Below are 57,671 nucleotides of genomic sequence, written 5' to 3' on the forward strand. Positions count from 1 at the left end.
ATACACTACCGTATTTTCACCTGGGTTCACTAGATTTTTATCTGCACGTAGTGAAGGCTGAGGTGCTTTTGGCCTTTCATACACCGAAACCGTAATACTTGCCCCCTCACTTTCAAAACCCTCATTCACACACTTCGCCCAGTAAGTCACGTTATCCTGTTGCAGCCATTCACCGCCGCCGAAACCGACAGGCGCTGTCCAGACCAGGGTTCCTGACGGACACGTGCCGAATACGTTCGCCTTGCTCCCTTTTACGATACTTGTATTCGAAGCTGAAAGTTGCGGAGCACCCGGTGTCGGAACATACACCGAAACCGTAATACTCGACCCGCCACTTTCAACACCCTCATTCACACATTTCGCCCAGTAAGTGGTCGTTTCATTTTGCGTACGCTCACCGCCTCCGTAACCAACTGGAACAGTCCAGACCAATGTCCCACTGGCACAGATACCCGTTACATTTACCTTGCCTCCTTTTACGATGTTCGTGCTGGAAGCAGACAATTCCGGTGCTCCAGGCGTGGGAACGTAAACTGAAACCGTTATACTGGCCCCTTTTCCTTCAACACCTTCATTCACGCATTTCGCCCAATACGTGGTATTCTCGTATTGTACCCTTTCACCGCCGCCATAACCAACCGGAACCGTCCATACCAGATTTCCGACCGGGCAATATCCCGTCACGCGCGCATCCGTACCCTTTACAATATTCTGATTATCTGCCCGAAGCTCCGGAGCACCGGGTGTAATAACGGTACTTCTTGAAGCCCAGTCTGAATAACCATTGTCATAACGGTTATGCGAAATAACCTGATAATAATAAGTGATGCCTTCTGTCAAACCATTGTCATGAAAGGATGTGATGTTAGCCCCGACATTACCGACCGTCTGTGCATTGGCAAACGTTGGCGAGGTGGATCTTAAAATGGTAAACCCGTCTTCATTACCTGAATTATCCTGCCAGGTCAATGTCAGAAAGTTGGTTCCGGCTCCGGAAAAAGCCAGGTTTGTCGGTGCTGCCGGTGGGAAGTATAAAACGTTGATGGTGATCGAACTTTTCGACAGACTCTGGCAGCCCGTCGCATCGTTCCGGCAAATCGCAGCATAACTGGTTGTAGAAGCCAGCGTGACCGTAGACTGCGGAACGCCGCCCGGAGGCAAATTCTCCCACACCAGACGGTCACCATTCGCGCAGTTTCCCCCGATGGTGACACTGCCGTTTTTATCAATAGTATTATTGGGCGCATTTGAATACAGGTTCGGAGCAGGAGGTTCGGGATTAACGCGCAGCGTTTTCGCCGTTTCCGGACTCAGACAGCCATTCAGGTTACAACGGACCAGATAAGTAAAATCAGTAGCCTGGTTTACGTTTGAAAAACTGGCATGCTGTACCCGTTGATCTGCGCCGGAGCCATCAAACGAACCTTCCCCCGGATTTTTCCATTCTATTTTCCCTACACAATTTCCCGCGTTCAAATCCGTGCTTTCATAACGGCAAAAAGCATCACGCCCTGCAATCAAAGCGGGTTGCGGCAGTGATTCGTAAACCGTGATCTTTAAAGAATCAGCGCTGGCAGAAACGCAATATTTATCCTGACATTTAACCGTATAGCTAGTCGTAACCGCAGGTTTAACTTCCAGACTGGCGCCGGAGGCACCGGTACTCCATATCAGCGCTTTGTCTGCACATTGAGACGCGGAAAGTTTCGCCGGAAAATCACGGCAAACACTGTTCCCATACACATCAGCCGAAATCACAGGCTTTTCAGTAGATTTCGTTTGAATCAAAAACTTACTGTCGGCTACATTGAAGGCCAGTTGTGAACCCGTCGAAAGTACATAGGGACCAGAACCATAATTGCCTTGCTCAGTGTCCTTGACAAATACTTCGTAACGGTTATTGGTATACCGAAAGCTGTACCGGAGCAAAGGCGCATCGGATTTTGAATTTTCGCCACACCAGGGCATGGCTATTTTTCCAAGCATCGAAGCCGTTACCTGACCGTTACAGGAATAATTGGCCGTCAGGTTATCCAGTGACATATCGTACTTGTTGATTTCGTCGGTGTATCCTTCTTTGAGTGTGTATACATTTTCTGCTCCAACACTTCCGAGCAACCCCTTCGAATCCATGAAAAGATTTTTTCCGGTGGCCGGTGCCACATTGCCCATCGCCAGCGTTGCAGCAGAGCGTAATTTGAAAAATGCAGGAAGCCTGAGTTTAAAAGTCGGAAAGGCGATACCCTGCCAGCTTTCGGCTGACACCTGTGCACAGGAAGGCAGATTGGCCGGATTCCGGAGCGTACTCAAATCAATTTTCGCCAGGTTGTCACTGCCAAAATGAAACCCAAGATCAGGGTAACTCGCTGCATGAAACGCAGAAGCAACCTTGGCGTCGATGAAAATATCTTTCCAGTCGGAAGTCTGCTGACCGGTAAAAACCAGCAGCAAGGGTTTGCCATCAGCCACCTTCGTTCCGTCCGCCGTCTCTTTTTCTACAAGATTATAAGCTTTTACAAAACCGGATAAAGTAAACGTATTAAAAGCACCGCAGGTAAAACTTAGTTTGGAATCCGCACCCAGTCCCATCGTCAGATTACCGCCAAAACCCGGCAGTGCAAACTCAGCGAAAGATATCTGATCATCCAAAAGCTTACCGGGATCATCCAGTTCCGCAGATTTGGTATCACTCAATGAAGTTTTTAATATGGGAAGATCACCGGCAAATCCGCTTTTACCGGACACGGCGATGTCATTAGAACCAAAATAGAGATTTGTTTGAGAATCCGGCAAGGCGTTGCCCGGCAAAGCGTTGCCCGGCAAAGCGTTGCCCGGAACAGTAAACCGGCATCCGATGCTCAGTGTGGCCCCCGTCGGCGTAAAACGCATGCCCATAATAACAATGTCATAATCATGGCCGCTGACCCTGCTTCGAAACACAACCGGCAAACTGGTGATCTCTTTCAGCAAGGAAGGGATGCTTAGTCCACCGGTCGTCACCTGGATAATGCGCCCTTGCGCCACAGATGCAGCCAGGGCGGCATCGATCTCTGCCTGCCCTGGTTGTCCGGCCAGGGCATGTTCACGGATAAAAAAATGTCTTCCGTCATGCCGGGCGGCAGGAAGGTTTTCAACCTTTATAAAACCCGGTTTGTGTTCAGCAGTTGTGCTATATGCTTCCGCCAAATTTGTTTTGAACAAAGCAGTAAGAAGGCAGAGCAGCAAAATAAATGATCTCATTAGTATGTGTTTACCGGTTGGATTATCTGTTGAATTCAATTAGATGGTTACAAGTTTTTCTCCGGTCATACCTACAAAACCGAGAAATTATAAACCAGCCCTAGTGTGGCCGTAATCTCCTGGAATGAAGGAATATACCTTTCCGTGCTGACGTTCTTTCGGTTCAGGTAAATGATGTTGGTGGTCAGGTTCAGTTGCTTGGTCAGACCAGCAGAAACACCGGCCCTCATATTTAGCATTGATTGCGAGACTTTGTCCATTTTCCCGGCTGTGTAGGTACCGTTGAACTGAGTTTTCCATTGGATCCCATCCTGACTTCCAAACCCTTTCCCAAATCCCAGCGATGGCCCCCATTGCGTACCTGTCAATCCGGAAATATCGCTATCGGAATAATACAACGAAGCAGAAATATTCATTTTTAGCGATTTTATACCATAGCTGTAATCCAGTGCAGTATTGCTCAAATTGTTTTCAACCTTCAAATTCCCCTGGTCGTCGCTGCCGCGTTGCATCACCAGATTCAACCCAATATTTTGTGTGATATCTTCATTTTTGGAAGGCAGAACCACATTGACACCCGCCTGAATGTTCTGGTTGATCTGTTTAAAATTGAGTGTATCAAGCGCCTGATAAGGAGTGATCTGTTTGAGGTAATCGTACGTTGGCCTCAGATTTGAAAAGCTCGTGAAATTCGAATAACTCAGCATGGCCGTTATCCACTCAGCCGGTACGTAAGTAAAATTCAGAGCACCCACCCAGCGTTTGAGTGTTTTCAGCTTTTGCTTTTGTACATTATCCTGCTGAATACCGGCGTTGGCACTGACATTCAGCTTACCGGCAAGCAGCTGCCCTGCTATTTTACCGGCATAAGTTTCCAGGTCATTGACAAAATAATATGCGCCCAAGGTCCGGTAACCAGGATCAATCTTGCTATACTCGATGCCCGTATTAAAACCCTTACCCCGATACGTAACCGCCGTTTTTATTGCCTTTTTATATTCGGTTGAACTGCCCGGGCTGATCGTCCCCAGGTAACTATTTATAATATTGGATTGCCTTCCGGACTCTGCCTCCCTGGTATCAAGGGTAACTGCTGAAACCGCAATTTCTGCATCAAGTACCCATTTCTTTTGTAAAACCTTTGCTCCTTTCAGCGAAACAACGGCATTTTGTTCGGGTGAAATATGATAATCGTCCAGGGTATAGGGCAGCGAACTCAGTTTATCAGAAGCTGTAAAAAAGATCAGTTCCACTTTATCTTCCTTCTGTCGGTAACCCAGCTGTAAGCCAACACCGCTTCGTTTGTATGAGGGAATGTTGTTACGGTCCGTCGCACGGCGATCCGCCGCGCCGGAAGTATCCACCCTGATCGCCCGGCGCAGATTACCCAGCATTAACCCAAAGTAAAATGGATTTTGCTTTGATTTATATTCCAGTCCCACACCGTCATAACGATGCCCGGCCAGTGTAAAAGGAGAGAAATTCATGCTGCAAACACCCACCTGAAGCGTAAAGCCTTTGTAGGTCGGTTTTAACACAAACCGGTTGAAGGGTTGCATAAACTGGTACTTCCGGTCAAACGGATGTGACCAGTTTATATTCTGGTTCGACAAACTAAAACTGACTGGCATCTTAATCTTGCCAAAGAGATCAACATTCAGATTACCCGTAAAAAGTGTATTAAACGGAATACTTCTGCGGTCGGTTATACCAGCCGCATGGTAGTATACGAAGTTAGCCCCGGCCATCCCTGAAACTTTGATTCCCTTTTTCAGTTCGTCTTTGACCGAAATATTTTTCAATTCTTTTAATTTTTCTAAGCCAGGCTGCGAGAGGTCCTGCGCCCAACAAGCAATAGGATCACCGGCCGCAGAAACCAGCAACAAAAGCATGAGTATGTGTATAAGTTTAGCCATAATTCATTTTTTAAAAGAGAAAATTTAGACTGGGCAGTTGCACTGCCTCCGTGCAACCGCTAAAAGCCAACAGCCAATGATCAATTCATCATCAGTACCCTTTTAAAAAGAATTGACTTCCCCGCCTGAATGGTGACGACATAGGTATCCTGCATAAAATCTCTGAGGCTTATTTCAAAAGTGTACTGCTTCTCCCCTTTCTTTTCCTGTTTCAAAACCGGTGTGTTTGTGCTCGAATTCGAGATCGATAATATCACATCACTGACCTTGGCCAGTTTTACTGACACGGTGAACTTCCCGAAATTCGGGTTAGGATATACGAGCATTTCCTGCACGATATTGATTTCCTGATAATGAAGCAGCGAATCCGTCTGATCGATATCTTCCTTGTCAAAAATCTTGATTGTCCTGATTTTTGTATTGATACAATCGCCTTTTCTGGCAGTCATCTTAATCGGATATTCCCCTTTTTCGATCACGGCAAACGATAGCTTTGTGATCTCGTTCAATATCGTCTGAGCTTGTGCCGGCAGCTCCCAGATAATCTCATCCGGCGCTGGTTTTGAAATATCCAGCACCTTCACCGTATCTCCTACAAAAGCCTGAACCGTCATCAGGAAATCAGCTTTTAGAGCATTGTTATTGTTTTCAAGCCTATATTCCCGACTTACAGAGCAGCCCGTTTCGTTGGTTACCACCACCTTGTAAGTTCCAGGCTCTACGGCACTTAGGCTTTGCTGATTTTTTGCTTCGGCAATAACCTGCTCCTTGTAATACCAGGTGACAAATTTACCTGGGTTACCTGCATCCAGTACAATTTCCTGGCCCTTGCAAACCGCTTCCGTGACCGGGAAACTGATGGTATTGAATTTTTCAGGCGCCGGCACGTTGACCGAAGAAACCGACAGACAGCCGTTCGCATCACGTGCATTTAATATATATTTACCGGCAGACAGGTTTTTGAAATCCCAGACATCCGCAGTGTTAACAGCTACTCCCGCATTTTGAGGTGCGCTAACCGTGTACGGTGCAATTCCACCGAACAGTTTTATGGAAATGCTTCCGTTATTATCACCATCACAAACAGGCCCCTTCCAGCTCACCTGACTTAAAAGCGATTTTGGCCACACGAGCTTTACACTGGTAACGGTGTCTTCACACCCCCTGCGGTCCACCACTTTGAAGGTGTATTCAGCTTGCGTCAATCCTTCGAATGTTCCGTTTTTTTGCTGCGTTACATTGTCTTTCCAATAGGTATAAGTGCCGTTTCCACCCGTTGCTGCCAGCATAATACGTCCATTTTGCTCACCGGCGCAAAGCGGGTCCGTCTTACCTGTCAGACTCAAATCCAGAACGGCTGGCTGGGTAATACTTAATGATGTCGTCTGCAGACACGCTTTGGTATCCTTTACCCAGAATTTGTAAGCTCCCGCCGCCAGGTTTTTAAAGGTGCTGTCGGAATAAAACTGTGTTCCGTCCTGAGAATAAATATAACCCGGAGTCCCGCCGCTGGCCAGAATACGGATACTACCATTTCTCTCTCCATAACAGCGTACCGTATCCTGATTAACCGCCAGCAACTTAACTTCTGTTGGCTGGACAACCTGCACCTCTTTTGTCAGTACACAGCCCTTCGCATCTTTGATACGGACCGTGTAGGCATTGGCAGTCAGGTCTGCAAATGTGCCATTACCTGAATATTGCCCATCATTTAAGGCAAAGAGATAAGAAGGTGTAGCACCTTCCGCAGAGACTTCAAGTTTACCGGTTTTATCACCGTAACAATTGTTATTGGTGATATTTACTTTGCTTGCCAGCGCCGTTGGTTGTGACAACAAAACATCCAGTTTGTCGATGCATCCGTGCTGGTCTTTTATTTCAATCGGATAAGTTTGCGATTTTACATTGGCAAAAGTGAACAGATTATTCACTGCGTTAAAGTTCTGTCCGTTGAAAAGTGCCTGATATCCGGGGCTCCCCCCGCTTACCTCCACCGTAATGGTTCCACTTGACTCTCCAAAGCAGGTTGGCATTACCGTAGCATACTTTGACTGGATTTTCGACGGCCATTTCAGTTCGACCGTTTTCATACTCGCACTGCATCCTTTACGATCTTTGATTGTGATGGAATAAACCGATTGCGTCAGTCCCTGAAAAAGGCTCGCCGGCTGGCTGACCGCATTATCAAGTGTGTAAACATAACCGGCATTCCCCCCTTTCGCTGCAACCTGAATACTTCCATCTTTGCCTTCAAAACACAACGGATCTGTCTGAGATACCAATCCCAGTTCCAAAAGCGCTGGCTGTGAAATGCTGAGTTCGCTGGTTTTTAAACACCCCTTCACATCACGGGCGTAAAATTTATAGGTGCCGACGGAAAGGTTTTTAAAACTTGCATCCGGGAAATAATCTGTCCCGTTCATCGAATAAACATAGGAAGGAGTGCCGCCTGCCGCAACGATATTGACCATGCCGTTTGCTTCCCCAAAACAGCGTATCGTATCCCGATAAACCGGCGTGATCGTCAACAAAGCGGGTTGAACGACCGACACATTTTGCGCACTGATACAACCGTTTGCATCCTTAACATAAGCGTTATAAGTATTGGCGGTCAGTGAAATAAATTTGCCCGACGACACATAATTTGCTCCGTCGATCGAATAACTGTAAGCCGGCGTTCCACCGGTCCCGAACAATTCCAGTGCTCCGGTATTGTCACCATTACAGCTGTTATCGGTTTTGGTAAAACTGCTGCTGAGTTGCGTCGGTTGTACCAAAGTCACCCGAAGACTATCAACACAGCCCATCCGGTTTTTGGCGTAAAGGCGGTAGGTGCCTATTGAAAGACCGGCGAAAGTGCCATCGCTGCCAAATGGGCCGTTATTGATCGCATAACTGAAAGGGCCTACATTGTTGTCTCCCTTGATATTGATCACCCCACTGTTTCCACCGTAACACAATACGTCCTGTTTGGATACAATCTGCAAATCGGCACGGTTTTGTTCCTTGATTTCAATACCCAAAACAGTCTTGCACGACAGCGGGTTATCCTGGATCAGCAGGTTATAAACATTCGGATGAAGATTGGTATAACTCCTGGATGCGCTGAGTGCAGCTCCGTTTAAGGACAGCTGATATCCGCCATTCCCTCCACTGATGGAATTCACGTTCAGATTAGCGACGGGCGTCGTACAGCTAATAGGATCAATGGTATAGGTTGCTTTGATACTGCCCGGCACGGTCAGGTCCACTTCCTTTTTATAAGAACAAAGCTCATCCGCGACGGTCACGATGTAGGTTCCGTTTAAAAGTCCGCCAAAAGTAGCGTTGCTTCCGAAACTGTTTTGCGAACTGATGCTGTATTGATAGGGTTGCTTCCCACCCGACGTGTTAATGATGCTGATCGTTCCATCCTGACTGTTGCAGTTGGAAGGCAGCGTTTTACTTACATCGTAGCGGATGTTTGTATTTTTTGGGATAATAATTACCGGAAATTCTTTGGTACAACCCGACTGGTCACGGGCTGTTACGGTATAATCACCGGCTTTCAGATTATCAAAAAATCCTGTTGTATTTGTAACGGCGCTAATAGCATTGAATTTGAAATCAAAGCCACCCAGCGCATAAGAAAAATTTCCTGTTGATCCGCTGGCGGATACCAGTGCTTCTCCTTTTTGATAATACTCGCAGTCGACATCTTTTTTGCTGATCAATGAAACAACAATGTCCGTAGGCTGCGATAAATTTATACCTGTTAACGTAAACTTGCAATTGTTTGCATCCTGACCATACACGGTATACGTCCCGGCAGACAGGTTACTAAAAACATCCGAAGCTTGAAATTTGGCGTTATCAATGGAAACCTGATACGGAGCTGTTCCTCCGTTATTTTTTACTTCAATCCGTCCAATGTTGGCGTTGTAACAGCTCAGGTTTGTTTGCGAAGCCAGGGTTATTGTGTAAGCCTGTGCCGGTTGGGTTATCTGCGCAGTCACTGGCTTTGTACAGCCATTTCCATCTCTGATTACAAAACGGATGGCAGCACCGGGCAAACCTGAAAACGAAGGTGATGCCTGAAAATTCACCGAGTCTCGGGCGTAACTATAAGGCAACACACCACCTGTTGCAGCAAGCTGCACCGATCCGTCACTGCCTGCAAAACATTTCACAGCTGTTTGTGACGCGATCGATGCGACCAATTCCGTGGGTTGTGTCAGCGCGATACCGTCCGTTGCTTTTACGCATCCGTTGGCATCTTTCACCCATATTTTATAGGTACCAATCGGAAGTGACGCAAAAGTCGCGGAAGACTGATACGTAGTTCCGTTGACTGAATATTGGTAAGGTGCTGTTCCGCCCGAAGCCGCAGCCTGAATAATCCCGCTCTTTCCATTATAACACAATACCTGTTGGAAAGCTGAGACTGAGGCAGCAAGCGCGCTCGGCTGGCCAATGGTTACGTCCACAGTGCGGACACAGTTATTGGCGTCCTTAACATAAAAGGTAATGTTTCCGGCCGGTAAAGACTGAAACAGACCGGCGGTCTGGTAGTTAGTCCCGTCTTTTGAATAGGTGTATGCGTTTGTCCCGCCTGTTGCCGTAACCGTCACCAAACCATCCGCTGCCCCAAAACATTTTACGTCAGACTTGGTAAACGTTGGTACAACCTGGGTTGGTTGTGTTACACTGGTGACTGCCGACACCTTTTTACAACCGTTCGCATCCTGCGCGGTGACCTGATAGTTGCCAGCTGGAAGACCATCAAAAATAGTTTGGGCTGTAAAATCAGTTCCATTGATTGCATACTTTAAAATCCCAGTCCCACCCGATCCGGTTGCCTTGATCTGACCATTAGTTCCACCGAAACAACTCACTGTTATACTGTTAACCGCACTGATGGTGATGTCCGTTGGTTGCAGGATATCGCCTTTAACAGTTGCCTTGCAGCCGTTTGCATCTTTGATGGTGATCAGTTGATTACCCGAAGCAAGCGACAAAAAAGTGGGTGACGGCTGGAAATTTACGCCGTCTTTGGAAAATTGATAGGGGAATGTGCCTCCCAGTCCGGTTGCTGTCAAAGCACCATTTGAGCCTGCAAAACAGGAAACATCGGTTTTATTCAAAATAGAAACGGAGACCGCATCGGGCTGAGATACCGGCACCACAGCAGATTCTTTAACACAGCCGGCGGCATCTTTTACCCATATTTTATAGTTGCCCAAAGCAAGGCCACCGAAAATCCCCGATGAACCATACTGTGTTCCGTTGATGGAAAACAGATAAGGTGCAGTCCCTGAACCCGCCGTTGCTTCCAGCATACCATCGCTTAATCCATTACAGGAGACCGCCTGTTTTAAAACAGCGGCAATGGTGAGATCTCCAGGCTGGGTGATCGTGGCATTAACCGAAATCGAGCATGTATTGTCTTTTACGAGAACCTTATAGGAACCCGCCGCCAGATTTGTAAAAACGTTAGAGGCCTGAAAGGTTGCTCCGTTATCAATAGAAAACATTAAGATTCCGCTTACGACTGATCCGGCCGTTCCAATGGTTAAGGAGCCATTATTACCGCCAAAACAGCTGACATGTTGCTGACTTGCAATGGTCGCGAGTAATTTGCTCGTCGTTTTTATGGTATCGGCCACCGTGCCAATACAGCCGTTATTATCTTTTACTGAAAAAGTATAAATGCCGGCGACCAGACCCGTGAAAACGTTGGAGGTTAGATAAGTCGTTCCGTCTTTGGAATAGAGATAAGGTGAAGCGCCGCCCGAAGCCTGGATGGTCACAGAACCATTGGCTGTGGCCGAGCAGCTTTCATCTGTTTTGGCTGCCACCGAAACCTGCAAGGCCACGGAAGAACCAACGGTAACATTTCGGGTGGCCGTACAGCCGGAGGCATCACGTACTTTGATCACATAATTTCCTGCTGCAAGATTGGGAAAAACATTCGCCGAAACATAAGCTCCTGAATTCAATGCATATTGTAAAGGCGCAATTCCTCCCGTGGCATTGACGGTAATACCGCCCGAATTGCTCCCGCTGCATGCGATGTTACTCACAACCGGATTGATCGCGATGTCCTGCGCCACCTGAAACTGCTGGCGGGTATACAAAACCCCGTCTATCAGCACACTGACCCATTGGGGCCCGGACTGCATTCCACTCCAGGTTACCGGCGTACTGTAATCAAGGCCTGCGCTCGAACCGGGTGTCAGGCTGCCGCTCGATGTGCCGTATTCGACAAAACGACGCAATTCATCCACCAGCACATTGTCGAGATATGCACGATAATAAACCCCATCGTAGGTAATTTTAAAAACCGAGTTGGGTTTTGATGCATAGGTAACGGTGTTAAAATTACCGCCCAGCGATGCCTTTTCGATGTTAAAACTGTTGTTTTTAACCTGCCGTATCGACATGGCTTTAAACCCGAATGACAAATCCCCTCCAACTACCCCACCGTCGTGACGGTATTCCAGCGAGAGTGGCACCTGGCCGGAATAATGCGTTTTACTTTCCAACTTCACCGCCGTGTTGGCGGTTATCGAACCGTTGGCACTGATGCTGTGGACGGGCGTTCCCTGGTAACCGTTGAAATTGATTTCATAACCGCCCGGATTGATGGCCGTGGCGCCATTTGTTAAAGGAGAACCATTTAACAAAAAAGTACCGCCGGTTTGCGGGCTGAAAACATAATAACTCACAAGGCCGTGGGAATCAATATTAACGGGCGAACATTTCCCGACCGCAACCGCGGTGCTTAACTTGGAATATGGCGGATACTGGTCATCCGGGCCGATTCCATTCCCTGCGGTGGCTGCTCCGCCCGGTACTTCCACGTACACATAGTCATCTTTAACCGTTTGCTGATAAGGCACGCCACCACAGTCATCGGTGGTTTTAAATACGTCCCCGGGTTTCATAAGTCCGAAATCCATCTCAAAAGCCCAGTAACCACCGACAATGAACTTGGTGGTCAGCTGAGCAGGATTGACCGGAACATTATTAATAAAAAGATGGATCTGAGCGGGGTCGCTGCACGGAGAGCCGTATACTTCCAGCTGACGGTCTGTATATTTGATCGGGTTCATGAACAATTTGTTCTGAGCCCAGGTTTTGTTCACAAAAAATCCTGAAATAAGAAAAATAAAAACAGGAAGACGCAGTAATCCACCGCAGAATCGTTTCATAAATAGTGTATGTTATTCTGTAATTGTTAGGGTATCGTCCAGATCCAGGTTATAAGCCTCAGCCGCTGAGTCCGTCAGAAAAATTACTTTGATCGTGTATAGGGACGCCTTCATGTCCGCTGGCAACACGATCGATAACCGCTTATCCGCCTGTGAATAAATACCGTTCTGATTATATTTCACGCCCTTGCCCGACAATTCGACCTGATAAAAACGAGCCGTCAGTTTTTCAAATTTATCAGCATACATCCGGACTGTCTCTCCCGGTTTGTCATCGGTTTTCGAATCGGCAATACCTTTGATAAACGGCATTTGGTTATCGTAAATCCGGATGTTTTCTGCTGCGGCTATGCTTGTGATCTGCTCACGGACGTTGACCAAATAAAGGGTATATGATCCAGACGGAAGTTTGGCATCCGTGAGAAAAGTTAATTTCCCGTTTTCCTTTTTGGCGGGATCCAGGGTAAAGCGCCGTTGATCGGTACGAAGTTCCAGACGATAATCATAACGGGCCGGCACAATAAAATTGCCTGTGATAAAAATGCTGTCCCCCTGCAAAATGTTTTTAAACTTAACCGAAGTGATGTCAGGCGGCGGAATTTTTACCAGCAGCGTCTTGGCCGAAACCGTTTCTATTTTATTTTTAATGACTTTGATAAAATAGGAATCAGGATTCGTTGCAGCCGGAACTGCCAGACTCAACCGGGTGGAATCAAGCAGTTTGGACGGAATCGAAATTTCGGCACCAGAAGCAGTTTTGAACACCACCTGAATACCCGCTCCAAAACTGCCGAAGTCTTTGCCTGAAACGAGCAGCGTTTCACCTGCGCGGATGGTATCCCTGGAAAAACCTGTGATCAGCGGGGCGCCTTGTTTTTGGGAAGTTACGGATATCGTATAAACTTTCCTGGAACCATCCTGAGCCGTTACAGTGTAATAAACCTGCTTTGTAAAATCCTGCGCGAAAGAGGACAGTGGAACGATCGACGCATCCGGACTAATGGATACTTCCGGGTTCAGATCGGTTAATATCGTACCATAAGGGACGACTACGCTGATTACACCTGAGGTCTCTTCAATGGAAACACTGATGGTTTTTACTTTCGGAAGAGCAAACGAAATAATTTGTTTAAGGCCCGAAACTTCACCGGGTTCCTTGCAGGAAAAAACAGTAAAAATGAGCACAACCAGACTGCCAAGCTTTTTCAGAGCAGACAAACTTTCTTTTGTTAGAAAAAAGCGGTTGGTTTTCACCGCCAATCCTGTTTTGCGGAGCGAGTAAAGTGTTTTCAAATAGACAACTAATTTGACGAATAACTTCGGGTACTTTTTTAGTGACGTAGTTCTTTAAACAAGGTCACTATGAATTGTATTTTTTTTTCAACAAGTATATGCCGGACTGAAAAATCAAAAAGTTGTCAGAGAAATGTAGTTAAAATAGGTCTGCAACAAGGCAATCAACGTTTCACACATCTTTAAAAAGTCCTATGAGTAAGCATAAATTGAAAAAATGGCTTCGTTCACCGTGTCATCGCGTTTCAGAACGCCTCATTAAATTATTTAAAGCCTGTGGCATTTGAGGCAAACTATGACTAACCGGGTAGTCCACGAGCCGCCTGCCTGCTTCTATTGTATCAAAAGTGAAGAGATCATTGAACATTTCCTTGTTCATTGGCAGGTGCAGGATATAGGGGCAAAAGTTTTGGAGTATTGGAGAATGCAGAAATTTAACTCAACCAATTACTCACCTTTTTTAGGAGAATTATTAGATCATGAGCCGAATTATTGAATATTTTGCGGTAGCCAGCAAAAAGAAAACTCCCGCAAATAATTGATTTGCAGGAGTTTAGCGAGTTTTAATACTCATTTTTGGTGATCCCGTTGTGATTCGAACACAAGACCTACTACTTAGAAGGCAGTTGCTCTATTATTTTTAGTCGATTAACGCCAAAGAACTATACTATTAACCACTTGGATTTCAGTGGTATTTAAAATTTATTAGCGCCCTGTTGATTAACATTATACTTACATTGTATACATTTACATTGTTAGTTTCATTGTTAGTACATTGTTAGTCTCAGATGAAGAAACCTTCTATCTCCATTTACTTCGATAAACGTAATATGCCAGCTGATTCGTATCAGGTGAAGTGGTCGGTATATTTCGATTCAAAGCAGAAACTATACGCCTCTGGTAAAATTGTCACTGAAAAGGAGGTCACCTTCTTAAAGCAAAATAAACCCGGTTTGTCCGGCCGTGTAAAAGATGATTACCTCCGCGAACTATGGCATAAGATTTACGGCGACGGATACACTGATGAGGTCACAGGTAAAGATATACTGAGTGTATTAACTATCGGCAGAAATGCTGCAAAACAAATTGAGGATTATTTCTCGTTTGAAATATTTGCCAGGATAATTGCAGGTGACTTCAAACCTGAGACGAAAGTAACTGTTGATGCGGACCTCATCAAGGCTCTTGAAAATAAAGCCACTGAACTCATTGCCGAAGGCGACATGAGTAACGGAAACCTTTTTAATTCGGCAGCAATGAGCTTGCGGCGCTATACTATGTATGCGAAACTAGCCAAGTCCCCCGAAACTGCTAAGCTACCAATTCAAGTTGTCACCGCTAAATTCCTCCGGCTATACGAAAAGTGGATGTTAGTAAAAGGCAAGGCGCCGCAAAGGAAGGACGGCGAAGAGAAGCCGGCGAGCATAACGACCGTTGCAATATACATCGCCCGGATCCGGAAGATATTTAATGATGCAAAAAGAGCAAAGATTATTAAGGATGAAGATTATCCCTTCGGAGACCAAGGATATAAAATTCCGGAAGTCTTGAATAAGAAAAAGGCCCTCTCGGACGACGTGCTTTTAAAGATATTCAGTTACCAATGCAAATTGGGTAGCTCGAGGGATAAATGGAAAGATATGTGGCTATTTATCTACCTAGGTAATGGATTAAATACCGTAGACCTTTGTAAAATAAAGCATAAGGATGTTCACTACAAAAACGGAGAGATTACGTTCTTCCGTGACAAGACCATGGAAACAAAAAGAGAAGGAATGTCTAAAATTTCGATTTCCATCTTGCCTGAGCTTTTACACATTATAGAAAAATGGAAAACTGATGACAAGGATCCTGAATCATTCCTCTTTCCTTTCCTCCCCAAAAACGTCACTCCTCAGCAGGAGAAACCGCTCGTTAACCAAGTCACAAAAAACATTAATCTCCACATGAACAAAATCGCCAAGGAGCTTGGCATTGAAGGTAAGATTAATACCTATGAAGCGCGGCACAGTTTTGCTACTTCCCTACTCCGTTCAGAAGCCCCTTTGACGTTCATTTCCCGATCTTTGGGCCACGGAAGTTTGAAGACTACTCAAAAATATCTTGGCTCATTTGAGGATATTTCAACAAAACGATTTGTAAAAGATCTTGTGCCTAAGCAGATAGCTACCGACCTGGCTAACTTAAACTATTTAAAACACAAAGCGGAACAATGCTTGGAGAAGTTCCCTGATATTCTAAGTGGAAGAATGGCGCCTCAAATTGATGAATCTAAAATTGCAGATGACGCTTCTTTGTCAGATTGGATAAAGCATTTTTGCAAATGGGAAAATACCGCTGAGGGTAGTAACTTTTGGTTTGACGTTTGGCTTCTTTATAAGGAACACGGTCAAGACGTTTCCCTATATTCGCTAACAGAAGCTTTAAAACAATTAACACTTAGATGAAAATTGTGATATTCTTTGACATGTTTACAGGAGAATCCCTTTAAGTTATGCTTTCCAACTACACAGTACCTAAAAATATTATATGAAGAAACTTTCCCATAGGCAAAGAATATTTTTATTAAAAAAAAGTAGAGAGATAACAGAAAGGAAAAAAGCTAGGAAGTACAAAATATACACTCCGGGACCAAAAACGGGATATTATAGTAGAAAAAGCTCGAAAAGATCATTAGTAAAAAGGGACGCTCCACCAATATTTAATTTGCAATATGAGAATTGCGAAGCAGTTATTGAATTTATTAGTGAATTAAAATCAATTGGAAGACGAGGAAAGGATATCAAAATTATACTTGACAATGTGTCGGATTTTGGTGAGGGTGCGATAGCAATGCTTCTTTCAGTCATTAAAGAACTTGGTAAAATGGGTGTAAAGATTGAAGGAACAATGCCCATAAGCAGCGAAGCTCGGTCAACATTAGAAAAATCCGGATTCTTTAGTCACATCGCAATAAATAGATCTTTAAAAAATGTTTCGTTCAAAAATTCCATATTGACAACTGGCGACAATCGAACTCCACACTCCAAAATCGCCAAGGAAGTTCGGAAAGCTGTTGAAACCATATGGAACACCCCATCTAGATGCCCACTCCTATATGGTGGCATCATTGAGATGGTAAGAAATTCATGTGATCACGCTTTTTCAAACAGCCGTGAAATAACATGGCATCTAAGTTTGAGCCACTTTGAAGAGCAAAATTTAGTTAAATTTTCGTTTGTAGATAACGGGCATGGAATTTTAAAAACTTTTTCAAAAGGTATCTTGAAAACAGTTATGTCATTTTTTGACGATAAACCAGATTTAATTAATACAGCATTCCTTGACGGAATTGAATCTCGGACAGGTTTAAGTTGGAGAGGAAAAGGACTGCCTACCGTTTACGAAATGTATTCAGAGAATCTTATTAAAAATTTAATTGTTATCACGAACAATGTATATATTGACTTTGCCAAAAATATTAAAGTAACTTTGCCGGTCAATTACACTGGCACCTATTATTATTGGGAAATGGATACTAATTGTGCAAAATTTTATTTTGATTGATATGGAAACTATAAATATAGCCAAGGATTTTACAAAAAATCCAGGCGCTAGAAATTATTCAGATGGGCCTAAGTCGGGTCAAGAGTTTTACGAAACAGTTCTGCTTAAAAGATTTGAAAATGCACAGAAAAGTGGTGAAAAATTAACTGTTATTTTAGATGGTACAGAAGGTTATCCTAGTTCATTTTTGAACGAGGCATTCAGACTTTTGAGTACTCAATATAACCCTTCAATTGTTTGGGACACTTTGATTATTGTCTCCAATGAAGTTCCTAAGTACATAAAAAAGGTTAAGGAGGCTATTTATGAAAAAAAATAGCCCATTTTTTTCATGGTCTAGTCTAATTATATTTCTAGTAGGAGCTCTTACATCCTATTTGTTAGTACAGATTGAGTATTTCGAGATTGAACGAAAGATTAATGTTCCTGAATTTATTGTAAGTGTTGCAACGGCTGCGATTGCGATCTACATTGCTCAAACAATTCAAAAGAATTTAACAAAAAATCAGAATCAGTATACCTACCTCGGGTCGAAACTTGATGTTTTATGGAGCTCGTTTAATACGTTCTCCCAAAGCTTGGATTACACCGATCAGATTCCTTTGAGCACAGTAACGGCGTTTGCGAAGGACTCAGATTCTTCGTTGAGTTTTTTGAAAAACGTTTTTAATGCATATGAATTTCCTTCGGACAGCATTCTGGAGCTTGAAACTAAAATTGATACTTTTGTTGGCTTTTTAGAGAGCCTACCGATTCAAAATAACGTTATTTCGCTTTTAAATCAAAAACCAGCAGTTGACACATACACTTCAGAAATTGATTTGTGTTTTTCGAATTTACTCAAAATTGTTCATGACATTTAATGGTGCCGCACTTTCGTAAATAATGATTAAATCTACAAGACAAGAATTATTCGAAAAGACTTTCAGAGAGGTAGCACTTATAATCCTATCCAAAGATCTATCGCATGAAAAATATCAGGAGTTTTTAGCCTCTACGGGGATTTCCGAGCTAAACAGCGAGGAGCTTGCAAGATTAAATTCGATAAGGGATATAATGTACGATGTGGTACAGAAAATTGTCTCTAATGATACTCCACAAAATCAGAGCCACATCCATTACCAGATTGACCGGATCAGGCCATTGGATAAATAACAATTACTTTTCCTTTACAAGTAATAATCAATTCCGAAGCCAAGATTCTCCCCTGGAACATTTCAATTAAATAAATACATTTTTGTAAGTAAAGTTGAAGGTTTGATTGGCAAAAGCCTAAGTGATATCAAAAGTTATAGAGGGTCAGAAGTAGTTTTAGATTCTTTATTTAACCACCTTATCCAGTTAAAAGAAATTTGCATGAAGTAAAATACAAGTGTTTCAATATCAAATGATCACAAAACCCCTATCAAATGAAACAAGCATTACCCTTCTTATTATTTGCAATCGTATTCCTATCGTGTAAGAAGAAAGAGTCAGAACCAGGTCCTGATTTTGGATCTCAAGTGGCAGGAGAATATAGAGCCACATTGGTCGAAATCCTAGGTTTTAAAACTAAAATGCCTGCGGCAGATACTATTGACCGCCTAAGCATCAAGAGAATTAGTAAAACTAAAGTTAGTTATAATATTGAGTTGGATTACAGCGGTATATTTACAAGATCGTACGGTGAAGCGGATCTTGCTCTTGATGGCGGCATATTCCTCCACCCAACTTCCTCAACTGGTTTTTTCGCAGTAGTAAATGGTGATAGTATAGAAATTTACTACAACAGTGGACGATATTGGGGATTTGAAGATATCAAAATTACAGGAGTAAGGAAGTAATCTGCCTAATCCATCCTTAATCTTTTAAACTATTAATAACAATGTGGTTACCGAAGTGGAATGCTCCGAAAGATGGTAGCTGGTTTTTGGCAATTAAAAAAGATTCAAAAAGTAAACATGCTCCTTTCGAATTTGTATCCTGGAATGGAGAACGATTCGGTTCGCATGACACATCGAATGAAGTTGATTTTGATGCTTGGATGCCATTACCTAAACCTCCAAGTATCTGAATAAACAAAGACGAATCATCTAAATTTACAATTACCCCAATGCGATAAAACCTGTCCAGTACAAGATCGAAAAAACATACAGATACCGATCAACAATATACGTATTTTTAGATGTAAGACTTTCATTTACAATGACTTTGAATGCATTAAAACTAACGATTAGCCCTTAGATATTTTGTTAAAAATCTGTCTATGAGTATTTTAGCTAAAACTAAAATTGAAATTAATCTTTGAATTTAGAAACAAATGTTTCTTATTTGTGTTGTAAGAGCATAGCAAATTACGCATAGCTTAGTTAGCAATGAAGCTAACGTTTAAAACGAACCACAGATGAAAGCTGAACCTCAAAAGAAAAAAGCAATAGCTACTGCTTTTGAGAAGACTGTAATTGACAGGTCAATCGAAAAGAAAAAAGCAGTTAACGCCTACTTTAAAGGCATAATAACTATCGAGGAGTTACATGCCAGTGGAATTAAATTTGCCAGTACAATATAATTATACCCGAAATCCATATAGCGGAGTTTATTCATTCACAACAGACAATGCAGTTTTTGTTTCTGCATATTTTATCCCGGACTTAGATTTGCTCCCTACTGAAATTATTTTCAGGGGCGGCGTTTATACTTTTGGGATAAATGCCGCCCCTTCAAATGTTCGATATGACCACCGTATAAGAATTACCATTACAAATCTGGTTAAAGATCATTTCGAGAAAAATCCCGAAAGTGTTTTGACTTATTCATGTTCTGACGACGATCAAAAACACAGGTGTCGAAATAGAAAGTTTAATGGGTGGTACTTATTATCTGAGAATGATGATATCATTAAGCTGGATAAAGAATTAACTACCGATAATAGAATTATTTACTCCTCAATTTTATTGAGACAGGGAAACAAAGACTTCGAAGCAATTCAAGAATCTTACTATTCAGGAATAGTAGAACCAGCATATAAATTACCCGACTAACAATAACCTGAGTAGCAAAAAAGCTAGACCGGTTATTGACATGATACTATAATGATATCAATATGATATTTATCAATCAAAATAAACTGAATTAGCTATCCACACTCCACTCCCCGCATGAGTCTTCTCTCCAACGCCTGATCCCCCAACAACATCAGTCTGCCAAACTTTCAATCCAACGGCTGGACTCGAAATTGCTAAACGCTGAGCTCTTGTCATTCTTGGCAATAAAAACCCCTGGGTCGTTGATGTTATTTGAAGGGCGGCACTAGGATCAAGTCCTCCGCCTCCAATTAACGTATTGTACAAATAAGTGGTGTTTCCGATAGCGCACGTAAAACCACTGGCGTAAACGCGAGAATATGTGTAAATTTCACCTTGTACAGATAATTGAGCACTACCAATACTGGATGTTCTCCCTATTGAGACATTACCTGACGCTCTATATATGTCACTTCCAGAAACACTCCAATTACTTCCTCCCCCGCCAGATCCTAAATTTGGATTACTGTTTAAATTGTAAGTCGTACCATTGAATGTAATTGTCCGGTCGTCGCGCATTGGCGTGTATCCCAGTGCGCCTGTTACCATACCGGAATTGATTCCAGAAATATATCCATAACTTGCGTGGTTCCCCCAGCTATAAGCTGTTTGTCCGTTGTTTATACGAGAATCATCTCCTCTGGCAACTTGGAGGGAACTTGTGCCGAAATCAATTGAAAACGATCTATCTAAATTCAATGCCCCCCCACCTAGTAAACCAGTTCCCGCACTTAAATTTCTAGTAATAGGCACATAGCCAGATAATGAAGATGATGTAATATAGCCATAACTAGCATGATTACCCCATCCGAAAGCGGTCTGTCCATTATTAATCCTTGAATCGTCCCCTCTGGCAGACTGGGTACTGGACGTCCCAAAATCGACTGACAAAGTTCTGTTAACCGAAAGATCACCTCCGCCCAATAACCCTGTTGACGTGCTTATTGATCTGCCTAACGGAACAAAATTAGCAGTTACCCATGATTGAGTAGCAACATTTACTCCATTCCATGTAAAAGCCCCGCTTCCAGAAAATTGCAACGTGCTCCATCCCGAACCATTCCAAACCCTTAAATTTGCTATTGTTAATGTTGCTCCATTACCACCTACCGGACCATAGTGATGATAGATATTTGTTCCGTCAAAAGTGTTATGAAAAGTACTCCCCGGCAAAGACAGGTTATTATTAGTAAAATTATGAGCTGCTGTTATTGTATTTGGTGTTGCAATGCTTACGTACCCTGCAAGTGAAGCAGTGGTTGCATATCCATAAGTAGCGTGATTACCCCAACCATAAGCGGATTGTCCGTTATTAATACGACTGTCGTCGCCTCTTGGGGCTTGTGAGGAACTTGTGCCAAAATCAATTGCCCACGTAGTTGAAGCAGAACCATTGTAATTACTCCCTGTTAACCCAATTCCTCGCGACAGTGTTTGGTGTGTATGAGAACCAACGGAATAACGAGCATCCCCAAATGCAGTATCAAATGACAATGTGACATTTGCTGACAATGGACCCCCTCCCGTAAGACCGGTTCCAGCAGAAACAGTTCTTGTCTGAGGCACGAAATTAGCCGTCACCCATGGCTGCAAAGCGACTATATCACCCTGCCATGTAAAGCCTCCTGAACCAGATAGCGTCAGTGTTCTCCATGCACCTGATCCATTCCAAACACGTAGGTTGGCAATGCTTATCACCGATCCATTCCCATCGGAAGGCGCGTAATTTGCATATACATTTGACCCGTCATAGGTATTGTGTCCATGATTTCCAGGTAGTTTGATGATGCCTGTGAAATTGTGATCAGCTGTGATATTGTCAGCGACTGATTTTCTAACATACCCCGAAAGAGAAGAAGAAAGTGCGTAGCCAGCAAGAGCGTGGTTTCCCCAGCTATAAGCAGTTTGTCCGTTGTTTATACGAGAATCATCTCCTCTGGCAACTTGCGAGGATGTCGTGCCGAAATCAATTGAAAATGTTTTTAATAAAGTGCCATTATAAGAGCCTCCCAGAATTCCGGTACCAGCAGTTAAAGTTGCAATACTGGAAAGATAGTTCTGAGATATAACCCAAGGTTGAGTGGCAATATTATTACCATCCCATGTTATTTGCCCGCCCCCTCCAAATGCTAGTGACTTCCATCCTCCTGAACCATTCCAAACACGCAAATTTGCAGCACTAATTGTGGTCCCATTCCCATAAGTAGGGGCGTAGTTCACAAAAACATTTGACCCATCATAGGTATTGTGCCCATAATTAGATGGTAAAAATATCTCCCCTGTAAAATTATGCGATGCTGTTATAGTATCGGCAACCGATTTTCTGACATACCCCGAAAGTGACGTAATATTATTACTTATCTGACCCTGTAATTTACCGAACGCAGAAAGAAGTGTATCACCAGCACTAATCGGCGAGTTGGCCCCTAAAACATACCCCGTTAAAAGGTTGGAATAAAAATTTTCATCAAATAGATCATCAAACTCAGAATGCAGCACGTAATCATCCGGCTCAAACAGGTTCCACTTTTCAATCTGAGCCTCAGTGATATCTTTAACCCATTGTGGAACGGTTGGATCTTCTTCCTCAAAGTCAATAATCGGAAGTTCTGCGTCCGCGTCAGTTAGGGTAAAAGTTGATTCTGATGTTCCTACTTGGGTAGCACCGAGGTAAAAAGTAGCGGTTACCTGATATTCTCCAACATCATCAATTAAAACCTCCTCATCGGCGTCGTTATATAGAATTCTTAAATCATCGTCACCTGGGAATCCAATAATATAAGCCTCGTCATCTGCCCCTAATTCCGTTACAGGTACGGAAGAATTATAAATAGTCACAGCTCCCGTAAAGAAACCGTGCAGTATTTCACCGTCTTTTCTTAGCTGAACAATAACTTTGTCAAAAAGCTCGCCATTATAACCGCGGGCTGATGAACTCCATCTAAGTGGATATTTTGGAAGTATATAACTGCGGCCAGCTTTCGGCATGTTCGCGTCAATTACTGACACGTCTCCTGAGTCTGCATCAAACGTAACAAACCTTAATCCAGAATAATCATCCGGCCCAAGTGGAATACGAAAAGCCACATCCGCCTGAATAATTGCAGTAATTTCCCCGGCCGGCCCGCCATCTTTGAAAATACCAACGACACGAAGTGATGAAGGCGCCCGGTGTAATCTTCCGATCTGCGTTGAATTCTTGGAGCCGAAAATTAGGATATCTTCCGGAGAATCCCCCTCTGCAACGGTTATGTACTGAGGTGTGTTAGTATAAGTCTCAATATCGACTTCAACCAGCGCGCCGGATGTTTTATCATACACCTTCCATTCTGCGTAGTTAAATACAGCATCAGGAACCGGTATTTTAAAACCATACGCATCGGGGATGTCGTACTCTGCATTGTTTATCGGAAGGTCATCAACTACAACATAATTCGTTTTGTTTTCAGGAAAGGCAATTAGTTGAACGCCGGCAACAGGCTCAACCTCTTCCTTATTAATCTGAAAACTCAAAAGGCGCTGATAAACCTGAGCCTCGTCGTTAAATACATCAACAAGAAGTTCGTATTGACCAGGCCCGTAAGTCGTAACAACTTCGCCAAACAAATCATATTCTGCATCCTCGATTGACGCAGTCAAAACTTCTTCTTTCGTTAATACCTCAACGCCGTCTTTGTAAAAAGTGAAATTTACTTTATCATGCAGCAGTCCGGCAATTATTATTTTAGGATCAAAGCTTACAGGTTTAACAAACTGGCTGGATCCATCAGGATCAATAACACCAAGTAATCGGTCCTCAGTAGTATCCCATAATTCACCCGATAAAACGGAAAGATACTCGTCGTCGTAAAGCGTAAATGGTATTATATCCTCTGTAACAAGGCGGGTGCCGCGCAGCGAACGGAGAATGTATTTGTATTGCCCGACCTCTGTAATAATCCCTGATGTATCCGGAAACAGCAGGTATGTACCAAGATTTGTTTCTGTGACAGAAATAGTCTTGGTTTCATTTACTGCATCCCCGGAAGGCCCGCCGCCGACAAGTGATCTTTCGACCTTATCGTGAAATCCGGTAACAACAGATTCAATATCAATCTTACCAGGATTTTCAAATGAACCAGGGATAACACCAAGCACGCCCGGGCCATCTACACCACGATCAAGAAGTGTATGTTTAAGTACGGTTTTCTTGATGCAGGCTAGCGTTATCTCCTCAACGTGTATTCTGCCTATGGCATCTGTCATTTCAAGTGTCAGATACCGAGTTTCGATTTTAACCGGTTTACCTGTTACCGAAACTTCACCAAAAACCACAGACTGGTCAGAAACCCATTCAGGTTTCCCCATGATCCGGTAGCTTAGATTCTCATAAACCAGCTCCGGCATGTAATCCATGATCACAAACCCATCTGTCGTCTGTTTTCCTACTTCAAAGAATAGGGTAGGCAATGGCGGATCGAATACCGGTGGCCATGTTTCAATGAATTCTTCGTTTTCCTCAACCAGGATAGGAACTCTGAATTCAAATTCTGTTTCAGATTCTGGATCAAAAGCCTTTACAACTAAAAAGAAATCTCCAATCTTAGGAGCTAGTGCGGTGGCTGTAATTTCCAGCTTGTCAAACACAACTTCACTCACCCATGTAGGCTTGTCAACCAAAGTAAGTTCCAGCGTCTCAGGATCGAACACATCCTCTTCCTCCTGGTCCTCATTTTGCTCAATGAAGTGCTCCGATAAAAAATCTGCCAGATTTACAGTTTCTTCACTTTCTTCTGCCGCTACGTATGTAAGAGGCTCTATACCGTCAAAAACAGCACCCATCCGAGCCCTTTGTTCGAGGTCGGCAGTTATTTCATCATTTGTAAGCGGCAAATATTCAGCACTAATTCTACCGTTAGTACTATCAGATTTTGTTGGGTAATACCCGTCTCCTTGACCTGGAATTAAATTGAGCGTTCCTTCTCCTGGAATATATGAGTCTTGCCGTAAATCATTTGCTGGAATCTCTTCATATCTAACCTCAACAGCTGTTATTTTGGCAATTCTTGTAATGTCATTGTAAGAATAACGCGTGATTTTCATCCGCATGTTACTCTTATCAGACAAAACAAGCGTATGAAGATAGCTTATTTCGGGACTATCTCGCTTAATAAGAATTTCACCCTCAATAACAATAAGCGGGCGACTTGTCAAGCAAAGTCTATCCTGCATCATTGCCCGGTAAATACTAAGACTTTCGCTTAGTGCAGTCCTGCGCCTCCAAGATCTTGTATTTTCGGCTGATCCGGGCCGCGTTAACGATCCGGTATACCATGGATTATAATCTCCTGTTATTAAATTAATCGTTTCGGCCTCTTCTTCTGTCGGCGCACCGCGTTCCAGTGTTGTAGCGTACCTGCTTGCCTCAGCAGTGGCAACAAAACCTTCGAGCGTACCTTTTAAATTATATACCTTGTACCAATCTCCTGATTTATCTTCATCCGTAGCTATTTTATAGAACCGGACATAAATACTATCATAGCGAGGTAGTGCCTCATTGATAAACTGAGACGTTACAATATTATTTCTTGAAACAGGAATCGTTACTTCGTACGTACCCTTTTTAGTGTTATTGCGAACATTTATAACATTCCAGTTAACCCCGGTAGACTCCTGAGTACCTCCTGTATTTGGCACTCGGGAAATAACTAAATCACCATTTTCAACGACAACCCCATTGACACCTCCGACCTTTCTAACTTGACCGGCAGGAACTCCTGTTACTACGTAAGTCCAGTTTGCAGTCGTTCCGCTTGGATAGTTTGGATTACCAGAAGCATCCAAGCTGCCTACATAAATAAGGCCTTCCCGATCAACAGGAGGCACGCGGATTAAATGGAATTCCTCTTGGGTTTCAGAGTCGCCCACGCCGAAATTTAACCATCGAGTAGGGACGTCAGACTTCCAAGAACTTTCCAGTCTTATCGAAATTAAAACATCACTGGAATTTGGAGCCGTTTCATAATCAAATGAGATCGTTACGTTTTTATCTCCCTTGGATATGCGGCCCACTGAGCTTTCAATCCATTGCGCCGGTTCGAGATCATCCCACTTATTTTTTAGATTGGCTCCAACCATCCCAGTTAGAATCGGGACGGCAATTTGCCAAAACTTCTTTTTTCTTTTCTTGCGGTATGGTTCAGGGGATTTTCCATTGATTTTTAAAATGGAAGCCGTTACCCCTTCTCCGCCGAGATAATATCTTTCCCATCCCGGATTACCGTTAGGCATTTGCGTGAAGTCCCACCCAACCAGACCGGCCGATGTCCAAAGAAACATATTCCCATTTTCGAAAAATGGATTTTGAGTTCCAAGGTCAACTTCTGTACGGTATTTGGTAATTGGAGCTAAAACCCGTTCCTGTCCACCGTCTTTTGTAAACGCCTCAGTATCATTTATGACGTACGTCCCAGGCCATGCACCTGATGAGGTAGGAGACCCGCCACCAAAAGGGTATTCAAGAAAATCCGTTTCAAATCCGGTAGCATGGTCAACAATGGCTCTGACAACCCATCTGTTATTCCACTGAGTTAGCTCTGCATTAAACTTATTGAGTATGTCTGAGATTATTTCATCACAATGTATAGGCTCCCCATTCTCATTGTAATACCGAGCAATATTTATTTCAAAGGATTCAAGTCCCTGAACGTTCGGCCCGGAAAAACTATTCTCCTTCATGTGTGTTGATACACGAAGAGGAAGCTCACTGCCAATAATAGCCAAACACTCTTGAATAAGCGTTAACCCTGTTTTCTTGAAAGTATTCGACGGATTAGAATATTTCTTCCTCGAAAGGTGAGCGAGGCCGCAGCTTGCCGTAAGACTTACGATATGCGGAGGTTTAGAATATGCGTGAGCCGCATCCCAAGGCTCAACCCATCCACTCCACTCAACTTCTCCGGTTGCATCAACAACAATTTCCAGGAAAAATGTTTTTCTATCGAAAACAAATTCCGTCAGATCGTATCGCTCTTTAAAATACAACCCAAGTCTTTTTTGAGATGGGATGATAGTTGTTTCGAAAAGAGAATCTGATGAACCTTGATTATTTTCGACATTGGCATGCGTAACAAACCATTCTATTGTCGGCCCGGCATAATCGATTTTTGAAAACCGGATTTCTTTAACCTGGCCATCATCTGACTTGTATCTCGCAAAATATTTTAATCCGTATGCCATTATACTATGCCGAGGGCTTTATTGCGTTGCTCTACTCTTTTAAATTGGATGTACATATCTTCCCCTCGAAGTTTCATTTCAGGAATGAATACATTCCCGCCGCCGACACCCATGGTTTCTTTTGCTATTTTCTTGAATGAGTCATGAACTTTGGAATATGGAGCTACGAGCTCAGGGTTGTTTGCTGCACCTGGATATTCGCCGACAATTGCGTTGGTTGTTCCGTAAATAGCACCGCCATTTGCAAGTCTAGTTCTTGAAAGGTTACTAGCTGATTTAGATACGCTGTTATTTAAAGTTTGACCGATCGCAACAAGGGCAATACCAGCTGGAATGGCAAGAGCTGGAACTGACATAATTTTTTTAAGCGCAGACCCTCCAATGCCGGCAACAATCAACGCCTTACCCATTTCTTTGAGCATATTACCAAGAGCACCCAGCAACCTTTGACTAAAAGTCTCAACTCCGCCAACGCCGGTAGCTAAATCACCCAGCATCTCACCAAAGCCAGTTGCCACATTTACCCCTGTTTCTTTGAAAGCTCCTTGAAGTTCACTGTTAAGTTTCGCAGTAGCTGATATAGAGTCTTCGTATTTGTTTCTTAAATTATCAAGTGAGGAGTTCATTTGATCCCCAATCGCCTCCTTAGTCCCGGGAGCCGGGGCGCCTCCTATATTAGCAATACCCGATATTTCTCCTGCGCGGCCCTTTAATGCGTCAGTGGATTTTTTGCCAGCCAAAGAAGATTGAAAATTACCAGAGCCTTCACCTAGTAAATTCGACAATATGCCGGCACTATTCCCGGATCCGCTGATTGCTTTGATATTAGCGGCGATATCCCTTATGTCTTCGAGATCTTTCTTTTCGTCAGAAAGGATTTTTTGATATTCCTTTTTGCTGGATGTATCAAAAGCACTCTTTAAAGATTTTCCAGCTGCATCTGCCGCAGGAGGAATTGCATTTAATTCCTCAACAATAGAACTTCTTTGCTTTCTTCGATCCGAAATACTGTCAATACCTTCCGCGGTTTGTAATTCTTTTCGGCTTCTCTGTATCTCTGCTTGCAAATCAGTGATTTGCTTCCGCATAACCTCTTTTTCATTCTCAGAAAGAGGGCGCCTTACAGCAACTCCATTTGATGAAGTTTCATAAGTAATACCTTCGCCAAGCTGCCTGGATATGCCCGCAATTCTGCTTCTACTAGACCCGATAGATGATAATGCCGCCTCCTTTTGAGTGCGTTGCATTATCTCCAATAACTTCCGTTGTTCAGCTATGAACGTGCGGACCTTGTTAATATTTACATCAACCGCATTTCCATATTTGTCAAAGGATGAGGCAGCGCCAGGAACAGCCTTAGCGATGTCCTCTGTAACTTTTTTTAGTTCACGCTGTTCATTACCACTAAGCTTAGCCTTTGCGGTTAGCTCTTCGTAGCGAGCCATCAGCGGACCTAGCTTGTCTTTAAAACTAGCAACCTTGTCAAGCTGATCCGCAGTTTCGGCAGTCTGATTGTTAAGAAGTGGCAAAAGGGCAATTAATCCTGATATCGCGGTCGCCGTTGCCACAATAGCAACAACTGGCCAAGATACGCCAGCAAACCCAACTGACAACAAAGGCCATAGTTTAATCAATGTGCCGACCGCAACGGTTAACGGCGGAATAACCACAGCCATACCACCAAAAAGAAGAATCGCTTTTTGCGCTTCCGGATTTAAAGTCCTGAAATTTGTAGAAAGATTATCTAAGAGCTGACCAATTGCAGTTATTTTACTGGATGTATTAAAAGCTTTTTCAATACCCTCTCCAATTGTTCCGGAGAAAAAAGTAAAACTGTCTGCAACCTGTTCCATTGCGACACCTGCTCCGCCTGCAACTTTTGGTATTTTTTCAAGTCCAGAAACAAAGCCTTCAATGAACTTGTCAATTCCGATCTTATTAAGCTTCTCAGTATCAAGCGTGCCAAACTGCTTTTGGATAACATCCAAAGCCTGTGGGATACGAGCCGAAAGCTGGCGTAAATCAACCTGGTTAATATTTTGGGTAGCCTTGAATTGTTTAAGGTTAAGTAGTGCCGGTTCAAGATCAGCAGCGTTACCACCGGATGCGGCAATTGCATTGGCGAATGATTTAATTGCTCGCTCGGCCAACCCAGCTTCTATTTTAGTAGCTCTTAGCCCTATAAGTGTTTTAGCCCCATCAAATACACCAATATTTGGCTCCTTAGCCAGTCTTCGAACATCGTCAAGGGTTGACCCATACAGAGCCAACCCTTTTTCCATTCGCTGAATATCCGCGTAATCTTTGTAAGCTTTCCCAGCCGCAAATAGTGCGGGCAATGTGCCCACCAGTGCCATTTTCTTGCCTAGATTAACAAACTCATCCCCTAAACGGGTTAGTCCGCCCCTGAACACTTTTTGTTCAGCATCCGCCTTTTTATAGGCCTGGACAACATTGGAGTTTATTTCCTTGGTAAAAAGTGAAAATCTTTGGCGCGCATTATCAAGACTTTTTATAAGCCCTGTTTCATCCCCGCCAAGTCTTATATTCGCACCGGCTACATTAGTCATTTTCTGATATTCATTTTTGCCTCCATTTCGGCTTTGTAGTCTGCATCAATTTCCTGTTCGCGAGGCGTATCACTCGGTACGTCAGAGGATTCTTCGAGCCACTGATCAATAGGTTTTGGAGTATGCCCAGCCGCCGAGCATCCGCTGGCATATACTACCCATGCTTGGAATTTTGCTATATCCCAAAGGCTCTCCATATTTTTATGGTAGCCTTCGCGCATTAGATTGAACTCATAGGGAGTAAGGTCGTTAAGCTCAGAAGGCTGTATGCCCATAGCGCCGGCATCTTTCCACCATTGCCTCCAATCAATCGGCTTTTCTAAGCTTTCTGTGTTTCTGCTTGATTCAGCATTTCGGTCGCCCTCTGTACCCATAGATCGAAACGCTGATTGGTAAACCCCAAAGCATTTTGGTAGGCCAACGGGATCAATTGCAATCCATTCTCATCTTTGCAGTTTTCATACAGATTGAGAAATTCTTCTTCATCATTCCACTGTCGTAATTTTGGATCAATCCCGTTTTGTATCAGAAATGGAATCACCTCAAAGTCAGGCATGGTTGTACCAATTATATTGAATCCCGGATGAGACTCTTCAATACGGCGGCGGGCCAATATTCCAAAATTGACCTGGTAAACAGTCTCACCAAGTTTAAGTGAAACCGAAGTTTCTGAAAATCCTTTATCATTCATGAGTATTCGATTTATGCCATCCCCGATTTACCAGGGATGGTTATGAAGGTTTTAATTACGCTTGATCGCTTAACTCAGGAGTACCTGAAATCTGGAAGCTTACCGAGTAGGTGCGAGCCTCACCATTCGATCCGGTTTCACGGAAGGAAGCAATAACTGCTTCAAATTCTCGAACTAAATCACCTGTGTGTTTGCCTGCCAGTTTGTATTCTCGTGGACCCTGCGGAAATTCACTCGCCCACTCTTCGAATTCGCGAGCTGAAACATTTGCAGCGACATTTTCAGTTGCATACTGAAACACAAAGCCCGTCAACTGCAAGTCAAAGTCCGGCTCTTCCGGCGCAATTTTGATCTTTCCTTTATCGCAGTTCAACGTGATTGTATTAATCGCAAGCCCGTAATCTTTTGACGTCGCACATCCAACCATTACGAAGTTGGGCGAACCTGTGGTGCCTTTGTTCACAAAAAGGTTTACCTCGTTGGACAAAACGGCCTCTTGAACTCTTGCAGTTGATGGCATATTAATTTATTGATGAAGTGTTATTTAATTTGCGCGTAGGCTTCGAATTCAATGACTTTGATACTCATAGTTCCAGTTTCATCGTAATCGTCGGCCGTCTCCTGACCTCTTTGGAATGATATTCCGACATTGCCGACCATCCCCGAGAAGTTGTTTAATATTGATCGTACCAGATCCATTATCTGTACACATTTACCATACTCAACAGCATACACGCCAATCTCGATAGTTCCGCTGTATACCCCGTTATTATTGTCACATGGCATGCTTTGCATCTCGTAAGAGCTCACCCAAATTGCAGGGAAAACCTCTTTTGGCTTAATCACATTTGGCCTTACCCGATCCCCCACAATTGCGGTTAATGCTGAATTGGCCAGCAAAAGCTGTATGACAGATTTGGTAATCATTAAACTCCTATTTGTGGCCAGGTTGATCTAGCCCATGCAACGAATGACTCTCTGTATGCTTTCTGAAAATCTGCTCTTACAAAATCGATTGTAGTATCAAAGGCCCGACCCAAAAAGTTATTAGCTTTGACCGATCCCCGGTTGTATCCTTTTTTAGTTTTACGAACCTTAGTGCCCTTGGTTATAAATGGCGTTCTCCATCCAACTTTGCTACTTCTCTTACTAACGCCGACCAATACACGTGACAATTCTCCTGGCTCCGCCTTTACAACTTTTATCCGGAGATCTCTTCGCGTTGCACCGCCTTGTCTGTATGCATTGGCGTTAACTCCGCGCTTTTTTAAACTGATTCTTTCGCGCCCCATTTTCCCAACCGGAACCTCTGACTGAGCTGCGCGAAACATTGGCTGAGAGGCTTTCCTAAGTGCTGAATTAGCCTTTTGAGTCGGCATAATCATCGCATATTTACCCATCGCCGTTTCCAGCTTTTTCAAATCGTCGGTGTTAATGGTAACCTTCATTACTGAATCAGTTTCGTAACAATTCGAATTCCTTGACGACGCCCTATTTCAGTTGGCGGAGCCGTGATCTCGTAAGTTTGACCATCATGCAAATCTTTAAGCTTCCAGTTTGTTGCTATATTCAGATTTGGTAAGAATCGAACTTCCCATTCCACTCGGGCTTCGCCACTAATTTTATTATCACTCTCCCCTTCATCTTGATTGGATGAACTATCCTTTCTGTGAGCTGGGAAATTGGAATAAACGACTTCAAACTCAGTATTTTCATTATAAGCATCCGCCGAGGCAGAAGGCTTTGAGAATTCAACCCTGCGATCCATCTTACTTGAAAGCAATCTATTATCCGGCATATGGTATTTTGAAATGGTCTGCTAATTTTTCGGACAGGGTTTTCTTTTCAGATACCCCATCACCTCGATTTTCAAATCTTTCAGCTATTCTCGCCCTAATTGCATCAAGCAAAACGGCTGGCACCTGACCATCTGGAAATCCTGCCTTGAATTTAATTTTGTATCGATTAGAGGAGATTTGAGTATTGAACCATTCAATTTCAGATCTGCGTTTGCTAACCTGGATCAACTCATAGTTATTAGAATTAACACCTAAATATCCACTCTCTCCTCGGTACTCAATTGAAGTAATACTTTGTATATAAAAGACGTCGTTAAATGAATTAGGGAGGCAATCAGTGTTCCACTCATAGTTTGAAATCCCTAAGGATAGATTACAATGTGTTTCAACCCAGCTAACCGCTGATTCAATGGCCATCAAAATAACTGAATCCTCCCCATCATAGCCAGGAATATCCATACGAAGCCATTCTCGCGCTTGTCGGAGAGTAACGATATCGTGCGTATACTTTTCAGTTATGAAGGGGAGTGATTTCAATTTTTTATTTGATTGCTTTGGCAAATTTTCTTTCAATCAGATCCTTCGCGGTTTCTTCGCGAACAATCGGCTGCTCACCGACCTCGTGAGCTACCAGAGGATGAAATTTAATGATTTCGATTTGCTGCGTTTTGAACGCTGCTGTCTCTGCTTTGATTTCTGGTTTTTCCATTTTTGGGTATGATGTGGAGCGACGAACCGCTCCGGTTAAAAAAGTCAATTAAAAATTAAGGGCGAGTTGTAATTGCGTCCTTAATACCTGCGAACGATTTCACTCTTGCTGGTTTCATCCCCCAGAATGCATTGGCAGTAACTTCGATAATCGCCTCCTCCTTACGAGTGTAGGGGTCAACAACGTACTCAGTTCCACCCCACATACCAACCAGGAAGTCTGAGAAGTTTCCGAAGAAAATTGGGGACAAATTGGTTCCTGTACCTTTGGTAAGTGTTGATGGCACTACGTTCGATACTACGGCTTTGTGACCATTCAGCTGACCTGTCAAATCCCAAACCGGTGCTCCACTGGTTCCTGTAAAAATCTGAGTGGTTTTTAGGATTGCTTTAACTTTCGAATTAGTTAAATACGCAGGATTTCCTCGATCGTGGTTATATCCTTCAACAAGTGCTTCAAGAGCAACGATATCTTCATAGTCCGGTAGCGCGCCATTTGTACCCAGTGCCAACAAATTGCCGTTGGCCGATGTGATGTACGTCAACAAGATCGCAACTGCTTCTGCATTCATTTTCTGCGATAAAGCCTCGCCAATTGCATTGATTACAAAATTTTGCATGTCGATCGACGACTGAATCAACAATTGCCGCGAAATAGGGACTGTGGTTCCTCTACGGTTTGGCTTAATGCCGACTGTACCCCAAAGAATTTCAGATTTATTCATCTTCTCAATCTCCGTCAATTCCTGGATTGTAGGCACCGTTTCTTGTACTGGAAATTCAATATCACCAGTTAATCCAGTAAGAAATCTAGCTCCAACCTTATCGAGGAAAGTATTGGCTTGTAAGACTTCCAAAACACCTCTTACATCTTTCTGAACAGTTACGCCGCCCTGATCACCAGGATTTGCGGTTTGTAGCGTGACTGTTTGACCGCGTTTTTGCAAAACCGTATCTAAAACTACAATACCGTTACCACTCAGCTTGATTCCGTCAGCCTGTGCGCGAGCCTCAGCAATTTTTTGAACTTCCGCCTCTACCCCGTCTAATGATCGGTTGTCAAGTCTGGCAAGCAGAGCTCTATTCAAATTGTATTTTGAAAAATCACGCTCGTCAGCAGCCGAAGAATCACGATTACCTTCCGATCCTGATCCGACACTTGCAGCACGCGCTCGGGCAAAATCTTCTAAACTTCTTTCCTGAACGATCTGTTTATCCAATGTACGAACTTCGTCCATCAGTCCGGAGAATTTATTGTATTCATCAGTGGTTAGGTTCCGATTTTCGGTTTCCCCAACTTTCTGAGCTTCCTCAGCGGCTGCGAACTTTAGCGCGCGCTCGTCCAGCAAGTCTTTAAGTGTCTTTTTTGCCATTTTGATTGTTGATGAAGTGTAATATGTTTATCGGTATAGTTCCAACTGCATTTTTGCGAAGGTGGACCTGAGTTGTAATTCTTGTTTTTTATGCTCGTTTATGAAATAATCGAAAGATCGCTTGGCAACCTCTGTAGATGTTGTTAGGTATGCCGGCATTGAAACTGGCCCCCATTCATAGACTACATCAATCTTGCGTACATAGCGGATAATATCACCGTTGGGCTCTTCAACCCACTCATCCCCTCCTCGCTCAGCAACACTGAACATAAACGAGCTGCCAGTCACATCGCCTCGTAAAATAGGCGCGATAACAATATCCTTGGTAGTCTGATTATCAGGTGGCAAAGTATCGTATTCCATAGCCTCAGCAGTTACGGTGAAGCTTGTGGTCTTATTTCTAACATTTCCCAGAATATGATTCATATCGTGATTAAAGCACGATATCGCATCACTCATATTTGCGCTGTCCAAGGCTCTCGGATCAATAATTTCATAAAAGAATCCGAGTTTACGTGAGCGCTGGTTAAACACAATTCCCTTTCCTGGAATATGCCAAATTCCCTCAGTGCTCTGAACTGCTCTTACCTCGCTATGATTCTGTGGAAGTACTCTCTTTTCCTGTACCATTTTTATTTTGTTCGGATAATCTTACTTCATCAATTATATCCAGCGGCATCATTGCGCCTTGTATGTACGAGCGAGCGCCTACTCCCCCTGGAAGCGGTTTCATGTCATCAAAACCGCGTACCTCATCAATGGTATATATCCCATTAGTTACCATTTTCGCATAGTACTCGCCCTGGGATTTTAGATCACCTCTAAGAAATGACTTAAATAAATGGCGGGTAAATATTCCTGCTAATATCTCGTCCTTACGGAAGCATTTGTAATTAAATTCTTGTTCGATCTGGGTAGCGATTGGAGCGTAAACAGTATTTGTTACGCGAATAAACATCTGCTCAACACCTGTTCCCCAGCTTGTGTCTCCCGAAGTGTCGCCTATCATCGAAAGAGGCAAATTGAACATTTGAGCTACATCACTGGATGATTTGCTAAAAAGCTCCATCAATTGAGATTCGACGGGTGGCCTGCCCACATTATGCCACTTTACGCCCGGCCCCAGCACAGTAAATCCAAAGCCTCCCCCATCTGCACCCTGTAATGATTCTATTATTCTTTGCTTATAAATCTTTGCCTTCTCTGCATCATTGCCTGCATCCGGAGTTTCGAGCATCCCCCCCATGAAGGTTCCCTTTTCGTAATATTTTTGAGCAAATTCCTTAGCGAGAAGATCTATTTTAATTGTTTGACACTGCCAATTAATGATTGAATGCCCAACATTCCCATCAAAACTTAGATCTCGCAGAAAAATAACATCATCCTGAGATAGGTTTTTTCTTTTGCTTGGAATTTGAAAGAAATACCTGTCAGTCTCATCATCATGCAATATTGTAACGTCTTGGGATGCATATGGAATGATTGATACCACATTCCGAAATAGGTCGCGTCTTATTTCTGCGACGGCCCATCCATAAACAAGCCAGTTCGTTATCAGCGCTCTTCTAGCGATGAAAGATGACATATTTTCATTGAATCGTGTGCTTAATGTGTAGTAGGCTGGATGGTCATAATACTTTTCACTACCCTCAGCACCACTGTCACGGTATACTGTATACGGTATTGACGCCATCACATTGGATATGTGTTTTACACATCCAAAAAATGTGGATATGCCCATAGCATTTCTGGCCGTAACATTAGCAGACAAGCTTTCCAGTCCATATTGTTTGAGCAAAAAAGTAGCTGCATCCATCGCCGGCGTGGTGGTGATGGATCTTTCCTCAATATTAGTCTGTAAAGGTGATTTGGAACGTGCAAGAACGTTCTTTAACCAGTTTGCCAAGTTGCTCAATGTTTGATGCAATTTCCAAATTTGAAATCACAAGTTCGGTACTACCAGTACCCTTAATTTCCTACTCTCGCAATTCTACCACTGTGAAAAGCTGTTTTGAAAGACTCAAAAGTGTTGTAGTAGTTTTCAACGTCGTGTTCGATACAAATACTCTCAATTCTGTCGAATGTCCGTCGCAAGTTTTTTCCTTCCGGATCCATCTTTAAAAACAGGTCAATGAAGGTGGTTTTTTTTAGTTGAAGCTGGTTGTTAGCGATTTTCATAGTCGATGATTATTTTAGTAAACTTGGACTTCACTGCTGTGCTTGCGGAGATCATTCCATTCAGAAGACTGAGCTAATGCCATAATCGCGGCAATAATTCCATCGATTTTATCTTTACTCTTAGCTTTGTTCGGCTTTATATTATCGTTTGAATCCTTGTCCAGTGCTACATTGCCCAACATCCATCCGGTAACTGGATTACCGTCATGAACGATATTCCCATTTATAACCAGCTCTTCAAAGAGGTTTGTAGGCGGACTTAAAGATTTGAATCCTTGCCTAAAACTTTGCAGCCTGGGTTGATATTCCCATTTGATCGTTCCATCTTCCTTTTTAGTCAAAGTATAGTGGGTGCCGAGTATGTCTGTTAGTTTATCCCAAAAAAGCTGAGAGCCCCAAGAATCCATTCCAATAAAATTGACACTCCATTCATCACACGCCTCAGCTACTTCATCAATTATGTACTCATAATCAGTCGTTTTGCCCGGTGTTGCACATAAAAATTCATTCTCGATCCAGTCTTTATAGTCAATACCACTCCTAGCTGCGTATTCCGCAGCTTCTTCGGCTACGTAGTACTTGACTCGCAGGAATTTATACTCTGGAAAGTAAAGAGCAAATGCTGAGATATCACTTTTTTGCCCTAAATCAATCCCGCCGTAACAAATAGATCCACGAGGAGGTGTAAAGTCAGGCTGTGCCAACAAGTCCCAAGTTTTCGAGGGAATCCATGTCACATCTGAATCAACCCAAAGATTCAAGTGCTTTGTTTTAAATTCAACCTCTGCTCGTCCATTAGATTTAGCACCTTCATATTCCCCCTGTAAGAAATCGGGACGAACAGAAACACCGTAGTTCGGATTAGCTTTTTCCCACATGGCAGGATTTTCCCAATCATCGCCCTCATCAAGACTGTAAATTATTGAGAATACCCTATCTTGTTTCTGATATCCTTTCAGCGTATCGATACAGCCTTTTCGATATTTGTAACACGGCCCTTGTTTATTGGAACCAGCTGTTGTGATAATAAAAAACAATGGCTGGTCTCTCGCAGCCATACCGGAACGAAGCGATGTTTTAACATCATCAGTTTTGTGGACGTGGTACTCATCAAAAAGCACACAATGAGCATGCTTTCCTTCTGTGTTGTCGGCATCATGAGACACCGCAGACATTCCGGATTCTGTTTTTGGATAATAGAGATTATGTGCCAAGATCCGTAACCTGCTCTTAATAACAGGAGACTTACTTGCCATAGTTTTTGCTCCCTTAAAACAAATATTCGCCTGGTCTCTGGTGTATGCTGCTGCATAAACATCGGCTCCATTCTCCTTGTCCATCATCAACATATACAAACCTATCCCAGCGGCCAGCTCCGTTTTTCCGCATTTCTTTGGAATTTCTACATAAGCTTCTGTAAACCGCCGTAATCCGGTACTCTCAACTTTCCAGCCAAAAACATTGGCGACAATAAAGCATTGCCAGGGCTGCAACTCGAATGGCTTACCCATCCATTTCCCCTTCGTAAAACAAAGCATTTCGAAGAAAGACAAGGCCTTCTGAGCAGCTTTCTCATTAAAAACAAATCCTTTTTCCTTGGCATTCTCTAAGTCTTTATAAAATCTTTCAACTGATAACTTAACATACCCGCCAACAACTTTTTTCCCTGACCGAACATCAGCGGCATAGTCATAAGCTTTCTGCAAAGGGTTTAACATTAACTATCCATATTTTCGAGTTCGGCGAATGGATCTATCCCTTTATCCATAGCCATTTTCACCTTATTGCGGCTTGCCGGCGTCATACCGAACTCTGTTAATAATTTAAGTAGATTTTTCTCTGACTCCACCAAGACGGCATATTTTGGATGTGTCTTTTCAACTTTTGCCCCAACATCAGATGTATAAGAGTAAATATAATCGTCCGTTTTTTTGAATTCTTTTGATAGAATTTCAACACGATTAAATGTCTTGCAAAGTAGGCCAAATGCTACCTCGTCAGTCTCTTTAAGGATATTATTTTCTTGTAAAACCTGGTACCACTTTTCCCAGATCTTCTTTTCTTTGGCTGTCAGAAAATTGCTTGGAGATATCGTAAGGGCATTTTCTATATGCACTCGATCACCATGGCGATCCTCCCGGAATGTGCCTTGTTTCTTTAAAAGCTCCGTTGCTTTTGGATTTCTACCTGCTCCCATTTTCGTTCGGGGAATTTGTTTCTAATTTTGACTTGTTACGAGCCTGTTTGGACAGGCGGTTGCCAAAAAGTCAAGACTTTGACTTTTGACCTACCCCTCCCTTCCGACTTCCAGATGTAGAATTACTACTACGACAAGGAAGTTATTTAATAGACTATTACTGCGTTAGTATCATAGTCAGCACTCAAACCAGTGGCCTTTTTTTGATCAACCGTAGGCGATTCAGGTCCGACCTCCATCAACTGCCCGTCATAGATATCAACAACAGCATAACTTCCTTTGTGATAATATAAACCAATTACCTTCACTTCATTGGTTGTAACTGATCTTTCAATCGATGTTATCAGCATTACCTTACCTGATAACTGACACCTATATACGCTGCACTTCCGTAGGTTTAGTAAATCTAAACCTTTGCTGTTGTACGTACATACATTCTCAGTTGTTCCGTTCTCTAAATTCTCGCTGTTTTCCATTTGTATCCTATTTTTAAATGAAGTGATTATGTGATTTTCTGTAACGGTAATTCAATGATCCTCCCCCAAGGATCTGAGTGATACTGTGGTACATTCTATCGTCACTCAAATATTTATTTTAATGAAATCGATTATTTTTTAAGTTCCTATCCCGTTCCATTTGAACAGGATAGAGTTGAATATTCAATATATGGTTCTCTTATAAAGACCTAGCAACGAACCTGTTAACTAATTAATTCGTTTTTATTATGAACCAAACAATCTACCAAATGCAAAATCTATTTTACCAATTATCAGAGACATTCAAGTCTGCATATCCTGATGTGAAAAATGTTTATGGCATCCATCATGATGGCCGTTTGTTTAATAAATTTCTTCTTCAAAGCTCACCGAGGAGAGAGTTGAAATTAGAACTATCACCTATTGGTCTTCGTGCCTCGTATTACATTCAAGGGACTGGTGCTTTCACCAATTATATGTCTGGTAGCTTAGATATGTTTCCCTCCTTATTAATCGAAAAGTTAGGCGATGACAAATACACTTTAAATACAATTACTGGTAAAACCATCGAAACGGATTGTTTTGAGTGTATTAAACCTATTGTGACCGATCAAATGAAAGATGCGATCAAAATGGGTGTAAATAATTAACTCGTTTTATCTTACCTTCGTCCCTCTACTTAAATGTAGAGGGAGGGTGAGTCATTAAAGAATCTCGGTTTCGGGGTTCTTTATTTTTATTTTACTGATATTGATCCAATTGGTCAAACTTATTGACTCGTCAACAAGGAATAGGCATTCTTACCATGTATTTTAGAATTATGATGATAGCCAATACGATTCGCAAAGCTGGTCAATAGTGAGCAGACATGGGATAGCTGTATTTCATCTGCGAATTCAGGAACCCTCTCTTTAAAACAATTCATTAAAGCGCGACGGTCAAAACTTACGTTCGTTGGTACATTGCCCTCGTCGGCCCACAAATCAAACTCTTTTATTACATCTGATGGCAATTTAGGCGGTCTCTTAAAAGCCTTGGATTTTATTGATGATCCTTCTACCCCCGAACCAATTGCGACAGTTTTGGCTTTGAACATGCCTGAGAAGTTAATGTCTGAACTTAGAGATACAAAGTCAACGTATGAGTTCGCTACTGATTCAGACGTAACGACTTCTAATTCAAGTAAGACCTTCTCGCCTGGCTTCAACCTGGATAAGACACCAGAATTCTGGATGGATGGAAGCCTCGGTACAAGATTAGGTTCAGTGGGTAATTTTCCTCTTATCATTCGATTTATAGTTTATGACGCGTGAATCTGTTTATTCACTGGATCCATCACAACCGGTAATAATACAATCCATCGAGAGCTGACGCTATCGGTGGATGATTGGTTGTTACTACCAGAATCATTGATGAAGTATTTATAATATCAAAAGTAAATAATCCAAAAGATAAAATCTAGTGCTTGGCAGAATAAATAAAACTGAGCCGATATTCGCAAACGTAGAGATTCATACGTTTACTAATATCGGCTCTCTATTCCAAAGGTCATTTTTAAAATCCCGGATCTCCCACCGAGGTAAAATTGAACGAGGTGCCAGGAATAAGCTTATTAATATCAGTCAACTCAGGCGAGTCATTTGGTGCAGATATTGAACTATGAAGCAAGGTAAGCTGTTGCTGTTTGCCCTCTGTTTGCCCCTTTAAAGATTCCGATTGGCTCTTCAATAGCAACTGATACTCACTTTCATATTTTGTGCCGGGTAAAATATATCTACCGGTAGTTCGATCGTAATAGAAGTCACACGCACCCTTCTCTCCAACATAATCAAACTTGACTTTCTGGACGTGTACAGTTACTGTATTCGTCGCCGGGTCAAGATAAACGGTGAATCCGTTATCGGCCTTATTAAAGAAATGAGCGGATCCTGATATCTTGTACAAGTTAGGGACCTCATACTTACCAGTATCCTTCTCCTTGTTCATTTTCGTTGGGTGAGCAATTAGAAAAATATGAATGTACTTTTTCTTGGCGAAGGAAGTTATTTTAGTCAATACTTCACTTATGTATTCAGTCTCAGTTAAACCAGGTGGTCTTTTGTGCTCAATGTAGTTGTATGGGTCAATTACAAGAGAATTTATACCTTTTCGACCAACGAGCTCAGACGCTTTACTTAATATCCCATCAATAGTTGTGTTTACTTCATCGTATTTCATGAAGTAAAAGTGCTCATTGACGAAATCGATGCCAGTATTTAAAACGTCCTCTTTCATTCGATGCGTCCCAATGGTTGGAGATCCAATAAACTTTGTAATTAGCTTTGTACTATGGATTGCAACATCGTTCTCCGGAGAGAAAACGCCAATTCTCCATTTATGCCTGGCTGCCAATCTCACCAAAACCTGATCCACAAAAGTAGTTTTACCGTGACCAGGGATACCGGTAACAATTGTTAACTCTCCTCCCTTCCAGCTGATTAGTTTATCAAATTCCGGATATCCAATCTTAGCGGTTTCCGGGAATCCGTTATGGTAAATATTTAAAACTCGCTCCCTTATCTCATCGTCGATAAATACACCTTCCAAAGGAATCTGTTGGGCATTCTTGTACATCTCACGAACAGCGTTTTCGCCATGCTTTAAAAGGACATCATTCGTATCCTTACAGCCTTCTGGATATTCAATAGTCCAGCATCGCTCGGCCCCAAGTCTCCGAATAAGTTCTGCCCTCAATATTAATCCAGCTTCATCCCCGTCGGTTGCGATCACTATCTTTTTTTTATTTTTAAACGCATCGATACAGTTGTCGAGATATTCAAGTTTCATTGAACCCTTGGAAGCTCCATTAGGCACTGAAATAGAATTAATTATTCCACATTGATACGCTGTTAGCGTGTCGATTTCACCTTCTTGAATATAACACTCGTCAGATTTCACTACGCTGTCGATGTTGTAAAATGTCAACATCGCATCCGGCGTTAGCATAAATCGCTTCTGAACGCCTCTAAATTTCGTATTGGTATGTTTCCCTTGGTAGTAGTAGTTAAAGTTGATACAGACAGAATTCCCGGCCTTTACTTCATCCTTTGCAGGCAGGTAGCTGAATGACTCAGTGACTTTAAAATGGGTTAAAGTCTCGGCCTTGATTTGCCGGGACTTAAAAAAATCAATTACCGCTCGCGAAAGCGGTAATTGCTGAAAAGAAGGAAACTTGTAAACTTTCTGGGGGTACATGGGCTTATATTCGTTCTCTTTTTTTATCACATAATTTACCCCACAATGATGGCAATTCGCTACGCCCTTACCAACATTAACTGAAAGACACTTATCTTTCGAATTCCTCCGGCTTTCGCTGCATTCCGGGCAAAAAGTCTTGGTCTGGTTAACGTTGTAAGGGATAATCAGACCTACTTCATCCCATGATGCAATCAACTTTGTATTTTCCTGCATTTGGTTAAATTATTTACAGCACCAATTTGGGTTTCTGGTATCCTGCCGGAATTTCCGACGGGTTGGCTGGATCGTGCTTGGTCACTTGTTTTGATAGCTCTGAATCATCCAATTTGAATAAACCTTTCCACTGGTATGAAATTGACTTTTCAATCATTTTGATCGCATCCGACTCACCTGCGGAGGATAATTTTGACAGCTGCTGCTTCGCGGCCGTTGGAGTGATTGCGTTTTTGATTTCTTCTTTGTGACTGCACCAGTTATTCCAAGCCTCTTGAAATCTTTCACTCGAAAACGGAAGATCAGCCAATCTGGCATCAAAAGGAACATCGCGCGCCTTTTTAGAGATATTTATATCTCTTTTTTCTTTTTCCTTTCCTTTCTTTTCTTTTCCTTTATTAGTATTACTATCGATATTGGAAGGTAATACGTTCGTATTACCTTCGCTCTTATTCCACCTTTTAGAGACTGATTCCGAAGCCTTTAAAGACTTTTCCTTTCGTTCGTCCAAGCGCCTCTGTACCGAGTTCGAGCTAATAACGCCATTATTGATTTGAAATAAATCAAAGTCATTAATCACACTTTCTATTACCGACGAATCAACCCGTAAATCGTACGCAATACTATCGTAATTCGAAGGTAATACGTTCGAATTTATGTATAGATCCTCAATTATACACCAGTACACGCCAATCCCCAGAATGCCATGTTTTGATAGCAAGTTTTTAATCTTTGGATCTGATCTGGTAGTATATTCGTGAGAGAAATAAAAGGTATTTTTCTTCATACATTCTCAGCCGTATTATCGTCCTCAACCGAATTCCCAGGACTAGAATTAAATTGCGACGGTTTAAGCGTTTGATGTAGATTATGCTGAACAGTTGGATTTTGAAGCCAACACTGCATCAAGATATCTTGGTAAAAATCCAGCGTCATGTAAAGATTCTCATCTTCCTGATCATAATTAGAGCCCATCGCATGCGAGCTGCTGAGGTAGGATGAAATTACACGGGTAATGATTTTGTTAGCTTGCAAGTATTCGTAGGTGCTATCCAAAGAGCTGTGTAGGCGATAAGGAATTTCCAAATCAGCACAATCCTTATCAGTTCCATCAGACTTGCATACAAATCCAAGATTGAGAGCTAGAATAGACTCATTCACGAAAGATACAGCCAGCTTTTTATTGTCCGGAAGATTGGCGAAAGTTTTTGTCGTGTAGTAATGCGCAAAGGTTGCGTTAACCAGTTCGGTCATTTCTATTGCGGCTGAAAGTCTTTCCTCATCAGGTCTTCCGGCGAAATGTGTTTTGTAAAGTACCTGGTTTGAAATGTTTATTTTGATTGTTTGATCCTGCATTTTTGAGTTGTTTATTGATGAAAAAAATAGAAATAACGAAAACGAATATACGCAACACGAAAATGCTGGTTTCAGTAAGTGAAGCCAGGTTGCATGTATAACGACTCCTTTAAAATGTTCGAAAGAAATTGGATTGTTCGGTATGACGCCGGCCAAGTATCGTCAACCTTCAGTGCTTCACGGTTATTGAGAAAGCAGAAAAACACTTCCAAAATAATTTGATTGGTCTCAGCAAATCCACGAGAGGTTTCTGCTAATACTGAAAATTCTTCATGAATTTGAAATTTAGACCATTCCGGTTTCTTGGACACCACATTCTGGATTAATCCATTGAATAGGTCCGATATAGAGGATCTGATTACAAGTATGTGATACTGCAATAGGTCTTCTTTTTCTTTAAAACACTGAGATTGAACAAACCAGATAAATGCCTCATCTAACATTCCTTTTGTCCTCAACAAGACTTCAATTTGATTTTCCCTGGTACTATTAACTGGGAATAGATTATTATTCGTTAGGTCCACATAAACAGTCGAGATTTCTTTATACGCTTCCATGAGAGTTATTTTAGTGTCGATTAATATGTCAGTATTGAAAGAATCTCATCGAAAGGCCTTTTCAATAAGACCATCGCTCTTGCATGCTCTATAAAGTCTGAATACTTTACGAAGCATTCATTAACTTTTAGTTTCTTAACAGCTTCTGTGAATTCCCAGTATTCCTCATATTCCTGTGGTAGGCCCTCATCAGATATCGACTGGTGAAGAAGGGCGCCGAGAAATAAGTAAGGGTCAAAATTGACCTCATTGATATTGACATCATACCCAACCGTCGCATTGACTAAATCCCCGGATTTTAGGCACTCAACGGCGTGTCGGAATTCGGATAACTTAGCAAGCAGGTTTTCACCCTGCTTATTTGCTTTCAACATATCCATCAACACTTCCGATTGTGATAGGTATTGACGATTCGTTCTTTTATGATCCTCCGTAGCATTGTCAAAGAAAAATGAGGTCGATCGAGAATAAGCCTCCTGAAAATTAGCTTTTACTGCTTCTACGGCTGCGGAAATAGATGTTAAATTGATCATGGGATTAAGTTTTAAGGTAGGTAGTATTTTTACATGCGCAATAATTGCCGAGATTAACGGCGTGATCTTCTTTTACCCGGATCCGGAATCACTCTCCCCTTTTCCAGATATTCAACCAGATCTGACTTTTTGAAGTATAACCTTCCTCCGCGGATTATGTGCGGGAGTTTGGTTTTAAGCGTGTAGACGTATGGTTCGGATACATCAAGGAATTCAGCAGTCTTTTTAACAGTGAAGAACGATTCTGCGTCCATTCCGTTTCTATCAGTCTTTGACTGGATGAATTGCGATAGCATCTTCTCTATACTATCCAACTTGTCCAGAGTGATAGCGCCGACGTTAGGGATTTCGTATGACATTGGTTTTTAGTTTGTGGTTGAATGAAGAAGTTGTCGGCATTACCGATAGCAGGTCATATAGTGAACTTGCCGGCTGTTTGACGGTTGGCCGTCTGGATTATATTTAACAGTTCAACAAGATCTTCCCTAAAAAGCACAACCTCATCCCCGTTCTCGGTTTTTATTCTCAGGTAATTACAAACTTCATATGTTGAACCGAAGCCATCTCTCATCCCGCATACGGATCTTTCAATCGTACCGGTCGCTTTTATGGATTCTTTCGACAATGCAAATTGCAATTCCTCGATAAGCGGATCGTTTTCATCCACCTTTGGCACAAATCCCGCCAACTCCGCTATTTCTCCGGCTAGTATAATTGCTTGGGTCGCATTCGCATTTTGCTCGTCCACCTCGTTAAAATATTGATCCTCATCAACGGCATTGTAATCAATCTTTGACTCCTTGAATGCCGTGGCATGATCGTATAGTAACTTTTTGCCGGCCATGACAGCGTCTGTTCCAACCTCCTTTAACAACTCTTCAATTTCGGGGATAACCACTTTCTTTTTTTTCTCGTCATTGGAAAGAACGATATCATTTAAGCCTGCAAGGAGGCCCTTCGTGCTGTCACTTAAAATGACTGAAATTTGAATTTGTCTGGACATAGTTTTTCTGTTGAGGCTTTTGGTGAAAAGCCAGGTTAATAAAATAGATTTTAAAAGATGCGTGAACTTAGTTTAGTTATTTCCTGAGATGCTTAAATAAAATCAGGAAAACCCTTTTTATTATTGCGACAATCGATCCCTGTTATTTTCCGTATTTCTCTGTCAGGTACTTTTGCCCTTCCAATGTTACTTGTGTCTGGAATTGGAGTTGAACCTGTCCGGTTTTTTTATTCCTGTATTGTATCGTGACCATTTTGAAGTAAGTGCCAGCGTATTTGCTGTAAGGCTGATTGATCTTACCGTTAGATTTCATTAAATAGCCATCGTCTCGCAGCTGCTTGAATAACTTGTAAGGCCCCCAGCCTATTATTTTGGCAAAGGCGGAGATTTCAATTGAAGGAGATATTTTCTTCAATTCTGGAATATTTTGAGTTTGTTCTTGATGCATGATGAAGTATTTTGATAATATTGTTCTTATTAGTATCCTACTTAACTTATCGCTAACCAGCATTTGAACCTATCTAATTCAGTGCTTTCAGTTGCAGTATTTAGTTCACATCAAGCTTGTAAATCTAAATATTCTTTCATAGCCAACGCCTTACGAGAATTAAGCTTCTGCTTCGAATCGTCATGTTCCCTAATAATCTCTGTGACTACTTCTAAAAAATGAATTTTATCTTCTTCAGTTGCTTCTGTCTTACCGCATTTCCAATTAGATACGGTAGATTCTGATTTCCTGAATCGTGACACAAATTTCTTTCGCCATCCAGGTAATACCTTCATTTTTTCCATTGCATCTGAAACAATTTCTGGAAATGTTTTTGGATTTTTCATTAGTTTAAAGTTTAACCGTTAAATCATTTATTAAAAAATTTGAAATATTAAAATACTACATTTGAGCCTAAGTATTACACAACTGTAACAAATGTAGTATACATATATTACAAAACAAACAATTTGTCATACTTTTTTACACCTTCTTAATATTTCACTTTCCCGAATCATGTATTTCAGAGATAATGTATTATATATACTTGAAAAGCAAGGCCTTAGCAAATCAGATCTAGCGAAGAGATTAAATAAACCTCGTCAAAATGTCTCAAAATTTTTAAAAAACAATAGTCCTAGCCTGACAACTATTAAAGAATTCGCGGAGGCATTAGGCGTTGATGTTGAGGATCTTATTTCGAAGAAATATATTGATACACAAGATGTTAAAAAAAGTACCCCTCTTCCCCGTCAGACTAGTTCAGATGAACCCTCAAACACACATGAGGGCGGAATAGTTAAGAGAATTAAACAGTATATTGATTACCAAGGCATCAAAATTAGCGCGTTCGAAAAAGAGGTTGGTTTTTCAAATGGGGCATTTGCAAGCCAGGTACGAAATAACAAAACTATTGGATCAGATAAATTAGAAAATATCTTAAAACAGTATCCTCGAATAAGCTCTGAATGGCTTCTGACCGGCGAAGGAGACATGCTTAAAGGATTTGAAGATGCGCCAAAAATAGAAATTTTAAAAAGTGACCCCAGCACTTCAATAGTCGAACTTGGTGAGGTAATCGGCCTGCAAAGTAATTTTTATGTTGTAGTATCTCCTTTAATAGAGAAAAAATATTTTAAGAAATATATTCAAAACTACAATGACAATAAATTTTTAACAAATTTACCAAGGCACGCAGTATCTATTGAAATTGAGGATGTCGAAGCCTATGATTTTGGACCGTATAGATCATTCGAGGTGACGGATGGTGAGATCACTGGAAACGTAACCGATAGTATATCCAATGGTAGCATAGTGACAGCTGTTAAGTTCGACAATAATATTGGCCGATTTTATGTAGCCTCACTTACTTACAAACACCTAGTTTTGGTGATGAAAAGTGGAATCTTTATAAACGCCAATATTACAGCGGCATTCAAAGAAAGCCTAACGTTAGTGCCGCCTATGGCTTACAGTGAATTCGAGCAACATGGACATCTTAAACAATACGGGCAATTTAATATGGGAGACCTAATTGAATTATACGGAGTTGTTGCAATATCAAAGATCATGTAGGTAGTTATTTAATTACGAAATTTTACGACAAAGCTTATTATTGGCCTCCACAGACAAATGGAGGCCAATTTCATTTGTCCACAAAAAAAGCTATCAATGACCTAAAGATTGTATTTGCCGGTTAATAAATTGATCTTTTATTATATCACTTTATGTGTTATGTTACCTATCGTAAACCAAAATACATAATCACATGAAAATAAACTCAGAAAACCAACATGAAATTACGAAGTTAGAAAATTTCAAGAATCTAATCTCTCATATTTTAACCACTGCAAGTTCTGGGCAACAAGAAGAGGTACTTCGAGGCGTTAGGGATTTTTCAATTCACTTATTAAGCAAATATAAATTAAACTACGCATCTAAGGGAGTTAACGTAGGAGCTTTCGAATTCCAGGACGAAATAAAACACTATGGCGATGAAATAAAATTCGCAGTAAGCGAAGAGGAAGAAAGCTTTAACCCTGGATCAAGGCATAAGTTATTTATGAAGCCCATTTCAGCAATGAACGGTTACGAATACCAAAAATTTATTACCGTAGTTGAGGCAAGTAAGCAAACTCCTGTTGAATTACGGATAGTCGATGAAAATGGAGATAATATTATTATCCGTACAATACCATTCCTACCCGACTTTCGTGTGGGACAAACGCTTGATATAAATTTAGATTTGCTTCAATCCCATCCATCTGCTACCGAAAAGAAGGTGGTAAAATCTTATAAGACATGTGAGATACTGAAAATTGGACACCGAATCTTATTTGACGAAACAAAAAATCCATTTGGAGTTTCGTATACAATTCTTATTGATGCAAAACTATTGAGCGCATCAGAAGACTAACCAAAAATTGTAACTGATATAAAGTGCGACCTGCTCAAAGTTGAGCAGGTCGCACTTTATAATTCACTTCATTTAATGATGCCATCTAAATGAATTCAAACGGTCCCTTAGAAGATATTGCATTCCAATTGTTAAAACTGCGGGAGGAAAATTTCCAAATCAAATCAGATATTCAAAAAGTTCTGAACATAGCCGGGGAATCAAACAACCCAGCAAAACCAGTTATATCTAATACATCGCATCCTCATCAAGATTCACTATTCAAGGTATACCTAAATTCATCTGAGGTAAAAAGAATCTTGGAGATTTCACACCCGACACTGCTAGGTTTTGTAAAATATGGTATGCTTAGAAAACACCCCAATGAATTAACTCCTACAAATTGCTTCCTCCTTTCGGATGTGGTATGGATCCGGAATCAGAATGTAAGGGGAGTGAGAGGTCGAAGATGGAACGAGATACTGCGTAAAAGGCAGAGAGAACTAGGCTACTAAATGGCAATCTTAAAAGTAATTACCAAAAATCATGTTTTGGTTTTGTACTCAATTGTAAGAATCCTTGACGACATTACCATCAAACTATTATAAAAACCATTACCCCAAAATGGGGGCTTGCTGAAAATCAGTTAGTTATAATACCCGGAATTCAGGGTTTTATGAATTACACTCCCCAAATTTGAGTTTTGTCTGTATATCAGTCCGTTATCGGAAAATCTGGCAACGGACTAATAGGTTAAGGAGATCCGAAAATTCCGCCGTCCGTCGCAAAACCAGATTTTCTGGTACATGGCTCAGATTTGAGCCATGTACATATTCCCTGAATTCTAGGTAATTGAGAGCGGCCGAAAATCCGACCATTCGAAGTTAAACACCTGCTTTGGAGGTATTGGACCATATTTTCCCAGGCGACAGTTACCCGAAATTTGGGTATCCCTTACTCTCGCTAATGTATTCTTGGATAAGCCAAAGGATCAATCCCCCAATACCATTACTGCTAAAATTATTTAATATATCAGATCTAAATCGATCATTGACTTGAAGCCACATCTCATTATCCTTCAACGATAAAAGTTTATCTATTTCATCAAGGCCCAGAGTGTCTGGTCCATTTTTTAAATAACCATGCTTACCTTGACCATATTTTAAAAGCGACCGAGTAGTATTTGTCAAGCCAGGCACATCTTCCCTTTTAATATCTAATAGATCAGAATTAAATGGATCCGCTTGAAATTCCAAAAAATTACGAAGTGCAGCAAGGTCATCAACATTTATTTCCGGTTCCATAAATCAGTAATAAAAATAATTAAATTATACTCAGTGTGCAACGAGAATCATTGTTAGTTTCATTGTTAGAAAAGAAAAAAGCACTTAACGAAGTTCGCTAAGTGCTTGATTTTCTGGTGATCCCGTTGTGATTCGAACACAAGACCTACTACTTAGAAGGCAGTTGCTCTATCCAGCTGAGCTACGGGACCTGGTAATGATAAAACAGTTGGTGGTATGCAGCAAGCAATTAAAATCGCTTAGTGGTACTGCCAACTGAGTCCTTAATTTATTGTCGGGGAGACAGGATTCGAACCTGCGACCCTCTGGTCCCAAACCAGATGCGCTACCGGGCTGCGCCACTCCCCGATTCATTTGCCCTAATTGCCAGTTTAAATTTACACTTAAAATAACAATTCCAGAACGTACGGCTTACCGTATAAAGAGAAACAGTGTAGAGGAAGCGGGATTCGAACCCGCGGTACCCTTGCGAGTACGGCAGTTTAGCAAACTACTGGTTTCAGCCACTCACCCATCCCTCCGTCTTTCCGTTCTGGGTTGCAAATATAGCGGGTTGTAATTCAAAAAAACAAATGTTTACGAAAAAAAATCTTTGTCAGAAGCTTCTATTGTCTATTTTTGGAAAACTTTTAATAAGCCAAAACGTTCATTATGAACTGGAATTACCCCTTTGAAACAACTGAATATTTTTTCATATTATTTTTTATTATTGCGTATGTAACCTTCATTATTCGCACAATTCGTGTGGCCCGGCAGCTTAATACCACCGCCAGAACGTTAATATTAAAACTTTTTTTAAGGACGATATACTTTGCGCTGCTCATTATAAGTTTGCTTGGACCCTCTTTTGGTGAATCGGATCAGGCCTTACAATCCAAGGGGAAGGATATTTACATGCTGGTGGATTTGTCAAAATCGATGGACGCCACGGATGTAACACCTTCCAGACTTGAAAAAGTTAAATTTGAAATAAATCGTTTTGTCCAGAATCAGCGGGCCAATAGAATCGGCATCATCGTATTTTCCAATGACGCTTTTGTGCAAGTGCCACTCACCTATGATGCCGCTGCGCTTGAACTTTTTATCCAGAGTTTGCAAACAGATCTTTTGCCGTCGAGCGGTACCAATATTTGCGGCGCGGCAGACCTTGCTTATAAAAAACTTGTAAACGGTGATGATCCATCAGGAAGATCTAAAATGATTGTCATTTTTAGTGACGGTGAAAACAAAGGCGATTGCGCCGGCTATTTATACAATAATCTCCGGCGGTTTGGGGTTGGCGTTTATGTTACAGGTATTGGCACAAAAAATGGCAGCAGCATACCTTCGGAGGGAAAACCATTAAAGGATAACAGAGACAACCTGGTGATCAGCAAACTCGATGAGGATTTCCTTCAAAATCTGGCGACAAATTCGAAGGGATTGTATTACCAGCTTAATAATGAAAAGAACGAGATAAACCGGATGATTTCCGATATTAACAATGCGAACGGCACACTTGTGGACACCAGAACAGTGACGGTTGTAAGTAACAAATATTATTATTTTCTTGGTGCTGCATTGTTTTTATTGCTGATGGACGTTTTAATTACCATCGGAACGTTCCGACTCTGACGATCTATTCTTATTTTTGCAGCTTAATCCGAAATGTTATGAATGCCCTGCTCCTTTATTTTCTGCTTTTGTTGTGGGACAACCGTACGTTCGATTCTATTACAAAAACGAATGAAAGGAAGATCGGGGCTGAGATGGCTTATGAACAAAAGCAGTTTGTCAATGCTTCAAAACTTTACCATCAGATCACTTACAGCTCACTTTTTTCAGATCCGGCGGCGCGGCTGAATATGGCACACTCCTATTATCAGGCCGGTCAGCTAAAAGAGGCGCTGTACCATTACAAGCTTTTGCAAAATGTGAGCAATAAGACAATTTCTTCTATTGCGAATTGCCAGGTTGCGTTGATCCTCGTTTCCCAAAAAGATACCGCCACAGCACTTGACGACCTCAAAACCGCGCTTCGTCTTGAACCGAGAAATACGCTGGCACGGTCAAATTATATAATTTTAAAGAAGCGGTTTTCAGGGACAGAACAACCTTCTAACAAAAGCGAAGATAGGCGACAGGCCAAAAATGAAGCCAGTAAAAATCAGCCAACACCTTCACAACCAGAACAAAAACCGGAAGGTTATGAACAGGAAGAAGCTGCAAAAAGAGAACAGCTCCTAAAAAGCCTGAGAGCGATGAATATGTCCGAAGAGCAGGCTCGTCTGATTTTAGATGCCATGAAATCAAACGAATCCCAATATATTTACCAGCTCAGACTAAAACAATATGCGAAGAAGTCTGAGAAAAATAAGACAATAGAATGGTAATTTTTACTATATAAACTCCATGAACAGTATTCCAGAAACAAACTTTCAATTTCCCGGCCAGACAGCTTTTTACAAAGGAAAGGTACGCGATGTATACTCCTTTGACAATCGCCTTGTGATGGTTGCGACTGACAGAATTTCAGCTTTCGATGTTATTTTACCCAGGGCTATACCCTATAAAGGACAGGTTTTAAATCAGATTGCCGCACATTTCTTATCGGCTACTTCTGATATCGTTCCCAACTGGCTGCAGGAAGTTCCGGATCCAAACGTCAGCATGGGAATAAAATGCAACGCTTATCCAGTGGAAATGGTGGTAAGAGGTTATCTGGCAGGCCATGCCTGGCGCGAATATGCTGCCGGAAAAAGATCTGTATGCGGCGTTCCGTTACCGGACGGCCTGAAAGAAAATGACAGGCTGCCTCAGCCAATTATCACGCCAACAACAAAAGCGCATGAAGGACACGATGAAGATATTTCCCGTGAAGAAATTCTAAGTCAGGGCCTTGTATCTCAGGATGAATACGAACATCTTGAAAGATATACTTTGGCCTTGTTCAACAGAGGTACGGAGATGGCTGCCGACCAAGGGCTTATTCTTGTCGATACAAAATATGAATTTGGTGAACTTGATGGCACGATTTATTTAATAGACGAAATTCATACGCCAGATTCGTCACGTTATTTTTATAAAGATGGGTATGAAGAGAACCAAAAATTAAACCAGCCGCAAAAACAATTGTCAAAAGAATTTGTGCGGGAATGGTTAATTCAAAACGGATTTCAGGGAAAGGATGGACAGACAGTACCGGTTATGGACGACGACCGTATCCAGATGATTTCAGAACGATATATAGAGCTTTTTGAAAAAGTTTCGGGTAAAAAATTTCAGAAAAACAATTTAGATAATCCATTACAAAGAATAGAAAAAGCCATTCTGCGAGCAATTGCATAACAGTGTGGTCAATCACTCAACCTATCAAATCATCTGGTTTTAACAAAAACTCGTATGAATTACAGCCTACAAAAAAAAGAGCAGTACGCCTACATCGACCTTGAAGAGGCGGCGTTCGCCAATGATGTTCCGGCCTCTTTCGAGGAAACTTCCCGTGAGCTTTTCCGGGAAGGATTTAATAATCTGATCGTAAATATGCAAGTCACCAAGGATATTGATGCCAATGGGACTGCGATATTAAAAAAAATCAACAGACTTTGTATCAATGATCTCGGTATGTTGGTGATCGTTACAAAAGATGATGACTTTATTGACTTACTTGAATCATTGAAAATCCCCGATCTCAATATTCTCCCAACACAGGAGGAAGCGATCGATGCGGTATTTATGAACAATCTTGAAAATGAATTCGGCGCTGGCGAAGATGATTACGATGCCGATGATTACGATAACGTGAGCGAATCAAAAGAGCCTTAATCACTCTTCAATTTAGAATTACATTAAATCACCCTCTTTCCGGGGGTGATTTTTTTATTTCTGACGAAATTTTCTTAGCTTGACATTAGCAAAAATCTCCTCGTCATCTATAAGGCTAAAACAACTTAATGTACAATTCCCGTTTGGGAAATTTCCAATAAATTTATCTGATCCTTGACATATTATCAATATTTGTAGATTTATTGTGACTAAACAACCGAATTATTAAAGGTGAAGAAAATTTCGTGTTTCTCATATTACACCAAATATTTTTTATCATTATCTTGCGAGGCTTAACACTATTCATAATACAATAGCCGCGGGCAATTCATTTAATTTGCTTATTTATATAAATTCTACGTACGAATTTGTAAATAAATCTACACTCTTCGATATATGTCGCAAATGTCTGAAACAATGGTAGAACAACAGGGGCTTTATCGCCCGGAATTTGAACATGATGCATGTGGGATAGGTTTCCGTGCCAACATCAAAGGTCGTAAGTCGCATCAAATCGTGGCGGACGCTATACACATGCTGGAAAGGATGGAGCATCGTGGTGCTACCGGTTTCGATCCAAACACTGGTGATGGTGCCGGTATCCTGATCCAGATCCCACATGAGTACTTTGTTGAGGAGTGCTCAAAAATTGGTTTTCAGTTGCCTCCGGCAGGAGAATACGGGGTTGGTATGATCTTCTTTCCAAACGACGAAACCGTCCGGGAAGAATGCCGCGATATCGTTAACCGTAAATTGAAAAGGCTTGGATTGACTCTTTTGGGTTACAGAAAGGTACCTACGCTAAACAATACGCTTGGTGAGGGTTCATTATCCGTTGAGCCTTATGTTGAACAGGTTTTCATAAAACGTCCGGACGATGTCACAGAAGACACCGCTTTCGAACGCAAACTATATATACTGCGCCAGGTTTCTGCAAGGTTAATCAGTGATACGGTGAAAGGAGCCAAAGGCGTCTTTTATTATTCGTCATTGTCATGCCGCACAATTTCCTACAAAGGACAATTGACTACCGCGCAGTTAAAATATTATTTCCCTGATCTTGAAAACGAATCAGTAGTTTCAGCACTTGCTGTTGTTCACTCTCGTTTTGCGACGAATACATTCCCGAAATGGGAACTTGCGCAGCCTTTCCGTTACATTGCTCATAATGGTGAAATTAACACCGTTAAGGGAAATGTGAACTGGATCCGCGCCGGCGAGAAGGCTTTCCAGTCAGAGTTTTTTACCAAAGAGGAAATGGACATGGTCCTTCCTATTTGCGACAGAGGCCAGTCCGATTCCGCGAATCTTGATAATGCCATTGAATTACTTCATCTTTCAGGCCGCTCACTTCCTCATGTGATGATGATGCTCGTGCCTGAGGCTTGGGATGGCAATGAGCAGATGGATGCGGAACGTAAGGCATTTTACGAATACCATGCTGCGATTATGGAACCCTGGGATGGTCCTGCTTCCATATCGTTTACGGATGGAAAAATGGTGGGTGCAACGCTTGACCGTAACGGTCTGCGTCCGTCACGTTACTGGGTTCTGGACGATGATACCATCATTATGGCTTCAGAGGCTGGTGTGCTGGAAGTTGACCAGGCGAAAGTGGTTACAAAAGGACGTTTGCAGCCAGGGCGTATGTTTGTGGTTGATATGGAACAAGGACGTATCATCCCTGATGAAGAAATAAAATCACAAATCTGTTCCGCACAGCCTTATCAGCAGTGGTTGAATGAGAATAAACTGCGCGTTGAAGATCTTGATCAGCCAATCCGTACATACAGACAGTATGAAGATTCTTCGTTACTGAAACGCCAGATGGCTTTCGGTTTTACGTCTGAGGATTTGCGTATGATTCTTGCTCCGATGGCGCAAAGCGGCATGGAAGCGATTGGTTCTATGGGTACCGACGTTCCGTTGGCAGTGCTTTCTGAGCAAAGCCAGCATATGTCGAGTTACTTCAAGCAGCTTTTTGCGCAGGTAACAAACCCACCGATTGACTCGATCCGGGAAAGAGCCATTATGTCGCTGATCTCATTCGTTGGAAGTACAGAAAATATTCTGACCGAGACGCCTCAGCATTGTCGTCAGATCGAATTACCGCATCCGGTTTTAACAGTGTCGGAGTTTGATAAATTAAGATTTATTGATAAAAATCACTTTCAGGCAAAAACGATCAACATTTATTTCCGTGCCGATCAGGGCGGAAAAGCTTTGGAAAGAGCTCTGGCTAGAATTTGCCGTTATGCCGAGGAAGCGATTGAAGATGGTTTTGAAATTATCATCTTATCCGATCGTGCGATTGATTCGGATCATGCGCCAATCCCAACTTTACTTGCCACAGCAGCTATTCACCACCACTTGATCCGCGAAGGTTTAAGAGGAAGAGTTGGCCTTCTGGTTGAAGCAGGAGATGTTTGGGAAACGCATCATTTTGCAACGCTAATCGGTTATGGCGCCGCGGGTGTCTGCCCTTACATGGCATTTGAAACGCTCTCCTTCATGAACCGCAAGAACATGATCGATGGCGAGTTCACTGATGAAAAATTATATTACAATTACATCAAGGCTGTAAATAAGGAGCTTTTGAAGATTTTCTCTAAAATGGGAATTTCGACGCTTCAATCATACCAGGGCGCTCAAATCTTTGAGTGTGTCGGTATGAACAAGGATGTTATTGACCGTTATTTCACCGGTACTATTTCCCGTATCAGCGGGATGGGTATTTCTGAGATCGCACGGGAAGTTTTGGTTCGTCATAAAGTTGCTTTTCACGAAGATTCAACCCTCGCTCCCCGTTTGGAAGTAGGTGGATTTTATCAGTGGAAACAACGCGGAGAAGCGCATATCTTCAACCCGGCAACTGTGCATTTGTTGCAGCATTCGACAAAAAACAATAGCTACGCTGAGTTCAAGAAGTACTCTAAACTCATTGACGATCAGACCCATAAGGCGCTTACACTTCGTGGATTATTACGTTTCAAAAAAGGAACGCCAATACCAATCGAAGAAGTTGAGCCGGTTGAGAATATCTTTAAGCGTTTTGCTACGGGTGCGATGTCCTTTGGATCGATTTCATGGGAAGCCCATACAACGCTGGCCATTGCCATGAACCGGATTGGTGGAAAATCCAACTCAGGTGAAGGTGGCGAAGATGAACTTCGTTACAAAAAACTGGCGAATGGCGATAGCATGAATTCTCAAATTAAGCAGGTTGCATCCGGTCGTTTCGGGGTAACTAGCCATTATTTGAGTAATGCCGGTGAGTTACAAATTAAGACTGCGCAAGGTGCAAAACCTGGTGAAGGAGGAC

At 42.0% G+C, this 57,671-nt stretch carries 52 protein-coding genes and 3 tRNA genes (1 of these 55 running past the window's edge); 20 read left to right on the forward strand and 35 right to left on the reverse strand.

Annotation, left to right across the window (positions count from 1 at the left end; all coding sequences use genetic code 11):
* From AC1XUO_RS26660 to AC1XUO_RS26675, 4 genes are all read right to left on the reverse strand, one after another.
* Positions 1 to 3,240: fibronectin type III domain-containing protein (locus AC1XUO_RS26660; RefSeq protein ID WP_483332892.1), on the reverse strand; the 3,240-nt coding region annotated here is incomplete at its 3' end.
* A 71-nt stretch (positions 3,241 to 3,311) separates the two neighbouring features.
* Positions 3,312 to 5,156, reverse strand: coding sequence for a hypothetical protein (locus tag AC1XUO_RS26665; protein ID WP_483332893.1), 1,845 nt, complete (start codon positions 5,154 to 5,156; stop codon positions 3,312 to 3,314).
* 80 nt (positions 5,157 to 5,236) lie between these two features.
* The gene (locus AC1XUO_RS26670; protein WP_483332894.1) at positions 5,237 to 12,349 is read right to left on the reverse strand and encodes a hypothetical protein; all 7,113 of its coding nucleotides are present in this window, start codon (positions 12,347 to 12,349) and stop codon (positions 5,237 to 5,239) included.
* 12 nt (positions 12,350 to 12,361) lie between these two features.
* Positions 12,362 to 13,642: a hypothetical protein gene (locus AC1XUO_RS26675; RefSeq protein WP_483332895.1), complete on the reverse strand. Its 1,281-nt coding sequence runs from the start codon at positions 13,640 to 13,642 to the stop codon at positions 12,362 to 12,364.
* 295 nt (positions 13,643 to 13,937) lie between these two features.
* Here AC1XUO_RS26675 and AC1XUO_RS26680 point away from each other — a divergent pair, with 295 nt between their 5' ends.
* The 10 genes from AC1XUO_RS26680 to AC1XUO_RS26725 all read left to right on the forward strand — a co-directional run bounded on the left by AC1XUO_RS26680 (position 13,938) and on the right by AC1XUO_RS26725 (position 20,208).
* Complete coding sequence (locus tag AC1XUO_RS26680; RefSeq protein ID WP_483332896.1) at positions 13,938 to 14,138, forward strand: hypothetical protein; 201 nt, start codon at positions 13,938 to 13,940, stop codon at positions 14,136 to 14,138.
* Between the two features lie 292 nt (positions 14,139 to 14,430).
* Positions 14,431 to 16,089, forward strand: a complete 1,659-nt coding sequence (locus tag AC1XUO_RS26685; protein ID WP_483332897.1) for a tyrosine-type recombinase/integrase — start codon at positions 14,431 to 14,433, stop codon at positions 16,087 to 16,089.
* Positions 16,090 to 16,171: 82 nt separating this feature from the next.
* Positions 16,172 to 17,188 (forward strand): STAS domain-containing protein, encoded by a 1,017-nt coding sequence (locus AC1XUO_RS26690; protein WP_483332898.1) that lies wholly within the window; start codon positions 16,172 to 16,174, stop codon positions 17,186 to 17,188.
* A gap of 1 nt (position 17,189) precedes the next feature.
* A complete protein-coding gene (locus AC1XUO_RS26695; RefSeq protein WP_483332899.1) occupies positions 17,190 to 17,507 on the forward strand; it encodes an STAS-like domain-containing protein in 318 nt (105 codons plus the stop codon).
* Positions 17,494 to 18,051, forward strand: coding sequence for a hypothetical protein (locus AC1XUO_RS26700; protein ID WP_483332900.1), 558 nt, complete (start codon positions 17,494 to 17,496; stop codon positions 18,049 to 18,051). Before AC1XUO_RS26695 ends, AC1XUO_RS26700 begins: the two co-directional genes overlap by 14 nt.
* A gap of 22 nt (positions 18,052 to 18,073) precedes the next feature.
* A complete protein-coding gene (locus AC1XUO_RS26705) occupies positions 18,074 to 18,343 on the forward strand; it encodes a hypothetical protein (protein WP_483332901.1) in 270 nt (89 codons plus the stop codon).
* A gap of 254 nt (positions 18,344 to 18,597) precedes the next feature.
* The gene (locus tag AC1XUO_RS26710) at positions 18,598 to 19,011 is read left to right on the forward strand and encodes a hypothetical protein (protein ID WP_483332902.1); all 414 of its coding nucleotides are present in this window, start codon (positions 18,598 to 18,600) and stop codon (positions 19,009 to 19,011) included.
* 41 nt (positions 19,012 to 19,052) lie between these two features.
* Positions 19,053 to 19,241, forward strand: coding sequence for a hypothetical protein (locus tag AC1XUO_RS26715; protein WP_483332903.1), 189 nt, complete (start codon positions 19,053 to 19,055; stop codon positions 19,239 to 19,241).
* Between the two features lie 330 nt (positions 19,242 to 19,571).
* A complete protein-coding gene (locus tag AC1XUO_RS26720; protein WP_483332904.1) occupies positions 19,572 to 19,736 on the forward strand; it encodes a hypothetical protein in 165 nt (54 codons plus the stop codon).
* Complete coding sequence (locus tag AC1XUO_RS26725) at positions 19,702 to 20,208, forward strand: DUF6169 family protein (RefSeq protein ID WP_483332905.1); 507 nt, start codon at positions 19,702 to 19,704, stop codon at positions 20,206 to 20,208. Before AC1XUO_RS26720 ends, AC1XUO_RS26725 begins: the two co-directional genes overlap by 35 nt.
* 72 nt (positions 20,209 to 20,280) lie before the next feature.
* Here AC1XUO_RS26725 and AC1XUO_RS26730 read toward each other — a convergent pair whose 3' ends face one another.
* The 17 genes from AC1XUO_RS26730 to AC1XUO_RS26810 form a co-directional block, all read right to left on the reverse strand.
* Complete coding sequence (locus tag AC1XUO_RS26730) at positions 20,281 to 27,468, reverse strand: autotransporter outer membrane beta-barrel domain-containing protein (RefSeq protein WP_483332906.1); 7,188 nt, start codon at positions 27,466 to 27,468, stop codon at positions 20,281 to 20,283.
* Positions 27,468 to 30,038, reverse strand: a complete 2,571-nt coding sequence (locus AC1XUO_RS26735; RefSeq protein WP_483332907.1) for a tape measure protein — start codon at positions 30,036 to 30,038, stop codon at positions 27,468 to 27,470. The genes AC1XUO_RS26730 and AC1XUO_RS26735 overlap by 1 nt, the downstream gene beginning before the upstream one ends.
* Entirely contained in the window at positions 30,035 to 30,412 is a 378-nt protein-coding gene (locus AC1XUO_RS26740) for a hypothetical protein (protein WP_483332908.1), read from the reverse strand. The genes AC1XUO_RS26735 and AC1XUO_RS26740 overlap by 4 nt, the downstream gene beginning before the upstream one ends.
* Positions 30,358 to 30,729 (reverse strand): hypothetical protein, encoded by a 372-nt coding sequence (locus AC1XUO_RS26745; protein ID WP_483332909.1) that lies wholly within the window; start codon positions 30,727 to 30,729, stop codon positions 30,358 to 30,360. Before AC1XUO_RS26745 ends, AC1XUO_RS26740 begins: the two co-directional genes overlap by 55 nt.
* Positions 30,730 to 30,784: 55 nt before the next feature.
* Positions 30,785 to 31,249 carry a hypothetical protein gene (locus AC1XUO_RS26750; RefSeq protein WP_483332910.1) on the reverse strand — a complete coding sequence of 155 codons (465 nt, stop codon included), beginning with the start codon at positions 31,247 to 31,249 and terminating at the stop codon, positions 30,785 to 30,787.
* A gap of 20 nt (positions 31,250 to 31,269) precedes the next feature.
* Positions 31,270 to 31,656 (reverse strand): tail completion protein gp17, encoded by a 387-nt coding sequence (gp17, locus tag AC1XUO_RS26755; RefSeq protein WP_483332911.1) that lies wholly within the window; start codon positions 31,654 to 31,656, stop codon positions 31,270 to 31,272.
* Complete coding sequence (locus AC1XUO_RS26760) at positions 31,656 to 32,177, reverse strand: hypothetical protein (RefSeq protein ID WP_483332912.1); 522 nt, start codon at positions 32,175 to 32,177, stop codon at positions 31,656 to 31,658. Before AC1XUO_RS26760 ends, gp17 begins: the two co-directional genes overlap by 1 nt.
* Complete coding sequence (locus AC1XUO_RS26765) at positions 32,177 to 32,527, reverse strand: phage head completion protein (RefSeq protein ID WP_483332913.1); 351 nt, start codon at positions 32,525 to 32,527, stop codon at positions 32,177 to 32,179. Before AC1XUO_RS26765 ends, AC1XUO_RS26760 begins: the two co-directional genes overlap by 1 nt.
* A complete protein-coding gene (locus tag AC1XUO_RS26770; RefSeq protein WP_483332914.1) occupies positions 32,517 to 33,101 on the reverse strand; it encodes a head-tail connector protein in 585 nt (194 codons plus the stop codon). Before AC1XUO_RS26770 ends, AC1XUO_RS26765 begins: the two co-directional genes overlap by 11 nt.
* Positions 33,070 to 33,237, reverse strand: a complete 168-nt coding sequence (locus tag AC1XUO_RS26775; RefSeq protein WP_235149651.1) for a hypothetical protein — start codon at positions 33,235 to 33,237, stop codon at positions 33,070 to 33,072. Before AC1XUO_RS26775 ends, AC1XUO_RS26770 begins: the two co-directional genes overlap by 32 nt.
* 55 nt (positions 33,238 to 33,292) lie before the next feature.
* A complete protein-coding gene (locus AC1XUO_RS26780) occupies positions 33,293 to 34,609 on the reverse strand; it encodes a phage major capsid protein (RefSeq protein ID WP_483332915.1) in 1,317 nt (438 codons plus the stop codon).
* Between the two features lie 27 nt (positions 34,610 to 34,636).
* The gene (locus AC1XUO_RS26785; RefSeq protein WP_483332916.1) at positions 34,637 to 35,239 is read right to left on the reverse strand and encodes an HK97 family phage prohead protease; all 603 of its coding nucleotides are present in this window, start codon (positions 35,237 to 35,239) and stop codon (positions 34,637 to 34,639) included.
* Positions 35,202 to 36,515, reverse strand: coding sequence for a phage portal protein (locus AC1XUO_RS26790; protein WP_483332917.1), 1,314 nt, complete (start codon positions 36,513 to 36,515; stop codon positions 35,202 to 35,204). The genes AC1XUO_RS26785 and AC1XUO_RS26790 overlap by 38 nt, the downstream gene beginning before the upstream one ends.
* Positions 36,516 to 36,577: 62 nt before the next feature.
* The gene (locus AC1XUO_RS26795; protein WP_483332918.1) at positions 36,578 to 36,787 is read right to left on the reverse strand and encodes a hypothetical protein; all 210 of its coding nucleotides are present in this window, start codon (positions 36,785 to 36,787) and stop codon (positions 36,578 to 36,580) included.
* A gap of 14 nt (positions 36,788 to 36,801) precedes the next feature.
* Positions 36,802 to 38,505 (reverse strand): terminase large subunit, encoded by a 1,704-nt coding sequence (locus AC1XUO_RS26800; RefSeq protein WP_483332919.1) that lies wholly within the window; start codon positions 38,503 to 38,505, stop codon positions 36,802 to 36,804.
* Positions 38,505 to 38,984 (reverse strand): phage terminase small subunit P27 family, encoded by a 480-nt coding sequence (locus AC1XUO_RS26805; RefSeq protein WP_483332920.1) that lies wholly within the window; start codon positions 38,982 to 38,984, stop codon positions 38,505 to 38,507. Before AC1XUO_RS26805 ends, AC1XUO_RS26800 begins: the two co-directional genes overlap by 1 nt.
* 146 nt (positions 38,985 to 39,130) lie before the next feature.
* On the reverse strand, positions 39,131 to 39,460 hold the full coding sequence (locus AC1XUO_RS26810; RefSeq protein WP_483332921.1) for a hypothetical protein: 330 nt from the start codon (positions 39,458 to 39,460) through the stop codon (positions 39,131 to 39,133).
* Between the two features lie 248 nt (positions 39,461 to 39,708).
* Here AC1XUO_RS26810 and AC1XUO_RS26815 point away from each other — a divergent pair, with 248 nt between their 5' ends.
* Positions 39,709 to 40,110, forward strand: coding sequence for a hypothetical protein (locus AC1XUO_RS26815; protein ID WP_483332922.1), 402 nt, complete (start codon positions 39,709 to 39,711; stop codon positions 40,108 to 40,110).
* A gap of 119 nt (positions 40,111 to 40,229) precedes the next feature.
* Here AC1XUO_RS26815 and AC1XUO_RS26820 read toward each other — a convergent pair whose 3' ends face one another.
* A complete protein-coding gene (locus AC1XUO_RS26820) occupies positions 40,230 to 40,556 on the reverse strand; it encodes a hypothetical protein (protein WP_483332923.1) in 327 nt (108 codons plus the stop codon).
* On the opposite strand from AC1XUO_RS26820, the gene AC1XUO_RS26825 reads away from it, so the two are divergent.
* The gene (locus tag AC1XUO_RS26825) at positions 40,555 to 40,773 is read left to right on the forward strand and encodes a hypothetical protein (RefSeq protein WP_483332924.1); all 219 of its coding nucleotides are present in this window, start codon (positions 40,555 to 40,557) and stop codon (positions 40,771 to 40,773) included. The two genes, AC1XUO_RS26820 and AC1XUO_RS26825, sit on opposite strands and share 2 nt — an antisense overlap.
* Positions 40,774 to 41,014: 241 nt before the next feature.
* Here the strand turns inward: AC1XUO_RS26825 and AC1XUO_RS26830 are convergent, their stop codons facing one another.
* The 9 genes from AC1XUO_RS26830 to AC1XUO_RS26870 form a co-directional block, all read right to left on the reverse strand.
* Positions 41,015 to 42,910 carry a bifunctional DNA primase/helicase gene (locus AC1XUO_RS26830; protein ID WP_483332925.1) on the reverse strand — a complete coding sequence of 632 codons (1,896 nt, stop codon included), beginning with the start codon at positions 42,908 to 42,910 and terminating at the stop codon, positions 41,015 to 41,017.
* A gap of 13 nt (positions 42,911 to 42,923) precedes the next feature.
* Positions 42,924 to 43,697 (reverse strand): Lin1244/Lin1753 domain-containing protein, encoded by a 774-nt coding sequence (locus AC1XUO_RS26835; RefSeq protein ID WP_483332926.1) that lies wholly within the window; start codon positions 43,695 to 43,697, stop codon positions 42,924 to 42,926.
* On the reverse strand, positions 43,694 to 44,266 hold the full coding sequence (locus AC1XUO_RS26840) for a hypothetical protein (RefSeq protein WP_483332927.1): 573 nt from the start codon (positions 44,264 to 44,266) through the stop codon (positions 43,694 to 43,696). Before AC1XUO_RS26840 ends, AC1XUO_RS26835 begins: the two co-directional genes overlap by 4 nt.
* A gap of 71 nt (positions 44,267 to 44,337) precedes the next feature.
* On the reverse strand, positions 44,338 to 44,823 hold the full coding sequence (locus AC1XUO_RS26845) for a hypothetical protein (RefSeq protein ID WP_483332928.1): 486 nt from the start codon (positions 44,821 to 44,823) through the stop codon (positions 44,338 to 44,340).
* A gap of 20 nt (positions 44,824 to 44,843) precedes the next feature.
* Positions 44,844 to 45,356 (reverse strand): hypothetical protein, encoded by a 513-nt coding sequence (locus AC1XUO_RS26850; RefSeq protein WP_483332929.1) that lies wholly within the window; start codon positions 45,354 to 45,356, stop codon positions 44,844 to 44,846.
* Positions 45,357 to 45,409: 53 nt separating this feature from the next.
* Positions 45,410 to 45,715, reverse strand: a complete 306-nt coding sequence (locus AC1XUO_RS26855) for a helix-turn-helix domain-containing protein (RefSeq protein WP_483332930.1) — start codon at positions 45,713 to 45,715, stop codon at positions 45,410 to 45,412.
* A gap of 53 nt (positions 45,716 to 45,768) precedes the next feature.
* Entirely contained in the window at positions 45,769 to 46,359 is a 591-nt protein-coding gene (locus tag AC1XUO_RS26860) for a hypothetical protein (protein ID WP_483332931.1), read from the reverse strand.
* A 142-nt stretch (positions 46,360 to 46,501) separates the two neighbouring features.
* Positions 46,502 to 46,807 (reverse strand): phage antirepressor KilAC domain-containing protein, encoded by a 306-nt coding sequence (locus AC1XUO_RS26865; RefSeq protein WP_483332932.1) that lies wholly within the window; start codon positions 46,805 to 46,807, stop codon positions 46,502 to 46,504.
* Positions 46,808 to 46,917: 110 nt separating this feature from the next.
* Positions 46,918 to 47,193, reverse strand: coding sequence for a hypothetical protein (locus AC1XUO_RS26870; protein ID WP_483332933.1), 276 nt, complete (start codon positions 47,191 to 47,193; stop codon positions 46,918 to 46,920).
* 169 nt (positions 47,194 to 47,362) lie between these two features.
* Between AC1XUO_RS26870 and AC1XUO_RS26875 the strand changes: the two genes are divergently transcribed.
* From AC1XUO_RS26875 to AC1XUO_RS26885, 3 genes are all read left to right on the forward strand, one after another.
* Positions 47,363 to 48,421, forward strand: coding sequence for a helix-turn-helix domain-containing protein (locus AC1XUO_RS26875; RefSeq protein WP_483332934.1), 1,059 nt, complete (start codon positions 47,363 to 47,365; stop codon positions 48,419 to 48,421).
* Positions 48,422 to 48,614: 193 nt separating this feature from the next.
* Complete coding sequence (locus AC1XUO_RS26880; RefSeq protein WP_483332935.1) at positions 48,615 to 49,262, forward strand: hypothetical protein; 648 nt, start codon at positions 48,615 to 48,617, stop codon at positions 49,260 to 49,262.
* An 89-nt stretch (positions 49,263 to 49,351) separates the two neighbouring features.
* Complete coding sequence (locus AC1XUO_RS26885) at positions 49,352 to 49,756, forward strand: hypothetical protein (RefSeq protein WP_483332936.1); 405 nt, start codon at positions 49,352 to 49,354, stop codon at positions 49,754 to 49,756.
* A gap of 417 nt (positions 49,757 to 50,173) precedes the next feature.
* On the opposite strand, the gene AC1XUO_RS26890 is transcribed toward AC1XUO_RS26885, so the two are convergent.
* The 4 genes from AC1XUO_RS26890 to AC1XUO_RS26905 form a co-directional block, all read right to left on the reverse strand.
* Positions 50,174 to 50,545, reverse strand: coding sequence for a hypothetical protein (locus tag AC1XUO_RS26890; RefSeq protein WP_483332937.1), 372 nt, complete (start codon positions 50,543 to 50,545; stop codon positions 50,174 to 50,176).
* A gap of 114 nt (positions 50,546 to 50,659) precedes the next feature.
* Positions 50,660 to 50,736 (reverse strand) — tRNA-Arg (locus AC1XUO_RS26895).
* 83 nt (positions 50,737 to 50,819) lie between these two features.
* Positions 50,820 to 50,893: transfer RNA gene (locus AC1XUO_RS26900), tRNA-Pro, on the reverse strand.
* An 86-nt stretch (positions 50,894 to 50,979) separates the two neighbouring features.
* Positions 50,980 to 51,066: transfer RNA gene (locus tag AC1XUO_RS26905), tRNA-Ser, on the reverse strand.
* Positions 51,067 to 51,196: 130 nt separating this feature from the next.
* Here AC1XUO_RS26905 and AC1XUO_RS26910 point away from each other — a divergent pair.
* The 5 genes from AC1XUO_RS26910 to gltB form a co-directional block, all read left to right on the forward strand.
* Positions 51,197 to 52,159, forward strand: coding sequence for a vWA domain-containing protein (locus AC1XUO_RS26910; RefSeq protein WP_483332938.1), 963 nt, complete (start codon positions 51,197 to 51,199; stop codon positions 52,157 to 52,159).
* A gap of 38 nt (positions 52,160 to 52,197) precedes the next feature.
* Positions 52,198 to 52,917: a hypothetical protein gene (locus AC1XUO_RS26915; RefSeq protein ID WP_483332939.1), complete on the forward strand. Its 720-nt coding sequence runs from the start codon at positions 52,198 to 52,200 to the stop codon at positions 52,915 to 52,917.
* 19 nt (positions 52,918 to 52,936) lie between these two features.
* A complete protein-coding gene (locus AC1XUO_RS26920; protein ID WP_483332940.1) occupies positions 52,937 to 53,872 on the forward strand; it encodes a phosphoribosylaminoimidazolesuccinocarboxamide synthase in 936 nt (311 codons plus the stop codon).
* Positions 53,873 to 53,926: 54 nt separating this feature from the next.
* On the forward strand, positions 53,927 to 54,349 hold the full coding sequence (locus AC1XUO_RS26925) for an anti-anti-sigma factor (protein WP_235149623.1): 423 nt from the start codon (positions 53,927 to 53,929) through the stop codon (positions 54,347 to 54,349).
* Positions 54,350 to 54,745: 396 nt separating this feature from the next.
* Positions 54,746 to 57,671 carry the 5' portion of a glutamate synthase large subunit gene (gene gltB / locus AC1XUO_RS26930; protein WP_483332941.1) on the forward strand. 1,658 nt of this gene lie beyond the right edge of the window, so the window shows 2,926 of its 4,584 coding nt (coding positions 1–2,926); it begins with the start codon at positions 54,746 to 54,748; its stop codon lies off the right edge, out of view.

Source organism: Dyadobacter sp. HNCC25DJ186 (assembly GCF_056895235.1).

Coding starts and splice junctions, on each gene's coding strand:
- AC1XUO_RS26665 (WP_483332893.1), bottom strand. CDS start 5,156: ATGGCTAAACTTATACACATACTCATGCTTTTGTTGCTGGTTTCTGCG.
- AC1XUO_RS26670 (WP_483332894.1), bottom strand. CDS start 12,349: ATGAAACGATTCTGCGGTGGATTACTGCGTCTTCCTGTTTTTATTTTT.
- AC1XUO_RS26680 (WP_483332896.1), top strand. CDS start 13,938: ATGACTAACCGGGTAGTCCACGAGCCGCCTGCCTGCTTCTATTGTATC.
- AC1XUO_RS26685 (WP_483332897.1), top strand. CDS start 14,431: ATGAAGAAACCTTCTATCTCCATTTACTTCGATAAACGTAATATGCCA.
- AC1XUO_RS26690 (WP_483332898.1), top strand. CDS start 16,172: ATGAAGAAACTTTCCCATAGGCAAAGAATATTTTTATTAAAAAAAAGT.
- AC1XUO_RS26695 (WP_483332899.1), top strand. CDS start 17,190: ATGGAAACTATAAATATAGCCAAGGATTTTACAAAAAATCCAGGCGCT.
- AC1XUO_RS26700 (WP_483332900.1), top strand. CDS start 17,494: ATGAAAAAAAATAGCCCATTTTTTTCATGGTCTAGTCTAATTATATTT.
- AC1XUO_RS26705 (WP_483332901.1), top strand. CDS start 18,074: ATGATTAAATCTACAAGACAAGAATTATTCGAAAAGACTTTCAGAGAG.
- AC1XUO_RS26710 (WP_483332902.1), top strand. CDS start 18,598: ATGAAACAAGCATTACCCTTCTTATTATTTGCAATCGTATTCCTATCG.
- AC1XUO_RS26715 (WP_483332903.1), top strand. CDS start 19,053: ATGTGGTTACCGAAGTGGAATGCTCCGAAAGATGGTAGCTGGTTTTTG.
- AC1XUO_RS26720 (WP_483332904.1), top strand. CDS start 19,572: ATGAAAGCTGAACCTCAAAAGAAAAAAGCAATAGCTACTGCTTTTGAG.
- AC1XUO_RS26725 (WP_483332905.1), top strand. CDS start 19,702: ATGCCAGTGGAATTAAATTTGCCAGTACAATATAATTATACCCGAAAT.
- AC1XUO_RS26730 (WP_483332906.1), bottom strand. CDS start 27,468: ATGGCATACGGATTAAAATATTTTGCGAGATACAAGTCAGATGATGGC.
- AC1XUO_RS26735 (WP_483332907.1), bottom strand. CDS start 30,038: ATGACTAATGTAGCCGGTGCGAATATAAGACTTGGCGGGGATGAAACA.
- AC1XUO_RS26740 (WP_483332908.1), bottom strand. CDS start 30,412: ATGGGTACAGAGGGCGACCGAAATGCTGAATCAAGCAGAAACACAGAA.
- AC1XUO_RS26745 (WP_483332909.1), bottom strand. CDS start 30,729: ATGAATGATAAAGGATTTTCAGAAACTTCGGTTTCACTTAAACTTGGT.
- AC1XUO_RS26750 (WP_483332910.1), bottom strand. CDS start 31,249: ATGCCATCAACTGCAAGAGTTCAAGAGGCCGTTTTGTCCAACGAGGTA.
- gp17 (WP_483332911.1), bottom strand. CDS start 31,656: ATGATTACCAAATCTGTCATACAGCTTTTGCTGGCCAATTCAGCATTA.
- AC1XUO_RS26760 (WP_483332912.1), bottom strand. CDS start 32,177: ATGAAGGTTACCATTAACACCGACGATTTGAAAAAGCTGGAAACGGCG.
- AC1XUO_RS26765 (WP_483332913.1), bottom strand. CDS start 32,527: ATGCCGGATAATAGATTGCTTTCAAGTAAGATGGATCGCAGGGTTGAA.
- AC1XUO_RS26775 (WP_235149651.1), bottom strand. CDS start 33,237: ATGGAAAAACCAGAAATCAAAGCAGAGACAGCAGCGTTCAAAACGCAG.
- AC1XUO_RS26780 (WP_483332915.1), bottom strand. CDS start 34,609: ATGGCAAAAAAGACACTTAAAGACTTGCTGGACGAGCGCGCGCTAAAG.
- AC1XUO_RS26785 (WP_483332916.1), bottom strand. CDS start 35,239: ATGGTACAGGAAAAGAGAGTACTTCCACAGAATCATAGCGAGGTAAGA.
- AC1XUO_RS26795 (WP_483332918.1), bottom strand. CDS start 36,787: ATGAAAATCGCTAACAACCAGCTTCAACTAAAAAAAACCACCTTCATT.
- AC1XUO_RS26800 (WP_483332919.1), bottom strand. CDS start 38,505: ATGTTAAACCCTTTGCAGAAAGCTTATGACTATGCCGCTGATGTTCGG.
- AC1XUO_RS26805 (WP_483332920.1), bottom strand. CDS start 38,984: ATGGGAGCAGGTAGAAATCCAAAAGCAACGGAGCTTTTAAAGAAACAA.
- AC1XUO_RS26810 (WP_483332921.1), bottom strand. CDS start 39,460: ATGGAAAACAGCGAGAATTTAGAGAACGGAACAACTGAGAATGTATGT.
- AC1XUO_RS26815 (WP_483332922.1), top strand. CDS start 39,709: ATGAACCAAACAATCTACCAAATGCAAAATCTATTTTACCAATTATCA.
- AC1XUO_RS26825 (WP_483332924.1), top strand. CDS start 40,555: ATGCCTGAGAAGTTAATGTCTGAACTTAGAGATACAAAGTCAACGTAT.
- AC1XUO_RS26820 (WP_483332923.1), bottom strand. CDS start 40,556: ATGTTCAAAGCCAAAACTGTCGCAATTGGTTCGGGGGTAGAAGGATCA.
- AC1XUO_RS26830 (WP_483332925.1), bottom strand. CDS start 42,910: ATGCAGGAAAATACAAAGTTGATTGCATCATGGGATGAAGTAGGTCTG.
- AC1XUO_RS26835 (WP_483332926.1), bottom strand. CDS start 43,697: ATGAAGAAAAATACCTTTTATTTCTCTCACGAATATACTACCAGATCA.
- AC1XUO_RS26840 (WP_483332927.1), bottom strand. CDS start 44,266: ATGCAGGATCAAACAATCAAAATAAACATTTCAAACCAGGTACTTTAC.
- AC1XUO_RS26845 (WP_483332928.1), bottom strand. CDS start 44,823: ATGGAAGCGTATAAAGAAATCTCGACTGTTTATGTGGACCTAACGAAT.
- AC1XUO_RS26850 (WP_483332929.1), bottom strand. CDS start 45,356: ATGATCAATTTAACATCTATTTCCGCAGCCGTAGAAGCAGTAAAAGCT.
- AC1XUO_RS26855 (WP_483332930.1), bottom strand. CDS start 45,715: ATGTCATACGAAATCCCTAACGTCGGCGCTATCACTCTGGACAAGTTG.
- AC1XUO_RS26860 (WP_483332931.1), bottom strand. CDS start 46,359: ATGTCCAGACAAATTCAAATTTCAGTCATTTTAAGTGACAGCACGAAG.
- AC1XUO_RS26865 (WP_483332932.1), bottom strand. CDS start 46,807: ATGCATCAAGAACAAACTCAAAATATTCCAGAATTGAAGAAAATATCT.
- AC1XUO_RS26870 (WP_483332933.1), bottom strand. CDS start 47,193: ATGAAAAATCCAAAAACATTTCCAGAAATTGTTTCAGATGCAATGGAA.
- AC1XUO_RS26875 (WP_483332934.1), top strand. CDS start 47,363: ATGTATTTCAGAGATAATGTATTATATATACTTGAAAAGCAAGGCCTT.
- AC1XUO_RS26880 (WP_483332935.1), top strand. CDS start 48,615: ATGAAAATAAACTCAGAAAACCAACATGAAATTACGAAGTTAGAAAAT.
- AC1XUO_RS26885 (WP_483332936.1), top strand. CDS start 49,352: ATGAATTCAAACGGTCCCTTAGAAGATATTGCATTCCAATTGTTAAAA.
- AC1XUO_RS26890 (WP_483332937.1), bottom strand. CDS start 50,545: ATGGAACCGGAAATAAATGTTGATGACCTTGCTGCACTTCGTAATTTT.
- AC1XUO_RS26910 (WP_483332938.1), top strand. CDS start 51,197: ATGAACTGGAATTACCCCTTTGAAACAACTGAATATTTTTTCATATTA.
- AC1XUO_RS26915 (WP_483332939.1), top strand. CDS start 52,198: ATGAATGCCCTGCTCCTTTATTTTCTGCTTTTGTTGTGGGACAACCGT.
- AC1XUO_RS26920 (WP_483332940.1), top strand. CDS start 52,937: ATGAACAGTATTCCAGAAACAAACTTTCAATTTCCCGGCCAGACAGCT.
- AC1XUO_RS26925 (WP_235149623.1), top strand. CDS start 53,927: ATGAATTACAGCCTACAAAAAAAAGAGCAGTACGCCTACATCGACCTT.